The following is a 55273-nucleotide window of genomic DNA, read 5'->3' as shown; positions in this document are numbered from 1 at the left end:
ACGCCCCTTCAGGAGGCCGAGCGGAATCGTTGCGCAGGGGGACGAGCGGCATGGATGCCGCGATAGGCGTGTGGGGCCATGGATGGCCCCTCGCGCCGTGCCCGCGGAGCAACGATGGAGGGAGGGTACCCCGGCGAAGCCGGGGCCGGATGCAGGGGCAAGCCTTTTGGTTCCTTTCGGCGCTTGAGAAAGGGACTCGTCCGGGGGGACGAAACCAGAAGCATCCGCAAAACTCGGCAAGCAGCCTGGCTCAGGACGTTCTAGCAACACTTAACGCAGACATAGCCTTTGCGTTTACCCACCCTAATGCGGACCGGAATGATCCAACCGTTCGACCCGTTCGACCTTCTCCGGTCGCTCGACATGATCGGGCCGCTCGACGCGCTCAACGCGTTCTACTCGCTCCACCCGTTCAACACGTTCCGGCTTGTCGGCACGATCCGGCCGTTCGATTCTCTCAATCCGTTCGATTCGCTCTACACGTACACCGTTCTCGAATATTTCGATCCGCTCCCGAGTTTCAAGACGGTCGCCTGATTCTCGTATTTCTATCCGCTCGCGGCGCTCGAGGTCACCAGAGGCGGATTCCTCTCGTCGCTCGATTCTCTCCCGCGTTTCTCCGATGTCGTTTTGCAGACGGGATTCGTTACCGTCGCGCCCGGAGTTACCGCTCTCGTGGTGCTCTGATTCGGACGTGTCCGTATCGATGTGACCGGAACCGTGCAGATTGGCCCCTTCGGGACGTTCGCGGATGAGTTCGATCCGTTCCGCACGAATGGTCCGTCCGCTGTCGAATACACCGAATACTCGGATGCGCTGATCCACCGCGAGGTCCGCGCGCCGAGAGCTGCCGAAGGTTGTACTGCGGTCCAGTTGGACCGTGAAGCCACCAAACTCGATGCGATCGCCGTGCTGCGACCGCACCAGGCCTTCCACCAGCGCGTTGCGGGCTCGCCCGCCAAAGGGCAGCCCCGGATCGATGCGGCTCTCGGCGACATTCAGCCGCTGTCCATTCCAGGTACCGCGAACCAGCACCTCGGTGTTTGGCGCCAGCGGCTTACTGAGGGACAGCCCTTGAAGATCGCCGGCACGCTCGATGGTGCCAATAGCGCTCGCCTGGGCAAGGTCCGGTGCCCGATCAATCCGGCTCGCGACTACCTCTCCCCGGGCATTGCGCAAGCCGCTGACCCGAACCGACTCGCCAAGACGCAGGCCCTGCGGCACACGGGCGTTTGCCGCAATGCGAACGGGCTGCCCCATTACGCGCATGGAGGCGGCCCCCGGCTTGACCGCTGTAATCGGGCCTTCATAGGCATGGAGTATCGCAATGCTTCGGGCTTCCAGCCCTCTCGAGGACTTGCGGGCCTCGACGGCGACGACCTGCCCAATGGCCAGTTCCTTGCTGCTGGCAGGCACGCCGTTCTGGCTGAGCGAGGCCTTGCTGTCAAAGTGAACTTCCACGCCGTTGACGCAAATCGAACCGAAGCCTGTGATGGTCCCGACAATGCCGGTCCCCCCAATCCCGCCGTCGTCGTCCCTCGCTCCGGTGCCTCCGATTCCGCCGTTATCGTCCCTCACTCCAGTGCCACCGATTCCACCGTTGTCGGCCGGTGCTCCGGTGCCACCGATCCCGCCGGTGGCAACAGCGCCCGTCCCGCCCATGCCGCCTGGTTCAAGGCAAGCGGGTGCTGCGCTCAAGGGCGAGACGAACAACAAAGGCCCGCTTATGAATGCAAGGGTGCAAAGAATGCGCGAGGCAATGTTCATGTCGAACCGGCCGCAGTGGGCTTGGCAACGGCTGAGGGGTTGGGTTCGGTGTAGAAGTACAGGCCGATGGTGATTCGCTGTCGACTATCGGGGCTCGGAATATCCTGGCCTTCCAGCTCCGCAGCCAGCTGGTTGAACGCGATCAGGACCTGCATGCCTTCCACCCGGACAGCTTCTCGCAGCTGGTCGACACCGGCTGGAGACAGGCTGTCGTAGTGGACGCTGCGTTCGAAGAAAGGCTCGGACGCTTCGGTAAGGTTGTGTACGGCCGCGCAGGCATGGTCGTGAAGGTTATGCCGGAAATAGGCTGCCTTCTCGTCAAACCCACGTTGTGGAATAAAAGCCATCGTCTCCAGGTGGACACAGTCCTGGTCATCGACTCGCACAATGCCCAGGCGCTGCCACTCATCCAGCACAACGCGAGCACGGATGTCCTTGCTGACCGTCGCTACCAGTGCATCGAACGAGCGCTCCCCGCCGTTGCTGGCCAAGCGAGCCAACGCCTGCGGTTCTCCAGGCTGCGCGCAGAAGGGCGCGCTGTTCAGCCATATGCTGACCAGATGTGCGCCAAACGAAATGTTCTCCGGCAGATTGCTCGCATCTCCAATCACCTTGGACCGAAGGCGCTTGACGTCCTTGCGATGCACGCCAGTGAGCAAACTGATCCTGCTGTCGGTCGGGGGCTTGTCGTCGAGGCGGAACTCGCGTTCGGCGACATCGACGAAGACTTCCTTGAGCAAATCGGCGAAGCAGTTATAGGAAACCCCTTTTCTGAGCATCAGTCTCACTAACGGGCGCATGACGTGCATGAGCGCCGGCAGTAGAGACGAAGGGAAAGAGGGTAAATGCATTCAAGCCATTCCTGAAGAACTGAACACAAAGGTCGATGCAGGAGGCAGCCCCAGGCAATCCGACCGGAGCTTCAACCGACATCTACGACGGTAAAGATTGGGCGGCTATCCGACGTCCATTCCCTCAAGCAATCACAACCGGCGGCATTGCCAGCCAAGTGGCACAAAACCCGGAGCCACGCCGGGTTTTGTGCGCTCGCGGAGTGGCTGTCTAGGCGCCGCCGCGATCATCGCCTACATCATGAGCCGGGCCATCGTCTGCCCCATGACCTACACCGTGCGCTTCGCCCATATCATGGCCGGGACCATCATCTGCGCCGTGGCCGACGCCATGTGCTTCGCCTACGTCATGGCCGGGGCCGTCATCCGCACCATGACCGACTCCGTGCGGCCCACCGTCATCGTGGTCGTTGTCGTTGTCGTTGTCGTTTCCGCGCCCGCTATTGGCGCTGCCAGGTCCGCTGTTGGCACTGCCGGGGCCACTGTTGCCGGAGTGGCCATCACCATCACCATCACCGCTATGGCCTGACCCACTATGACCGCCGCCGTGGCCGCTTCCACTGCTGCCACCTCCGTCGCCGCCGTGGCCACTTCCGCTGCCGCCGCCTCCGTGGCCGCCACCGCCGCCACTGCCACTGCCGCCGCCTCCATGACCGCCACCGCCGCCACTGCCGCCGCCTCCGTGACCACCACCGCCGCCACTGCCACTGCCGCCGCCTCCGTGGCCACCGCCACCACCGCCGCCACTGCCGCTACCACCACCTCCGCCTCCGCCATCCTTTGCATGCGCGCTAGAGAAATTGCCGATGTAGTCCGGAACCAGAACTGTCGAGGCCGACAAGACTCCAGCTATTGCCAGAGCCAGCAAACATTTCTTGAGCATCATGAAGAACCTCCGGATGGAGTTGCGTAGTCATTTCCCTATCGAACGCAATTGATAGAAGACTCGCAGCCGCCCCGAGGAGCGGCCAACCAACCAGCTCAGCCCTTTTCCTGCAACCTGAGTGCTTGGCTGCGGATTCCGCGCTATGCGTGCAAGCCAGTCAGAACCATGATGTGGGAATTTTTCCCACATCCTGAGGCTAGTACTGACAGCCCGGGTGTCAACGACCGACTATCCGGATTCGTGGTTTACGTGAGACGCCGAACGCACAAGCCGCCCCTCGCAGTTTGGCGGGCAGCGCTTCGCCTCGTTTGGCGCACGGCCGCGCGGGTCAGGCCTTGGCGGCGGCCAGATAGGCGCCCAGACGTCGGCCCATTTCCTCACCCAAGGCCTGCAGGCCGCTCATGGGGCGGACCATGACCTCGAACTCGACGATCTTCCCCTGCTCATCGAAACGGATCATGTCGATGCCCTTCAGCTCGCGCCCTCCGACCGAGGCGCTGAACTCCAGCACCACGCTGAGCCCATCGGCCGTCGCAAGCTGGCGGTGGTAGGTGAAGTCGACGAAAACCTTGAGCACGGTGTTGAGGATGGTCGAGACCACCACCGGTCCTGGATAGGGGGTATGCGCCATGGGTGAGCGGAACACCACGTTCGTTGCAAGCAGCTCGGGCAGCGCGCTGAGATCCTGCTGCGCAACCATGTCGTGCCAGCGCTGCAGCGACTCGGCGGCCCGGGGGTTCAGGTTCAGTTCGGACATCGTGCATTCCTCTCGATCGTTCTTATTGTTGGGCGCACCCGCTGCGAATCGAGGCGCCGAGTGGTGTGATCGGGACGGACGATAACGAGCGGAAACTCCCGGGCTCAATGATCGTAAATGACAGTCGAATGATCCTGCCGAACAACTTGGGTGGGCGACCCGCTCAATGGGTGACTGGCGTCACCAGGAAGCTCAGCAACTGGGAGTCGTCTTCCGGCTCGATGGCACGTACGGGACAGGGCAGTTCATCCAGCACGGAGCGCCAGAACGCCAGCGCCGTTTCATCCTGGCCATAGAACCGCACCAGCCAGGCACCCTGCCCGCCCGTCAACACCTGGGTCGCCACCGCGCGCCCGACGCCCAATCGGCGGTACTTCTTCAGGACGAACAGGTCAGCCAGTTCCAGGGCGTCGAGGCCCGGCAACTCGCTGCGCTCGATCAGCAGGAACCCGGCGATGAAGCCATCGACCAGGATCAGGTTGGCGCTCCACTGCGGCTCTTGCCAATAGCGCGCCAGATGCTCCTCGTGGATGTAGAAACGACCGTCGACCTCCACGTCCTCCTGCTCCCAGTCCGACGACTCGTAGGCATAGAACTGGTAGAGGTTGCGGATCAACTCGGCGTGTTCCGGACCGGTTTGCACCAGCTCGATGACGGCACCAGTCATGGTTGGACCTCGCCGCCGTGCTGGTAACGAAAGAGGGAGCTGAGAATGACAGGCATGGATATCTCGATAGAGGGAAGCGATCACGAAGGCCCGCTCAGGGCCTGCCGTTTATCATGGCGGCATTTACTAAGAAAAGTGCTGGGCAACGCCATCGGATGTGCATGTTGAAGCGACAACTGTTGGGAGCATTGGGGTAATTATCAGCTGAGAGCAGACATTAGTCGCAGCCTGTTCGGCCGATTGCCTTTACCCAGCATCCAGTTGCAGTGCGCCTGATCAGCTTCAGGCCCACCCAGTCAGCGTCGACCCAGGTGGACCTGTTGGTGCTACTTCATGCTCCCAATACGAAGTCAGCCTGGGTGACCGTGGCTACGTTGACGCCTACCAGCGTAATGCTGTCTGCGCCGATAGTCAGGGTGGTCTGCGCGACGGTGCCGTTGATGACGACGGAAGCGGCGAAGTTCGCCGCATTGATGCCGAGGGCCGAGATATCCAGAAGGTCCTGGCCTCCAGTCGGGTTGCTGTCGAAACCGATGATCTGGTCATGCCCGAAGCCGGCGGAGAACAGGAAGATATCGTTCCCCGAGCCTCCATCCATCAGGTCGTTGCCGGCGCCGCCCACCAGAACGTCATTGCCGGTTTCGCCTCGCAGAACATCTGCCCCCTCGCCCCCCTGCAACAGGTCATCGCCGCTACCACCGGATAGCGAATCGTCCCCCTGGTCGCCTTCGAGTCGATCATTGCCCGTTCCACCTGTCAGCGAGTCGCTGCCCTGCCCTCCCTGCAGCAGGTCATTGCCAAGACCACCATCCAGCGAATCGTCACCCTCAAGGCCGATCAGCGTGTCATCGCCGCTGTTACCCATCAGCACGTCCCCCTCGGTTCCGCCACTGATCAGGTTGGCGAGGTTGTTGCCAATGACATAGGTGGAATCGGGCCCGGTGTAGGCCAGATTCTCCAGATTGGCCGCCATGACGTAGCTGGACAGTTGCGAATAGGCCAAGTCATCGCCACCCCCCGCGGCTTCGACTATTAGGTCGCCCGCCGCCTCCAGGTAATAAGTGTCGTTGCCGACACCGCCCACCAGGCGGTCCGCGCCGGCGCCGCCGTCGAGCACATCGTCGCCAGCGCCACCTGTGATGGTATTGGCCAGCGCATTGCCGATACCGGTGAAGCTGCCATTGCCGACGAAGGTCAGGTGCTCGACGTTGGCCCCGAGTGTGTAGCTGGCGAGGGTGGTATCGACCCGGTCGGTGCCGCCTGCGGTACCGGCGGTCTCCTCCACCACCTGGTCAGCGGCATCGTCGACCAGATAGACGTCGTTGCCGGCGCCACCCTGCATCAGGTCTGCGCCGGTGCCGCCATTCAGCGTGTCATTGCCGGCATCTCCCTGGAGGGTGTCGTTGCCGTCGCCTCCCAGCAATGTGTCGTTGCCGACGCCGCCTTGCAGCGTATCGTCCCCCAGGTCTCCATGGAGTGCGTCATTGCCGTTGCCACCGGTGAGCAGATCGTTGCCGGCCAAGCCAAATAGCTGATCATTACCGTTGTTGCCGTGGGCGATGTCGTCTCCGGCGGTGAAGCTCAGCACATCGGCCGTGGCGCCCACCCCATTCCAGAGGTCGCCGACCACCTGGGTCGGCGCGGAATAGACCACTTCCGCACTCCCCTGGTCGTCGGTGTAGCTGACCATCACCCGCAGCTCCTTGCCGACTTCCGCCTGAGTGGGCGTGAAGGTGGCGGCAACCGCGCCGAGAATGTTGACGAACGCCAGGCCGTTGAACACTTGCCACTGGTAGCTGAAGGCGGCGTTGCTGGTGCCGTTGATATCAGTGAACGCGCGGGTAGCGGTCAGCATCTGGCCTTCGGTGGGTGAGGTATCGCTGATGGAGACCGTGCCGACCGGGGCCTGATTGCCGATGAACACCTCCTGATCGAGGAAGCGCAGCACCTCGATGTTACTCAGGCGATCGGTGCCATCCAGCTGGGTGCCGCGGGCGTGAACCACGCTCCAGGAGCCGTCGTCATTGCGCGTCCAGTCGTAGTTCTCCGCAAGGTCGGAGAACAGCGCTACGTCGCGCTCGCTCGCGTTGTTGGTGAAGAGAATCTCGCGCACGATCTCTAACTGGCCGGGGTTCAGCTCACGGTTGAACATCCGCGTTTGCAGCTCCACCAGGCTGTTGAAGCGCAGTTCGTCACCGCTGCCATCCACTAGCGGCACACCGTTGGCATCGAGCAGTCGCAGCTGGACGTTGAGCCAGGCATCGCCGTCGATGAAATCATCTCCCCCGCGCCCTTCGATCAGATCGCTGCCGCCACCGCCCAGCAGGATATTGCCGCTGTTGAACGCGATCAGGGTTTCCGCATCGACACCAACCGACGGTGTGTAATCGGGGATCACATCGCCCAGCAGGTCCCGCAGGCCGTCGATGCGATCCACCCCGGCCTGGGAGAGGAAGTTGTTGGTGTCCAGGAACAGCTCCGGCTCGCCCGTGGGATCATTGGTGCGGTCGTCGCCGCGCAGGGTGTCATTGAGGTTCCAGCCGGACAGCGCTTCCACTTCGCTGAAGCGGTCACGCAGCACCTCGATGGGCATGCTCGGGAAAATCGCCTGGTTGAGGTCGGAATCCGCCACCACCGGACTGTTGAGGTGGACCGCCCAGTCGAAGCCCCACATGCCGATGTTCTTCTGGATGCCGGCACTCTGGAACATGATGTCGTCGCCCGATTCCGCGTCGTAATCGGTGTCACCGCCACCGCCGTTGATCACGTCATGGCCGATGACCTTGCTCTCGAAGAAGATATCGCCGTTGTCGCCCGCGATGTAGTCGAAGCCGGCCCCGCCTTCGACCCAGTCGTCCCCTTCATTGCCGAACAGCGCGTCGATGCCATCGCCGCCATAGACGAAGTCGTTCCCACTGCCTGCCAGTACTTGCTTGCCATCCGTACCGCCGATGATGAAATCCTTGCCGGCGCCGCCGAACAGCAGGTCGATGCCATTGCCGCCGCTGATGACGTCGTTGCCGTCCTCGCCCTTGATGTTGTCGTCGCCCCCGATGTCAGTGATCACATCGTCGCCAGCACCACCATGGAGGATGTCATTGCCGTAACCGCCTTCCAGCGTGTCGTGGCCTCCGTCGCCCCACAGGGTGTCGTCGCCCGTACCCGCCAGCAGCAACTCGTTCCCCTCGCTGCCGCCCAGCACCACATGGTCATCGCCGTGGTACTTGAGCACGCCTTCCGCGCGCTCGACCATCGGCGTCAGGGCCTGGAGTATCGGGTTGCTCCAGGTGGGATCGGCGCCGATCTGCAGCGACGGGTTGATTTCCAGGATGTAGTCCACCGCTGCGAACAGATCGCCCGGCAGGTGCGAGGATCCGGCCGCGCCCAGGTCGGTGTTGGCCATCACCAGGGAGGCGAAGGAATTGGCCTCCAGTTCGCCCAGCAAGTGCTGCCCCTGCAAACGCGACAAGTAGTAGAAACGGTCCGCGTTCTGCAGCGTCTCCATCTGGGTTTCGAAGACGAAGTTGAAGGTAGAGCCGAGCATGCCGCCGAACAGCATCTTGCGTTCCGCCAGGCCACCGATCCAGAAGTCCACCAGGTTCAGGCCGGACTCCTGGCTGGCCCAGGTACCGCTGCTGTTGAGGAAGTCCACCCGGTCCGCAGGGGCGTTGGCGCCGCCGAGCACCAGCGCTTCGGCCGCCGCACGCTTGTCAGCGAGCGTGGTAGCCGCAGTGATGCTGTCGTGGGTGCCGTAGGCCGCGATGAAGTTGATGATCGACGCGGGGTTCTTCAGGTTCAGCGCGAAATCCACCCAGCTCACATAAGGCTTGAGATTGGCGTCGTTGGTCATCTCGAAGAACTGCTCCCGGGCATGGTTCAGCGAGGGCACGCCGGTATCGCGGCCACGGGCAATATTGATGGCGGCCAGGTCCAGCGGCAGTCCCACCAGGTTGTTGCGCAGGGCACCGGTGATGAACTCGTCGATCTCATTGCCCACCTGCCGCGTCATGCCACGGACGATGGCGCCAGCGGCGGCATCCGCGTCCCCGGAGCTGCCGAACTCGACAGGATTGAGGAAGGCCTGGATCAGGCCGATTTCGCCGCTCTGCATGTTGATATCGAGACGGTCCACCGTTTCGTTCAACATCGAGTGGCCGAAGCGGTACACCACATGGGCGAACTCCGCGACGATGGCCGGGTCCAGTTCGACGTTGGGCTGCACCAGGAACACGTCGGTGAAGGGCTGGATCTTGCGCACGAACTCTTCGAACACCAGGTGCTGGTATTGCATCTCGTTGGTGAAGCGTGCGGCTTGGAACAACCGCTCGCCGTCCCAGGCCAAGGCGTCGATCTCGGTCTGATTGGCCGGCCAGGTGGCGACATCCACGCGTAGCCACTGGTTTAGGAACGTCAGGTCGCCATCCTCCAGCAACGTTGTCTTGATCTGCTCGATCAGGCGGTTGTGCTCGGAGTGGAAGACGTGGTGCACGGCGGTCAGGCCGATGTTCTCGTTACCCCGGCCGTCACCGGTGATGTAGTGGGCATCCAGCAGTTCGTTGTCGTAGGTAGCCAAGGTCGGCAAGTTGCCAGGGCCAACGGGCTGGGTGGGGTCGAAAGCCGGATTGGGAACAGGAGCGCCACCCACGCCCAGGGCATCGTCGCCATCGGCCACCTTCAGGCTGCCGTCACTGTTGCGTGGAGCGGCGTCGTGGGCGATGTCATCAAGGAAGGCATGGCCCGTGCGAATCGCTTCCGCGGTGCTGATTGGCGCGGCGGGATTGCCTTCTGCCAGACCGCTGACAGTAACGATCTGCGCAAAGCCATTGGCACCTCGTTCGAAGCGACCGTACTCGTCCGTGGCCAACAGCGGCAGATTGGTGACGTCGGCATCGCTGAGGTCGATGCCGAGCTTCTCGCGGGCCTGTTGCTTGATGTCTGCCCAGGTAGCCAGCCCGCCACCAGCACCATCGAGCATGCGTCCGGTCGCCACGGGAACCAGCAGTGGTTGGCCATTGCCATCAAGCACCGGCTGCCCGTTGGCATCCACTTTCGGCACCATCTCGTACTCACGCAGGAACACCTGGTGGGATGCGTGGGAGGTGTAGGTCTGGTTCTGGTCAACGAAGGGCGTGGTCTGGTTGATGTGTTCGCGCACATCGTCCACGGTGCCGAGCACCCCGTCTGGACCCGGCTGGTTGGTCGCGCGGGTGAGCACCATGAAATTGGTGTGGGAGTCAGGGTCGTAGAGCGGGTCATCCGGCTTCAAGGGGATGTAGACAGTGCCGCTGCCGCCCTTGTTGACCAGGTCCAGTCCGTGGTCGAAAAACTGGCCAAAGATAGCCATCCAGGCGTTATAGGGCGCGGAAATCCCTTCATCCGGCGCAACGTTGGGAATGAACAACAGGTCCGGCGTGTCCGGGTTGCCATCGTGATCGAAGGCGAAGCTGCCCTCGGTCGCAGCGGCTGCCGCCACGGCGGCGGGGTTGGCAGCGGACTGGTCTGAAATCAGGTTGCTGATGGTTCTCGGCGTCGAGTCCACCACATAGCCAGACGTCTGTTCGTAGGAAGTCTGCGTGGTGCTGTCGGGGAAACCGGGTGGAGCGCCGGGGCCGTCGATGCCGCTCTCGGCATCGCGGAACTCATGGTCCAGCATGCGAGGCATCGTCTGGTCTGCCGAGCCGTAGTACTCGCGGCCGGGGATCAGGTTGTTCCAGGTGCCATTGACGGTACGCAGACCAATAGGCAGCAATGGATTGCCCACCAGGTCGTAGAGGGATTCACCAGCGGCGTGGCGTTCGGCAATGACGATCTGGTCGAGGATAAATGCCAGGTCTTGCTTGATCAGGGTGACCATTTTGCGTTCCTTGAGGCAAAGCGCCCCTCTGGGCCATTCGTCAGCGAGAGCGGATGGCCGATTGCTCAGGTATCAACGGTTTTCAGGCAGACGACGTCCTCGCACAGGCAGCGGACTGCGCGTTGTCTACGGTGGCGCTATGGGTGCCACTTTTCACTCAGGCAGCGGTACCTGCGTGATTGGCAGGGAGGTGGACCATGGAGCAAAGAATGACGGCGCCGCCGAAGCGACAACCTCCTTTGCATTACATTCGAACGGGGCAGAATCAAGACGCCTCCCTGACGCCCTCCCCGAACGGGCTGATTGGAGACTGCTTAACGACCGGGAACTCGCGTCGAGTTCACTTAAATACTCGCCCACATAGCCGTCAAGAGATCGTCACAATCGAAAAGACACACCTTAGAAAACCTATCTAATTGAAATATAGATTGTTTTTAAATTATCCGGATTGTCGATATATAGTTCCTGAGCATCCCCAAAAAGTGGGGATTACTTCCCCCACTTTTATTCTTCAATGCTGTAGAAGAACTATTTGACACCCCCATAACTTCCCCACAAATGGGCTATTCACCCAACCGGAAATGGGTCTGCACGCCCGTTTATCTGATGACATTGGTGTTTGTGTCGTTATATTTCCAAGTGCAGTTGCACGTGTAGACCGCGGGACGCGCCTTCAAGCTCGCCAGGTCAATTCAAGAGGGTCTTTCAATGGGGTCCGGCATGTTGCTTGCGTGGTTCCGAGCACCGAACAGCTCATCTGGATAGTACTCATGGATAAAGAATCCCTGGCCTTACTGGAAGATCTTTTTGAACAAGCGGCTGCGGACTTTGCCGCCCATGGTTTCGCAAGAGTAAACACCCAACTTGCGAACCCAACCCGCGAGCGGATTCAGCATGCAGGGGAATTCTTGCTGGAGCGGGCGGCGGAGAAGTTTCCGAATCTTGATCCATATGTCTCATCGAGTTCGGACGGAACGATCAACCTGGTCCTGGGCCGTCACAAGACGCAATGAGGGTTGTGCCAGTGGATGTTTCGGCGTCCCGCACCGCTATGGCGATGAATCGCACTCACCTGAACTCGGTGGGTGGCACACCCTCCCAGCGTTTGAACGCTCGCCGGAAGTTAGCCACATCGCTGTAGCCCAGCGAATAAGCGATCTCCTGCACGGTCAGGCGCCCGGCCTTCAAGTGCTCCACCGCCAAGGTACGCCGGACGTCTTCGAGAATCAGCTTGAAAGTCGTGCCTTCGTCCAGCAGATGACGGTGAAGGGTGCGTGGGGTCATGTGGAACAGACGGGCCGTCACCTCCAGACTGGGGAAACCGTTTTGCTTTTCCAGCATGAGCCGGCGGATGCGCACGGTGAGGGACGTCTTTTCGGTGAGCTTCATCAGTTCGCGCTGGCAGATCTGCTCGGCCTCGCGGAAGGCGACCGGATCGGCCATGCGCAGCGGGAGGTCCAGCAGGGCGGAGTCGAAGGTGAAGCCTGCCCAGGGCTGCGCATAGGCAACCGGGCAGTTGAACATTGCGCTGGCCAGGTCCGCGTAATCCGTCGCCGGTAACGGGAAGTTGACCTGGTTGACCCGTGCGCTGCCGGGCGTAATGGCGTCGAATACGTTCTTGATGGCCAGCATTACCGCCTCCAGCACGGTCTGCTGGATGGGGCCGAGCGGATAGCTGGGAACGAACTGGATGTGTTCCAGTTGCGCCGCCTCGTCATGTTCATGCCTGAGCGTCACGAGTGTGGTGCGTACCGCAAGGTAACGCTCCACGAGCTGGATCGCCTGACGCAGCGATTCACTCTGCAGGGCCGCGTAGCCCAGGATGCCGTGGGTGTTGATCCCCAGTCGCTCGCCCAACAGCAGGCCAAACGCAGGCTCGTCGGTCAGTTCCAGTGCGTGTTCGATAAGCCGGCAAAACAACGGAAAGCCTGGCTGGTAGCTCAGGTCATCCAGTTGCCGCGGTTCGACACCGCACTGGAGCAGCCAGTCGGCCGGGTCCGCGCCCATTACCCGCAGCTGTTCGGCAATCTGTCGCAGGTAGTGCACGGGGAGCAGGAAGTCGGCCATGGGAGCAGCAGGTTCTCGTGATCTGGCTTAGCGCCAGAATGTCAATTAATGACCCCCTGAATGTCAATCCAGGCGCTCTCTGCCCACCGCCCCTGCGCCCTAGGATTTCAGCGTCCCAAACCTCTACGCCAATAACTAGAACAGGAGGACGCATGTTTTCTCTCTTTACCCGGCATCGCCCAACCACTGCGTTGATCAACGGGGTCAGCGTCAGGGTTGATCCGAAAGAGACGCTGCTGCAAGCCGCCCTACGCCATGGCATCGACTTTCCCCACAGCTGCCGTGTCGGCGGTTGTGCCAGCTGCAAGTGCAAGCTGGTGTCGGGCAGGGTCCGTGAACTGACCGAGACGGGCTACATCCTGTCCGCTGAAGAACTGGACGCCGGCTACATCCTCGCCTGCCAAAGCGTGCCTCGTGGGGATGTACGCATCGAAGTGGCCCTCGCGCGCCAGCAGAGCAGACGCCAGGTGCGCGGGAAGGTGGTGGCGCAGGACAAACTGACCCACGACATCACCCGGCTGGTCATCCAACTGGAAGAAAGCCTGGCATACCGCGCCGGCCAGTACGCCGACCTCAGCCTCGACAGCCTGCCGCAATGGCGCCGCAGCTTCTCCTTTGCCAGCCCCGCACAGCCGGATGCCCAGGTGAGCTTCTTCGTACGCAGGGTGCCTGGTGGGGTGTTTACCGGCGTGGTCAACGACCGCCCGCTGCTCGGCCACGGCGTGACCGTGGAAGGTCCATTGGGTGATTTTCACCTGCGCTCGGCGGACGCTCCCCTGCTGCTGATTGCCGGCGGTAGCGGCCTGGCCCCACTGCTGGCGATGTTGCAGGGCGCCATGGCCAATGGTGCTTCCCGCCCCGCCACGCTGCTGTTCGGCGCCCGCCAGGCGCGTGATCTCTATGCCCTGGGGGAGATCAGCGCCATCGCCGCGCAATGGCGCGGGTCATTCAGTTTCGTACCCGTGCTGTCTGAAGCTGCCGCCGATGCCGCCTGGCGAGGCGAGCGCGGCCTGGTGACGGCGCTGATACCTGCGCTGCTCCAGCCTGGCGCCCATGCCTACCTGTGCGGACCACCGGCCATGATCGACAGCGCCATCACGCTGTTGCGCGACGCCGGAGTGGCTCGCGAACACATCCATGCCGATCGATTCACCACCCTGCAAGACGTGCTACCCACGTCGGCCTGACCGCCTTCACAACAACAAGAGAGACGACCATGAACGCCCTGCACTACCTCAAATACTTCCTCTTCCATGCCATTGGCCTTCTGGCGGCCGTAGCGATTCTCGCCGGTGGCGCCTGGATCACCTTCGGCCTGGTGGCGGTGCTGGTGATCTACCTGATCGGCGACGCTGTCTGTGGCGACGACATCAGCACCCCGCGGTTCAACTATCCCGGCATCCTGACCGTGCAGCTCTGGCTGGCGCTGCCGCTACTGGCCTTCATCGTGTTCTCCGCAGTGTGGAGTGTCAGCAGCGGCGACCTGTTCGGCTTCGGCCGGGCATTGAGCCAGCTGACCGGCTACGACCTGATCGCCGCACGGGACGCCACCTTCGTCGGCCATTACCTTTCCACCTGGATCATCACCGGTCTGATGATCGGCATGGTTGGCACCATCACCGCCCATGAGCTGACGCACCGCACCTGGGACCCGGTTTCCATGCTGGTCGGCCGCTGGCTGCTGGCCTTCAGCTTCGACACCATCTTCTCGATCGAGCACGTCTACGGTCACCACCGCTACGTGTCCACCCGCGAGGACCCGGCCACCGCGCCGCGCGGCCGCAACGTCTACGTTCACATCCTTGCCTCAACGCTCAAGGGCAACCTCAGCGCCTGGCAGATCGAGCGGAAGCGCCTGGCGCGCAAAGGCCATGCCCTGTTCGGCTGGCGCAACGCGGTAATCCGCGGCCACCTGATGAGCCTGCTGCTGGTGCTGGCGGCCTATGCCATTGGCGGTCCGGTAGCCGCGCTGTTCTTCACCGCCTGTGCCCTGTGGGGCAAGGCGCTGCTGGAGATCGTCAACTACATGGAGCACTACGGTATGGTGCGCAACCCGGCAACCCCGGTGCAGCCGCGGCATTCCTGGAACACCAACAAGCGCATCAGCTCCTGGGCGATGTTCAACCTAACCCGCCACTCCCACCATCATGCCCAGGGCGAGGTGCCCTATCAGGACCTGAAACCCTTCGCGGACGCGCCGATGATGATCGGTGGCTACCTGACCACCATCATCGTCGCGATGATCCCGCCACTCTGGCACAAGCTGATGACACCCAAGGTGCTGGCCTGGGACCGCCACTACGCCAGTGCCGAAGAGCGCCAATTGGCCGCCGAGGCCAACGCTCGCAGCGGCATTCGCGAGCTGATGAGCCACGGCGCGGCCTGAGTTCACCCATTGAATTTGACGCCTCCCTGAAACACCACGCCGCCGACAGGAATGTCCTGCCGGCGGCGTGGTGTTCAGAGCAGGCAGGCCCGCCAGGGCCTTGCCGTTGTCGTCACTTCAGGTCATAGCGGTCCAGGTTCATCACCTTGGTCCAGGCGGCGACGAAGTCATTCACGAACTTCTGCGGCGAGTCGCTACTGGCGTAGATCTCCGCAATCGCCCGAAGCTGGGAGTTGGAACCAAAGACCAGGTCGACCACGGTGGCTGTCCACTTGAGATCGCCGCTGGTGCGGTCACGCCCTTCCAGCACATTCGCATCGGACGCGGAACGCTGCCATTTCGTGCTCATGTCCAGCAGGTTCACGAAGAAGTCATTGGTCAGCGTTTCAGGCCGCTTGGTGAATACACCGTGCTGCGCCTTGCCGTAGTTGGCGCCGAGAACGCGCAATCCACCGACCAGGGCGGTCATCTCGGGGGCGCTGAGTTTCAGCAACTGCGCCTTGTCCACCAACATCTCGGCCGCCGAACCCTCGAATCCCTTCTTGGCGAAGTTGCGGAAGCCATCGGCGAGCGGCTCCAGCGGTGCAAAGGATTCCACATCCGTCTGCGCTTGCGAGGCATCGGTACGGCCCGGTGCGAAGGGTACGCTCACATCGACGCCCGCCTTCTTCGCGGCGGCTTCAACGCCCACACCGCCAGCCAGAACGATCAGGTCAGCGAGCGAGACTTTCTTGCCGGAAGCGTTGAAGTCCTTCTGGACGCCTTCCAGCGCCGCGATGACCTTCGCCACCTCAGCCGGCTGGTTCACCTCCCAGTCCTTCTGCGGAGCGAGACGCAGGCGAGCGCCGTTGGCACCACCACGCTTGTCGCTGCCACGGAAGGAAGCCGCTGCCGCCCAGGCCGTGCTGACCAGTTGGGAAACGGACAAACCTGTCGCGGCGATCTTTGCCTTCAACGCGGCAACATCCTGCTCATTGACCAACGGATGGTCGACGGCGGGTACCGGGTCCTGCCAGATCAGCTCTTCTTTCGGTACCAGCGGGCCGAGGTAGCGGCTGCGCGGCCCCATGTCGCGGTGAGTCAGCTTGAACCAGGCGCGGGCGAAGGCGTCTTCCAGTTCCTTCGGGTTGTCTTTGTAGCGCCGGGAGATCTTCTCGTACACCGGGTCCACGCGCATGCCCATGTCGGCGGTGGTCATCATCGGTGCATGGCGCTTGCTCGGGTCATGGGCGTCCGGCACGGTGCCATCCCCGCTGGTGCCAACGGGTTTCCACTGGTGTGCGCCCGCCGGGCTCTTGGTCAGCTCCCACTCGTAGCCGAACAGGGTTTCGAGGTAGCTGTTGTCCCACTTGGTGGGCGTCGGGGTCCAGGCGCCCTCCAGGCCGCTGGTGATCGCGTCCCCCCCCTTGCCGGTACCGAACGCGTTCCGCCAGCCCAGGCCCATTTCTTCGATAGGAGCGGCTTCCGGCTCCGGTCCGACGTTGGCCGCATCACCGGCGCCGTGGCATTTGCCGAAGGTATGTCCACCGACCGTCAGGGCGACGGTCTCTTCATCATTCATGGCCATGCGGGCGAAGGTTTCACGGACATCGCTCGCCGAGGCCAGCGGGTCCGGGTTGCCATCCGGGCCTTGCGGGTTCACGTAGATCAAGCCCATCTGCACGGCGGCCAGCGGGTTTGCCAGTTCCCGATTGCCGGAATAGCGGCTGTTGGGCTTGTCACTGGTGGCGAGCCACTCTTGCTCGGCGCCCCAATAGACGTCGTCCTCCGGCTCGAAGATGTCTGCACGACCGCCGCCGAAGCCGAAGGTCTTGAAGCCCATGGATTCCAGCGCGACGTTGCCGGTGAGGATCAGCAGGTCGCCCCAGGACAGCTTGTTGCCGTATTTCTGCTTGATCGGCCAGAGCAGGCGGCGCGCCTTGTCCAGGTTGCCGTTGTCCGGCCAGCTGTTGAGCGGCGCAAAACGCTGGTTGCCGGTGCCCGCGCCACCCCGTCCGTCGGCGATGCGATAGGTGCCGGCGGCGTGCCAGGCCATACGAATGAACATCGGGCCATAGTGGCCGTAGTCGGCCGGCCACCAGTCCTGGGAATCGGTCATCAACGCGTGGAGGTCCTTGATTACCGCGTCGAGGTCGAGGGTCTTGAAGGCTTCGGCGTAGTCGAATTCACCGCCCAATGGATTGGATTCGGCCGAGTGCTGATGAAGGATCTTGAGGTTCAGTTGGTTGGGCCACCAATCCGCATTGGATGGAATCACACCTGCGATCACATTTTTGCCAGAGAACGGGCACTTTGCTTCGCTTGACATACTTATCTCCTCTTCTTGTCTTCAGCCAATCACCCTATTCAGCTTGGAATCCACTTCACGACCCAGCCAATAGGTTTTGGAAATGGCATTGATAGTAGACAAGGATTGTGAAAACCATGCGGGCGTGCCCGTTCTCGCAGCTAGGCCGACGCTGCCGCAGCATCGATATCTCTCTGGATATCAAGGGCTTTGAGGGTGTTGCGTCTTAATGGTCGAATTGATTTAGCTGGCTGATGGACTGTTCTGGTCCTCATAGGCGGACTTAATCGCCCGGCCAGGAATGCCAGGGTCTGAGGGGGTGTCAGACGTGTCCCTGGTTCAAACCTTCCATTCCCGCGTGCACTCCATGAGGAAGTCGATGAAGGCGCGCAGGCGCAGCGGCACGTGGCGGCCGTGGGGATACAGCAGGGTGAAGGGACGGGAGCGCCCGCCGAACTCCGGCAGGACCTCAACCAGGCTGCCCTCCTCCAGCTCCTTCTCGACAATGAAGCGGTAAGTCTGGAACAGACCGGCGCCATGCCGGGCCAGGGTCACCCCGCCCAGCACATCGTCCGAACAGCAATAGTTGCCTGTGGCGAGTATCTCGCGCTCCTTGCCGTTGTCGGTGAACAGCCAGGAGATACGACGTCCGCTGCTGGGTAGCTCGTACTGGATGCAATCGTGACCGGCGAGGTCGTCCAGGGAAGTGGGTGTGCCAGCCCTGGCCAGGTATTGCGGCGCGGCAACCACGACCAACCGTGCGTCTTCGAGATGGCGGGCAATGAGCGTCGAATCGGGCTGGGCGCGCACACGGATCGCCAGGTCGTAACCCTCGCCGACGAAGTCGATGTTCCGGTTACTCAGGTGAACATCGATCCTCACACCGGGATGACGCTCCCTGAAGCGCGGTAGCAGCGGGAGGATGCGGTGGTGGCCATAGGTCGTGGGAATGCTGATGCGCAACTCACCGGACGGTTCGAGCTGCTTGCCCATTACTTCACGCTCGGCTTCCACCAGTTGGGTCAGCGCCTGCCGGCACTGCTCGAAATAGGCGCGACCGCCCTCAGTGAGGCGAATACTGCGCGTTGTCCTCATGAACAAACGTGTTCCCAGGCGCTCTTCCAGCCTGGAAATCGAACGGCTCACGGCTGCTGGCGTAACCCCGGCCGAGAGCGCTGCAGCCGTGAAGCTGCCCTCCTCCGCGGCAAGACAGAAGAGCTCGATGCTGCCCAGCTGGATGTCATCAAAGTGGCGCTTCACGATTCATTACACCGGGTATCAACTGAAGTATCCGAGCCTACATTTATCTATACGCGAAGCACAAATACAGTTGGCTCCAGACAGCCACTCCCACGGCCTTTCGCCCGGAGCCTGGCTGATGACCACCGCCATCAGCAGAGGAAACGCAAGATGCCCTTCGTAAGCGTACGAATCACCCGAGACGGGGTTACCCGGGAGCAGAAGGCCCAGGTCATTGCCGAGATCACCGACACCCTGCAGCGCGTACTCGGCAAGCGCCCCGACCTCACGCACATCGTCATAGAGGAAGTGGATACCGACAACTGGGGCTATGCCGGAATGACGACGACCGAGTACCGGAAGAACTCGCCAGGCTGACCTGCCAACCCCCCCCATCCATTCGCCTCCAAGGCAAACCCGTTCCCACTTTTGCGAGAAACCACCATGAGCAAGCACACCGTTGTCATCACCGGCGCATCCAGCGGTATCGGCCTGGGCCTGGCCAAGGCCTTCATCGAAAACGGCTACAACGTCGTGGGTACCGCTCGTTCCATCGAGCGCCTGCAGGACGCCGCCGCGAGCCTGGGCAACCCGAGCAACTTCGTTGGCGTTGCCGGCGACGTGGCCGATCCGGCGACCGCCCGCAAGATTTTCGCCGCCGCCATCGAGGCCTTTGGCAGCGTCGAAGTCCTGGTCAACAACGCAGGCTTCTTTATGGCCAAGCCCTTCACCGACTACACCCCGGAAGACCTTGAGTCGCTGTTGGATACCAACCTCAAGGGCGTGGTCTACACCTCCCAGGTGGCAGCCGCGCACATGAAAAAGCAGGGGGGCGGACACATCGTGAACATTTCCGCGGCCGTTGCCCTTCAGCCCAACATCAACGTGCCGGCAGCCCTGCCCGTGCTGATCAAGGGCGGTATCAACCAGATGACCCGTGCGCTGGCCCTGGAACTGTCGCGGGACAACATCCAGGTAAACGCAGTCGCCCCCGGTATCATCGACACCCCGATGCACGACCCGGCCGCCCGCGACTTCCTCAACAACCTGGCGCCATCCGGTCGAGTCGGCACGGTCGAGGAAATCACCGATGCGGTGCTTTACCTGGCCAGCGCGGGCTTCACCACCGGCGTCGTCCTTGCCGTGGACGGCGGGATGAGTACCGGAACCTGGTGAGAGTGTTGTGCAAGAGAATGGGAGGCCTGGCCTCCCTTTTTCATTGTGCGGTATCCAAAATCGCGTTCAGGCATCGGTCTGGTAGCAGTGCGGCGCCTTACTTCTCCGCCAGTTCACTCAGGATGCGGTAAGCCAGCTTCACGCGTTCTTCGTTAGGGTAGTTCCGGTTGGCCAGCAGCACGATGCCGAACTGCTTTGCCGGCACAAAGGCCACGTACGCACCAAAGCCGTTGGTGGAGCCGGTCTTGTTGACCCAGACGTCCCTTTGCGGTGGCAACGGTGGCGTGATGGCTGTCACGGCTTTACTCTCCAGCGCCATCTGACTGCCATTACCCGCCAGCAGAGTCTCCAGGGCGACTGGGTAGCTGTACTGCTCCCAGATCAGGTCCTGGGTCATTGGGCCCAGCCGGTAGTAGCCGGTCCGGGTAGCATCGATGGCGCGCTGTAGCCTGGCATCCCCAGCGGTCGAGTCCAGTTGCGCCTCGACGAAACGCAGCAGGTCGCTGCTGCTGGTCTTCACTCCGTAGGCTTCAGCAGCCAGTACGGCCGGATTCACCCGCACCGGTGCGTCTTCCTTGTTGTAGCCCTGGGCATAGCGCGACATCGCACTCGCCGGCACGTCGATGAAGGTGTTGCCCATGCCAAGCCTCGGCAGGAGTTCGAACTCCATCGCCTTGGCATAGGGCATGCCGAGGCTACTGGCCGCGATCACACCTAGCAGGCCAATGCTGGGGTTGGCATAGGTCCGGTAGGTGCCAGGGGCGAACCGGGGCTGCCAGGACCTGTAGTAGTCCATCAACTGTTGGTGGTTCTGGATCTCATCGGGCAGTTGCAGCGGAAATCCACCCGCAGTGTGCGTGGCCAGGTTGATCAGGGTCACCGGATCGAGCTTGCTGCCTTTAAGTTGCGGCAGGTACTGCCCAGGACTGTCCGAGAGGGATAGTTTGCCGTTGGCTTCGGCATAGGCAGCCAGCGTTACCGTCAGCGTCTTGCTGACCGAGCCGACTTCAAAGAGGGTGTCGCGAGTGACCGCCTGCCGGGTCTCCCTGGACGCCACACCGAAGTTGTAGAAGTGCTGCTCGCCGTTGGCGGTGACTGCGATGGCCAGGCCCGGAATACCGTACTGCTGCATGACGTGCACTGCAGCTTGCTGCACGGCGGCGCCGATATCTGCCCGCTCGCCATCGGCCATGGCATGGCCAGCGAGCGAAGTGACAAGCGCGAACAGAAGCCTCTGCACGCTGCGCTTTCCTGGTGGGCGCATCGGGACGTCCTTTGGTGATGAAAAGGGCAAGAACCTACCAAATCAGGCAGGCGCATCCAATCCAGGCTCATCACCAGATGTTGCGCGACCCCGATAGGCCGCGCATGGCTAGCGCACGAGTTCAGTGACTGCCGGCGCCCTCCCCCATTGTTGCCCGCCGTTCCTGCAGCAGCTTCTGGATGATAGCCTCCTGCTCTGCGTAGTCCCCTTCGCCGATATGCAGGTGGCGAACCCGCCCGTGGGCGTCGATGAAGTAATGCGCTGGCCAGTACTGGTTGGTGAACGCGTTCCAGATGCGGTACTGGTTATCGATGGCCACCGGGTGCTTGACGCCCAGGCGAACGGTCGCCTCGCGCACATTGTCGATGATCCGTTCGAAGGGGTATTCGGGCGTGTGCACGCCGATCACCACCAGGCCCTGGTCAGCGTAGCGCTTGGCCCACTCGTTCACGTACGGAAGGCTGTTCCGGCAGTTGATGCAGTCGAAGGTCCAGAAGTCCACCAGGACCACCTTGCCGAGCAGCTGTTCGTTGCTGAGCGGCGGGCCATTGAGCCACTGGGTGGCGCCCTCCAGCGAAGGCATCGCACCCAGGTCCGGCAATTGCTCGATGCTATCGGCATGGGCATTGCCCACCAGGCGTTCCACCAGCGCCGGAATCCCCTCGATCGCCTTGCGCTCCAGCTCGAACACCAGGCGCGAGGAACCCGCTCCTGCCAACTGGTCACTGGTGCCGCTTGCAATGCCAACGACCGCCAGCAAGGCCAGGCCGCCGGCGCCGCGACGCAGCCATTCCATCGCGTGCAATGACAGCTTCGCGCGCTGGAACGCACCGCGGCCCAGGAAGATCAACGCGCCCATCGCAACTGCACTGCCGAGGCCGTAACTGAGTAGCAGAAGGCTAGTGGACGCACTCGGTCCATTGAGCATCGCGCCGGAGAGGATCAGGCCGAGGATGGGGCCCGCGCAGGGCGCCCAGAGCAACCCGGCGGCACACCCCAGGAGCCAGGTCGAAAGGACCGGCGGCAGTCCTCGGGCATCAGCGTGCAAACGGTTGCCGAGCCAGACCCAGGGCCGCGACAGCCAGGCACCGACACGCGTCGAGAGCAGAGCCATTGCCGATACCGCCAGCAGGCCCAGGGCCAGGTAGCGGCCCCACTGGCTGGCCTCGATCACCCAGTTACTGGAAACCACTGCCAGGCTCGCCAGCACGGCGAACCCCGAGGCCAGGCCGGCCAGGGTCACGAGCGGCGACCAGGCTGGGCCACCGGCGCGGGAAAGTAGCAGGGGCAATACGGGAAGGATGCAGGGACTGAAGAGGGTCAGCACCCCGCCTAAAAAGGCAACAAGCAACATGGGCACCTCGATGTGGAATGCGCCCGGGATGATCCGGGCGAGCGAACCAGGCCGTCCTTGGCACACCGGTCCGGTTAAGGGGGGATGCGACTGGGCATCCGTGCGATGCCCATTTCAGTAGCGGGAGGTATCGCGGATATGTCTGACACCATCGGCGATTGCTGCGCCAGGTATCGACAGCACCAGCGGATACAGACGGATACGCAAGGCTATTGTGCAAGCTCGGGTATCAGGGCCACGCTGGATACACTGCAATACAAAGGCCGACGGGCAAGCGCCATCGAGCCCGATACACTAGCGCCGACATAGGTGTTGTGAGGACTGCCCATGGACCATATCGATCACATCCTGGTCGTCGACGACGACCGGGAAATCCGCGAGCTGGTTGGCAACTACCTGAAGAAGAATGGCTTGCGCGTCAGCCTGGCGGCCGATGGTCGGCAGATGCGAGCCTTCCTCGAGGGCAATGTGGTCGACCTGATCGTGCTCGACATCATGATGCCCGGCGACGATGGCCTGCGCCTGTGTCGCGAACTGCGCGTCGGCAAGCACAAGGCGACACCGGTGCTGATGCTGACTGCGCGCAACGAGGAGACCGATCGCATCATCGGCCTGGAAATGGGCGCCGACGACTACCTGACCAAACCCTTCTCCGCCCGCGAGCTGTTGGCGCGGATCAACGCCGTGCTGCGCCGTACCCGCATGCTGCCGCCGAACCTGCAGATCAGCGAAAGTAGCCGGCTGATCGGCTTCGGCAAATGGCGCCTGGATACCACACAGCGCCACCTGCTGGACGCCGAGGGCACCCTGGTGGCCCTGAGCGGCGCCGAGTACCGCCTGCTTCGGGTTTTTCTCGACCATCCCCAGCGCGTGCTCAGCCGCGAGCAACTGCTCAACCTGACCCAGGGCCGCGAAGCGGATGTCTTCGATCGTTCCATCGACCTGCTGGTCAGCCGCCTGCGCCAGCGCCTGCAGGACGATGCCCGCGAGCCGGCCTGCATTAAGACGGTGCGCAGTGAAGGCTATGTCTTTGCGCTACCCGTGCAACTGATCGAGCCAACCGCGTGATGACCCTGCCCCACTGGCCGCGCACCCTGGCGGCGCGCCTGGCACTGATCTTTCTCAGCGGCCTGTTGCTGGCCTACGGACTGTCCTTCGCCTCGCAGTTCTACGAGCGCTACCAGACCGGGCGCGACGTGATGCTGGGCAACCTGGAATATGACGTGAGCACCGCCGTGGCCCTGATCGACCGGCTGCCGGCGGACGAACGCGCCGCCTGGCTGCCGCTACTGGAACGGCGCAACTACCGTTATCGCCTCGATGAGGGTTTGCCGGGCGTGCCCATGGACATGAACCAGGCACACATGGCAGCGATCTCCATCGAAAGGGCTATCGGCCAACGCTACGCCCTGCGCTTCGAGAACATTCCCGGACCGACCCCGCACTTCCAGGCCCACCTGGTGCTGAGCGATGGCCAGCCGCTGACGGTGGATGTCACGCCCAGGCCGATTCCGGTGGCCCAGTGGCTGCCGGTGGTCCTGGTCCTGCAACTGCTGTTGCTGCTGGCCTGCACCTGGCTGGCAGTGCGCACGGCCATTCGCCCGCTGACCCGCCTGGCAGAGGCCGTCGACCAGCTAGACCCCGACGCCCCCAGCCTGGAACTCGACGAGCGCGGCCCGAACGAAGTGGCCTACGCCGCCCGTGCCTTCAATGCCCTGCAGGGGCGAATCGGCAGCTACCTGAAGGAGCGCATGCAACTGCTGGCGGCCATTTCTCACGACCTGCAAACCCCCATTACCCGTATGAAGCTGCGCGTCGAGCAGATGGATGCCTCGCAGGAGCGAGACAAGCTGTGGAGCGACCTCAATGAAATGCAGCACCTCGTGCGCGAAGGCGTGGCCTATGCACGCAGCATGGATGGCGCCAGCGAAGCCTTGTGCCGGATCGACCTCGACGCCTTCCTCGACAGCCTGGTCTGCGACTACCAGGACAGCGGCCAGGCGGTGAGCCTGAGCGGCAGCAGCGGGATGCAACTGGAAACCCGCCCCCATGCCCTGCGCCGGGTGCTCAGCAACCTGATCGACAATGCCTTGAAGTTTGGCGGCTCGGCTCAGCTAGTTGTGCAACGCGATGTACAGGGCACCGTGCAGGTACAGGTACAGGACAACGGCCCGGGCATCGCCGAAGAGGAACTGAAGGAGGTGTTCAAACCCTTCTACCGAGTGGAAAGCTCGCGCAACCGCAGCACTGGCGGCACAGGACTGGGCCTGGCCATCGCCCTGCAATTGAGCCAGGCGCTGGGCGCCCGTCTGACCCTGCGCAACCGCGAGAGCGGTGGCCTGTGCGCGCAGCTGGAGCTCGGCGCCACGGGCTGAGGCACCGTACACAGCGATACACGTCGGGCTGCAGCGGACACATGCGGGACAAGCCCCGTTGCCAGCATAGGCACAGGAGCAGCGACAGCATCCCGCGGTCGCGCTCAGTTCAAAGGAGCCCGCCCGTGACCCCCATCGCCTTCGCCCCGCTCAAGCACGCCTACCAGCAACTCGACCGACTGGGTGCCTGGAGCGCCGACATTCCCCTGCGCCTGTTCCTCGCCTGGGAATTCTTCGAATCCGGCCTGGAAAAGTGGAACGGTGCAAACTGGTTCGAACAGATCAATTCGGCCTTCCCCTTTCCCTTCGACCAGATTCCCGCCAGCGTCAACTGGCAAGTGTCGATGTGGGCCGAACTGATCGCCCCCGTGCTCTTGCTGCTGGGTCTCGGCACGCGCTTCGCCACCCTGGTGCTGATGATTTTGACCCTGGTGGCCATCGCCGCCGTGCACTGGCCGGCGCACTGGTCAAGCCTGTCGGAACTCGCCCTGGGGTACTCCATCAGCGACAAGGGTTTTGGCAACTACAAGCTGCCGCTGATCTACCTGGTGGCCGCAATGCCTCTGCTACTCAAGGGTGCCGGGAAATTCAGCCTGGATGCCTGGCTGTTCCGCCGGAAAGCCTGACCCGTTTGGATGCGCGGGATTTTTCGTACCTGTAACACGATGGGTTTCGCAGGCTCTACCCATCCTACGTGGGCGCGCCGAGTGGCTGTACGTAGGATGCGGTTGAGCGGAGCGAAACCCATCGGCAGTCGAAGACACGCATTCCACGAGACAGTAAAAAGCCCGCACGCCTTTCCAGGCGCGCGGGCTTTTTGTAGGGGCAGGAACTGATCAGGGAATGTCGAAGGTCACCTCGATGTTCCCCCGGGTGGCCTTGGAATACGGGCAAAGCTGGTGCGCTGCGTCCACCAGCCGGGCCTTGTCCCCGGTTGCCAATCCCGGCAGCTCCACGGTCAGTTTCGCCGCCAGGGCGAAACCACCGTCGGCGGTGTTGCCCAGGGCAATATCGGCCACCACCGCTACGTCGTCCGGCAGGCGGATCGCCAGGCTCTGGCCAGCGCGACGCAGTGCCCCGATGAAACAGGCGGACCAGCCGACGGCCAGGAGCTGCTCGGGGTTGGTACCCGGCTGCCCCGAACCGGGTGGGCTCAGGCGAACATCCAGTTCGCCATCGGAAGACTTGCCGCGGCCATCGCGGCCGCCGGTGGTCCGGGTCTGTGCGACATAGAGGTTTTTTTCCAGAATTGCGGTCATCAATGAGTCTCCACAGATGGGGAAATACCGGGGCAAACCGGCATCGAAACGCGTGTCAGCCACGGGTGCCAAGCACCACACCCTGAGCACGCAGGTTTTCCAGCAGGGCCAGGCCCTGCGGCAGGATGGTTTCGCTGTCGGCACCAATGACCTCGGCCAGTGCCGCCAGGTGTTCCCGGCCGGAGCAGTTCCGCTCCTGCAACGAATCGAGCAGTGCATGGGCCAAGGGCGCCAGCCGCGAGAAGTGCACCTTCATGTCCGCCCCGCGCTGCGCCAGCACCAGGGTCGGCTGCTCCGGGGCCTCATGCGGCAAGTAGTCGGGGCCGATCTCACTGACCGGCCACTGGTAGGCCAGCGGCCAAGCCAGATTGGATAGCAGGGGCACTCCATCGAGCAGGTCGCCCTTCCGGTCGTGGGCTGGCTCGCGCCGGTCACTCAGGAGCAGCGCGGCCTCCACCCACTCGTAATGCGCCAGTTCCACCACCCAGGGCGGCAGTCCCTGGGCATCGGCCCCGCCCTCTGCCAGATAGTCGACGAACTCGCCGGAAATCTCGGTGAACAAGGGCGTCTGGCAGCGGTAGTCGGCATAGAAGGACTCGATCAGCGGCAGCCACTGCTTCGGCCCAAGGCTGGCGCGCAGCACGGGGAAGCCACCGGCCAGCAGCGACTCCACATTGCCAAAGAACAACTGCCGGTAAACCGCCAGCCGCCGTGCCTCGATACCGGGCGGCGGCGCATTGTGCTGCGGGTCGCGCACGTAGCGCGCCATGCTCATCAATTGGTCATGCAGTACCTCATGCATGGCGCACCTCCGGCCATGTCTGCACAGCTTGTTGCCGCACACGAATCTGCTCGACCTCGGTCAGCAGTTCTACCAAGGGAGGGAAGTTGAAGTCCCGTTCCAACAAGGTCGGCAGCGCACCAAAGCGCCGATAGGCCTGCTCCAGCAAGGACCAGACATCCGCCTTCACTGTGGCGCCGTGGGTATCGATCTTGAGGTCCGGCGCTTCGTCGTAATGACCGGCCACATGCACGTAGACAACCCGCTCCGTCGGCAGCGCCGCCAGGTATTCCGTGGCGTCGTAACCGTGGTTGATCGAGTTGACGAAAAGGTTGTTGACGTCCAGCAACAGGTCGCAGTCGGCCTCCTCCAGTATCGCGCGGACGAAGTCGATCTCCTGCAGCGCCTGGTACGGCGCGGCGTAGTAGGAAATGTTCTCCACGGCAATACGGCGCTCCAGGGCATCCTGGGTCTGGCGAATTCTCTGGGCGACATGGCGTACCGCTTCGTCGGTGAAGGGCAGCGGCAGCAGGTCGTAGAGCTGGCCATCGTCCGAGCAGTAGCTCAGGTGCTCGCTGAAGAACACAACATTGTGATGGTCGAGGAAATCGCGGGTGCGCTGCAGCAGGTTGCGATCCAGGGGCGCCGGACCACCGAGAGACAGCGACAGGCCGTGACAGGCCAGCGGAAAACGCTCGGCCAGGCGTGCCAGGCCGTCCCCGTGGCGGCCACCGACCTTGATCCAGTTGTCGGGGGTGCACTCCAGAAAGTCCACGGCACCGGCGTCCATCTCCAGCAACTCGGGCAGCAGCGCGCGACGCAGGCCAAGGCCTGCACCGTAGGGGAAAGCGGCGGTGGTCATGGCAGTTCTCCAGCGGGGTGGAACCCTCCCAGGCCAAGGGCACAGGGAGGGTGGGACGAGTGACCTCGAATCAGTTCTTGGCCTGGCTCATCTTGGTGAACAACTCAGTGGGGACTTTCTTGCCGTTGGAGGTGTACTGGTTGCTGCGGAACTTGTAGACCTCGCCCTCGGACAGGAAGCCGTCCTTGTTGGTGTCCATCGCAACGAATTCCGCACCGCCGTTCGGGGCCACGGTCAGAAGTTCCTTGCGTGAGACCAGGCCGTCATCATCCGTATCGGTGCGGGCGAAGGAGGCGTCGCCGCACTTGCCTTCACCGCACTTGCCTTCGCCCGCTTTGGCATTGCCGGCTTCGGCAGCGCCGCATTTGCCTTCGCCACACTTGCCTTCGGCCTGGGCTGCCTTGTCACCGGCTTCAGCCGCACCACACTTGCCTTCTCCACATTTACCTTCACCCGCCTTGTCGGCAGCGGCCAGCAGGTAGCCCTGGGGCAGCGCCTCCACGGCGAAGGCGGTGGACGAAGCCAGGTTGATGCCGCCGGCCAGGGCGACAGCCATCAGGCCAATACGGGCCTTGTTTGAAATCTGGGTACGGGACATGGAGTTTCTCCGGATAGGGGTAGCGGCCAGGCCGCGCAGGTCATGCCACAAGGGCGTTGTAACCCTGGAGCGAGGCGCCAGGGCTAACCTCGTTGGGGTGTGGCTATTAAGCCGCTGCCGTGTATCCGCGGCGTATCCATGCAAAGGCGCATTTGTAAGCGAGTCAGCGAGGACTGGGGGCGGATACAAAGGGATACGTGCGCTGCCGCAGGCGGTGATTGGCCGAATGCCGCCCGTAATTCGCCTGGCATCCGTGGACCCGGCGCCAATCCGAAACGCAGAGCGTCTAGAATTCGCCGTTCACGTGAGAGAAATGCGCTGCGGCCAGGATTCGCGGGTGGAAAGGGTCCATCGCAAAGCCTGAACCATGTTGCCGAACAGGGTGCTCCGGCACCGCTCCGATCACCGTTCCTATTCGTACAAGTGCCCTGCCCTATGGAAGAGGTCCAAACCTCCCTGGTCCTGCTCCCGGGCCTGCTCAATGACCATCGCCTCTGGGCGCACCAGGCCGATGCGCTATCCGACGAGGCAAACGTACAGATCGCCGACCTGACGCGAGACAGCAGCATCGCTGCCATGGCCCGCCGCGTGCTGGAGGAGTCTCCGCCTCAGTTCGCCCTGGCGGCGCTGTCCATGGGCGGTTACGTGGCCTTCGAAATCCTGCGCCAGGCCCCTGAGCGTGTGTCGCGCCTGGCCCTGTTCGACACCATGGCAAGCCTCGACTCGGCGGAGCGCGCGGCCACTCGCCAGGGACTGCTGGAACTGGCTAATCGCGGGCGTTTCATCGGCGTCAGCCCACAATTGATGCCGCGCCTGATCCATCCGCGCTGGCTCGACTCCGAGGTTTCCGCCACCGTGCAGCAGATGGCGGTTGCGGTGGGCAAGGAAGGTTTCATCCGCCAGCAACAAGCAATCATCGACCGCCCCGACTCAGTGCCGTTGCTTGAGGACATCCGTATCCCCACGATGATCGTGGTGGGTGCCGAAGACCAGCTCACGCCGGTCGCCGAAGCCCATCTGATGCATGAAAAAATTGCCGGCTCGCGACTGGAAATCCTGCCGCAATGCGGGCACTTGCCGCCGCTGGAGGAACCCGAGCGCACCACGGCGTTGCTGCGGGAATGGCTAGGCCAGCGCCCTGCTCCAGAGTTCGTCTACACCCTCTGAATGCAGCATGCCTTCCGTCGGAAGCGGAAGGCATCGCTGTGGCGCGTGGTCCAGTTCGGAATGGCTTCTACTTTCGGCCCGAAACGCACATAGTGCCCGCCTTCGCCTTGCCATCACACCAATACCGCCATGACCCAGACACCGAACAACCCCCTCCACGGCATCACCTTGGAAAAGCTGCTGAACGAACTGGTCGACCATTACGGCTGGGACGGTTTGGCCAAGCGCATCGATATCCGCTGTTTCAAGAGCGACCCCAGCATCAAGTCCAGCCTCACCTTCCTGCGCAAGACACCCTGGGCGCGTGAGAAGGTCGAGGCGCTGTTCGTCGATCTACGCAAGCGGGGCGCCTGACCCGCTCGCTGCCAGCATGCCGCGCCACAAATGGCGCGGCGAGGTCCACCTTCACTCCTCCAGCTTCAGCAACGGCTTGTCCTTGTTCACGATGTAAGTGGCCAGTTCTGACGCATCCACCTTGCCGATGTTCGTCGCGACATGGGGAGTGCCGGCCGGGATGAACAGGGATTCACCGGCCTTGAGAACGACCGGCGCACGTCCTTCCAGTCGATATTCGAAGGTGCCCGAGATGACATAGGCGACCTCCGCCCCCGGATGCGAGTGCCGTGGGGACACGACGCCCGGCTCGAAGTCCACCCGAACCTGGATGGCTTCGTAGCCCGGAACTTCCAGATCGTGGCGCGAAAGATCGGTGCGGTGGATACCGTTCTGCCAGCTTGGGGGGCTGGCTGTGTCTTCAGCGTGGGCGAGACCTGCGAAAACGACCAGTGCTGCAGTGGTGGTGAGAAAACGTACATGCCACATGACTGTGACCTCTCGAATGGGTGGGATTGGAAGCTCCACCCTATTCACGCCACGTACCGCGTATGTGTCGGCGCATCGAGGTTCTGCAAGCCTGCATGTGCAAGGCCGGGGCGGACACAGAGAAATACAGAAGCGGCAGAGGTGCAACGACACCGATGGGGGCATGCCGCTCTCGGCGGCATGGGCGTTGACTGTTTGGGAATTGGTGGCAGCAGACGGGACCAGGACTGAGCGCCCGCCGGGCTTTTGCTGATGGGTATCGCGTTGCTCCACCACATCCTACGGAGTGCACGTTGCATAGTGTCCGGACTGGCGGCTAGTAGTCCGCAATGCGCGCTGACGGGCGATACTTTACAGGTAGGCCCGCGTCACTTTGGCGTCTGATCTGGATGGCAAGGCGGAGGTGACGACACTACACCGCCGCCTTGGTGAATCAGCATGGTCTGGAGTCTGGCGCTGCACCTGGGCGCTAGCCCAACTGATCGATCATCACCGAGTTGGTGTACACCAGGCTGCCATCGCTCTCGCGGTGGCCCACCAGGTGGAACTGGCCGCGCTCGTCGTCTTTGCTGAGATAGACGCGGAATTGCACGTCAGACAATGAACCGCACTCGCTGGGCGTGATCAGCTCCATGTGCTCCATATCGGCGGCGATCATCATTTCCCGCTCATGGGTTTGCTGCAGGCGCTCTTCCGCTTCCTCAAGCCGCAGATGGTCGGCGTCATTGACGTGGAAATGCAAATCCCCCATCGGGATCGACTTTTCCGCACCCTCGGGCTTGCACCAGCTTTTGATAGTCAACGTGTTCATCTAGCAACCTCCTGACGTGGGCGTTGCCACACCTGATGTTCAATCACCAGTTTAGACAAGCCCTATCGGCGGACTACGTCATCCATCGCCGCAAGCCGCGTGTCACAAGGGCTGCAGGGATTGCCCGAGAACACGAATGCTATAATTTTCAAGTGAAAGAACCATCAAGTTTCATTGATGCTTCGCAGATAACCAACCGGAATAACGCGATCAATTGCGGGAGACGGCAGACCACTTCGAACAAGAACCCGGAGGTGCGGCATGAATCGGCACTACTACATCAGTGACAACCTCGACGATCTGGAAACCCTTGAGTCCGAGCTTGAGGCCAATGGCATCAATACGGAACAGATCCACGTACTGAGCGACAAGGATGCCGATGTCGAACAACACCATCTCCATGACGTGAATTCCTTCATGAAGCAGGATGTCGTCCACTCGGGCGAGATTGGAGCGGTGATCGGTGTGCCGCTGGCCGCGCTGATCCTGCTGGTCGCCTGGCTGGCAGGCTGGACGGACACACCGGCGGGCTGGGTACCGTTCGCGTTCCTTGCCGTGGTGGTGCTCGGGTTCTGCATCTGGGAAGGCGGTTTCTTCGGTATCCAGGTACCCAACGCCCACTTCCGCAACCTGAAAGAGAAGGTCAAGGAAGGTGAACACATCTTCTTCGTGGATGTGGAGCCGGAACAGGAATCCACGCTCGACCGGGTCATCAACCACCATCCGCAACTGCGGCTGGCCGGAACGGGTTCGGCTTCACCGCACTGGATAGTCTCCTGGCTGCACCGCTGGCATCAGTTCAAGCGGACGATCTAGGGGGGGCCGCTCTCGACCCCTCTCCCTGCAGGGAGAGGGGTTACCCGCCCCCCGCGCGTTAGTGCAAGTCTGTGGGGCGCCAAGTTGGGTTTCGCTCCGCTCTACCGCAACCTACAAAGGCAGGCCATGCGTTTGTAGGAGCCAATTGATTCGCCAAGCAGGACGCAGTCCTGCCACAACCGCATCTCAATGCTCGCAGCTACTGCCCCAGGAACGTTCCGCGGGTGAAGAGTACGTAGTCGGCCTCGGCCGCCATCAACCCCACCAGCACCAGCAGGCACAGCGGCGGCACCAGGATGGCGTAGACCAGCGCCAGGCGCTCCCAGGCCATGTGCATGAAGATCGAAACAATCAACCCGGCCTTCAGCAACATCAGGATGAGGATCATCGACCAGCGGAAGTACCCGGTGAAGTGGAAGTAATCCACGAGGTACGACAGGGTACTGAGGACGAACAGCAGCCCCCATATCTTCAAGTACAGGCTGATCGGGTGTTGTTGACCTTGCGCATGTGCCATCTCATCTCTCCCCGGCCCTACCACAGGTAGAAGAACGCGAAGATGAATACCCACACCAGGTCGACGAAGTGCCAGTAGAGCCCGGTGATTTCGACGATCTGGTAGTTCCCGCGTTTCTCGTAGTCCCCACGCAGCACCTTGAACGCCACGGTGCAGAGATAGATCACGCCCACCGAAACATGCAGCCCGTGGAAGCCGGTGATCATGAAGAAGCAGGCACCGAACTGCGCCGCACCCATCGGGTTGCCCCAGGGCCGCACACCTTCTTCGATAAGTTTGCTCCACTCGAACGCCTGCATGCCGACGAAGGTGGCACCCAGTGCAGCGGTCGTCAGCATCAGCGCCGCGCTGCGCACCCGGTCGCGTCGATATCCGTAGTTCACGGCCATGGCCATGGTGCCGCTGCTGGTGATCAGCACGAAGGTCATGATGGCGATGAGAATCAACGGAATACTCGCACCGCCGATGGTCAGGGCGAAAACTTCGCTGGGGTTCGGCCAGGTGGCGGTGGTGCTCATGCGCACCGACATGTATCCGGTGAGGAAGCAGGTGAAGATGAAGGTATCGCTGAGCAGGAAGATCCACATCATCGCCTTGCCCCAGGGCACCTGCTTGAAAGCGTCGCGATCCGAGGACCAGTCCTGTGCGATGCCCTGCCAGGTCGTTGGATTGCCGACCGGCGTTTCCCGCGTCGATGTGGCCATGGTGCTACCTCAACCCGCAGAAGGCCGCGATGGCCTGGTAGGTTTCCGGCGTACTGGTGAGCAGCGCGAAAAGCACCAGCCACAACCCCAGCAGGTAGTGCCAGTAGAAGGCGCAGAGTTCCATTCCGGTACGCAGACGTTTCATTGGGCCGTGACGCAGCATGCGTTGCGCCACCACGGCCCATACCACCAGGCCGCCTGCCAGGTGCAGGCCATGCAGCCCGGTGAGCAAATAAAAGAAGCTGTTGGCCGGATTACCCGAGACGGCGTAGCCCCAGGCGGCGAACTGCTGCCAGACCCAGAGCTGGCCTGCGAGGAAGGCCATGGCAAAGGCCCCTCCAAGCAGGAACGCCAGAGTCGATGGGCGTATCTGGTCGCGCCTCATCGCCACGTTAGCCCACTGCAGGCAAGCACTTCCCAGGGCCAGCAGCGCGGTGTTCACCCAGAGCATCCAGGGATGGGCCAAGGGGGCCAGTGGATCGGTCAGCGGGCGCCAGTCCGAAACCTGGGAGCGGGCGATGAACGCCAGCAGGAACAGCAGGAAGAGCGAGGTCACGACACCGAGGAACACCCACAGGCCAACCTTGGCGGTTCGCTCAGGGTCCTGGATCGGTGCTTCGGGGCCATGGGATTCGCGCGGCCCCCAGCCGCCTGGCTCGGAGGCGCCGGCGTTTTTCCAGGGTTGCGTGCTCATGGCTGTTTCTCCGCGCGGGTATTCGCGCCGTTGGCCTCGCGCAGAAGCTGCAGTTCTTCGTCTGAAACCGTCTGCGGCACAAAGTCATGCGCCACGCCAGGCACGCTGTAGTCATAGGCCCAGCGGTGCACCACTGGCAGTTTCTCCCGCCAGTTGCCATGCACCGGCGGCGTGTCCGGGGTCTGCCATTCCAGGCTGGCGGCCTTCCACGGATTACCCCCCGCCGGCCGGCCCTTGAAGGTGCTCCAGGCCAGGTTGAACAGGAAAAGCAGCTGCGCCACACCCACGATCAGTGCGGCCACCGTAATGAAGGCATTCAGCTCCTGGGCCGACTGCGGGATGAACTCGTAGTTCGGATACGCGTAGTAACGCCGCGGCATGCCGAGGAACCCCAGGTAATGCATAGGGAAGTAGATGGCATAGGTACCGAGGAAAGTGATCCAGAAATGCAGTTTGCCGAGGGTGTCATTCAGCATCCGCCCGGTGATCTTCGGGAACCAGTGGTAGATGGAGCCGAACACCACCAGGATCGGTGCCACCCCCATGACCATGTGGAAGTGCGCAACCACGAAATAGGTATCCGACAGCGGGATATCGACGATCACGTTGCCGAGGAACAGCCCGGTCAGGCCGCCCACCAGGAAGGTGACGATGAACGCCAGGGCGAACAGCATGGGCACCGTGAGGTGGATATCGCCATGCCAGAGCGTGAGGGTCCAGTTGTAGACCTTGAGCGCAGTCGGCACCGCTATGACCAGGGTGGTGATGGCGAAGAAGAAGCCGAAGTACGGGTTCATCCCGCTGACGTACATGTGGTGCGCCCAGACCACGAAGCTCAGCACCCCGATGGCGATGATGGCCCAGACCATCATGCGGTAGCCGAAGATGTTCTTGCGTGCGTGGGTGCTGATCAGGTCCGACACCAGGCCGAAGGCCGGCAACGCGACGATGTACACCTCCGGGTGCCCGAAAAACCAGAACAGGTGCTGGAACAGAATCGGACTGCCGCCCTGGTGGTCCAGCGGCTGGCCCATCGAGATCAGCGCCGGCATGAAGAAACTGGTCCCCAGCAACCGGTCGAAGAGCATCATCACAGCGCTGACGAACAGCGCCGGAAAGGCCAGCAACGCGAGGATCGAGGCCATGAAAATGCCCCACACCGAGAGTGGCATGCGAAACAGCGTCATGCCGTGGGTGCGCGCCTGCAGCACGGTGGTGACGTAGTTGAGGCCGCCCATGGTGGCGGCAACGATGAAGATCGCCAGGGACACCAGCATCAGCACGATGCCCCATTCGGTCCCCGGAGTGCCCTGGGTAATGGCCTGGGGTGGATAGAGCGTCCAGCCCGCCCCCGTCGGGCCGCCCGGCACGAAGAAGCTCGCCAGCAGCACCAGCACCGAGAGCAGGTAGAACCAGTAACTGAGCATGTTGACGTAGGGAAAGACCATGTCCCGTGCACCGACCATCAGCGGGATCAGGTAGTTGCCGAAGCCACCGAGGAACAGTGCCGTTAGCAGGTAGATCACCATGATCATCCCGTGCAGGGTCATGGCCTGGTAGTAGGTGGTCGGGTCCATGAACTCCAGGCTGCCGGGGAAGCCGATCTGCATTCGCATCAGGCCGGACAGCACCAGGGCGATCAGGCCCACGAAGATCGCGGTCAGGGAGTACTGGACGGCAATGACCTTGTGATCCTGGCTCCAGATGTAGCGCGTGAAGAAGCTCTGCGGTTCGTGCAGCACATCGGCTTCGGCTTGCTCGACATGGGCCATCGGAAACCCTCCGTGACGCGTCCGGGTCCTTCCGCTTCTACGGCGCCTGTTCCTGCTTGGCGTCGGGATCTGCCCTGGATTTGATGAAGGCGACCAGTGCCGCCAGCTCCGCATCGTTCGGGGTAAAGACCGGCATCACCGGCGCGAACCCCTGGACCAGCTTGGCGGCAGGCGCCAGCACGGACTCTTTGAGGTAGGCGTCGTCCGCTGCGACCTGACTGCCATCGGCCAGGGTCACACGGTGGCCGTACAAACCCTGCCAGCTGGGTCCTATGCCCTTGCTGCCATCCAGGCTGTGGCAGGCCAGGCAACCCAGGGACTGGGCAAGCCGTTGCCCCTGTTCCACCGCGTCACCACTCGCCCCGGAAGAGCCTTGCTCCTGCTGGCCGGCGGCGCTCAGCGACTGGATGAACGCGACCAGGGCGGCCAGTTCATCCTGGTTGAAAGTATAGGGCACCATCACGGGCGGAAAGCCCTGCACCAGACTGGCCTTGGGATCAACGATGGACTCCCTCAGGTAGGCGTCATCCACCTTCACGCGGGTGCCATCCACCAGTGTCTCTTCGCGCCCATACAGATCCTTCCAGCCCGGCCCCAGGCTCGCGCTGCCGTCCTGGCTATGGCAAGCACGGCAACCATGGGCTTCCGCCAGTTGGCGACCTTTGTCGATCAGGCTGCCCTGGCTGGGTTTACTGGCCGCCGCCAGGGTCTGGGCGAAGGTGGGCTGGGCTGCCAGCCACTGATCGAAGGCCTGGACCGGTTCGACGAACAGCATCCCGCGCATATTGAAGTGCCCTACCCCGCAGAACTCGGCACAAAGGATCTCGTACTTGCCGGCCACCGTCGGGGTGAACCAGAAGTGCGAAACCATGCCCGGCACCATGTCCATCTTTCCGCGGATCTGCGGAATGTAGAAGTTGTGCAGCACATCCTTGGAGCGCAGCAACACCTTCACCGGTCGGTCCTGGGGTAGCCGCACCTCGTTGCTGCGGATCAGCACGTCGTCCTGGCCGACCGGGTCGTTCGGGTCCAGCCCGAGCGGATTGCCCGCATCGACCCACTTCACGTCGGCGCGGCCGAGTTGGCCGTCCTGGCCGGGAAAGCGAAAAGCCCACTGCCATTGCTGGGCAACGACTTCCAGGGGATAGGCATCCTTGGGGACCCGGACGAAATCGCTGTAGACCACCAACCCCGGAGCGAGCATGCCCATGATGCCGAGCGACGTGACCACGATCAGCCACCACTCCAGCTTGCGGTTTTCCGGCTCGTACTTTGCGCGCCGGCCTTCGCGGTGACGGAAACGGATGATGGCCACCACCATGAAACCGACAATGGCGACGAAGAACACACCGGTGATTAGCAGGGTGATGAGGAGCGTGGTGTCGATGGAACCCCAGTTCGACGCGGCCGGGGTCAGGTGCCAGGGCGCCAGGAAGTGGAACAGCACGGACGCGACAACGATGAGACCCAAGATGATTGCTATCGCCATGTTCCCGTCGCCTCGTTCCTGATGCTCGTACGCGGGTGGAACGTGCGACGGTCATCGGCAGTGCAGCAGACACGTGGTCCGGCTTCCGGACAGGCCGGAAGATCGCGCTCTATCTCCCCCAGGACAAAGTTCGTGGCAAGTATAGTCGCTGCCGCCCGCTTGCCCGCCCGTTCACGGGGCGTACGGGTTACACTTCGCCGCTGATAGATAAACGAAATAAGGTCATTTCCTCCATCTATCAAAGCACCGTTCATAGTTTTTTCAAGAAAGAGGCTTGCTCATGGAGAACGATCATTCTACCATCTCTCACATGGACAGCAAATCAACTTCCGATGTCAGAGAACGAATTCTCGAAACCGCCGAAGACCTCATCTACAGAAACGGTATCAATGCCACCGGCATGGATTTCCTGGTCAAGACTTCCGGGATTTCGAGAAAGAGTATCTACAAGTACTTCGGAACCAAGGACGAATTGGTAGCAGAGGTATTGAAACAGCGCGATGAGCGCTGGATGAACTGGTTCAAGAGCGAAGTCGAAAAGGTCGACAACCCGGAAGCGCGTCTATTGCAAATCTTCAGCGTGCTCAAGGGCTGGTTCCAGTCGAACGGCTTTCGCGGCTGTGCCTTCATCAATACCGCTGGCGAAACGGGTGATCCCCTGGACCCTGTGCGCCTGGTTGCCAAAGAGCATAAAGAGAAGATGCTCGCATTCGTACTCGGGATTTGCCAGCAATATGGTGCCATTGATCCGGAAGCCCTGGCCAGGCAATTCATTATCCTGATCGACGGTGCCATTACCGTTGCCCACGTGCTTGGTGATTTCAACTCGGCAGATAATGCTCAAGCAGTAGCACGCACTCTGCTGCGTAAATAGAGAAGTTATCGAGCGGGCAACTTCAAACTTTTAACCTCTATTTGTATTGGAGACAACAAATGTCCTCTAGCGCCGAAGTTCGTCCGCCGCTTCCCCCATTCACCCGTGAAACCGCCATCCAGAAGATCCGCCTGGCCGAAGATGGCTGGAACAGCCGTGACCCGGAGAAGGTCTCCCTCGCCTATACCCTGGACACCAGGTGGCGCAACCGCGCCGAGTTCGCCGCCAACCGCGCAGAAGCCAAGGCTTTCCTCACCCGCAAGTGGGCCAAGGAACTGGAATACCGCCTGATTAAGGAACTCTGGGCCTTTACCGACAACCGCATTGCGGTTCGCTACGCCTACGAATGGCACGACGACTCCGGCAACTGGTTCCGCTCCTACGGCAACGAGAACTGGGAGTTCGATGAGCACGGCCTGATGTCCAACCGGCACGCCTGCATCAACGACATGCCCATCAAGGAATCCGAGCGCAAGTTCCACTGGCCTCTGGGGCGCCGTCCGGACGATCATCCTGGGCTTTCCGAACTGGGTCTCTGACCCCGGCACGACAGGGACGCTCAGCCATTTCAGGTTTGCGCGGCGCACACAGCGCCGCGCACTTCATCGACCCTGCCTATGCATGCCCAGTCAACACCTCGATCACGTTGCTATCACTGATAGATAGCGCTGATCACCCGGTCATTACTGGCGATTGGACGTAACGCCTTGCGCGACCTTAGCTTTCGTTACACGAATGCCTCTGGCGCCAGGTACCCCGATGATCGTCCGCCCCAAACCCAATCTGCTCGGCATCCTCACCACCCTAAAAGGCTCCATCGCGCGGCATATCGCCCTGCGTACCGCGATGATCACCCTGCTGGCCTGTCTGATCGTCGTTGTCGAGAATCTGCACCCGGACTGGTTCACGAAGGTCAACGCCATGCCCTTCACCCTACTCGGGTTGTCGTTGTCGATCTTCATGAGCTTCCGCAACAACGCTTGCTATGACCGCTGGTGGGAGGGCCGCAAGGCGTGGGGCCAGGTCATCATCGAAGTCCGCTCCTTCATCCGGCAAAGCGTGGCCATTGCCGATGCGCCCCTGCGCAAGGCAGTGCTGCGCGAGTTATGCGGTTTCGTCCATGCGCTCAATGCCCGACTGCGGGAGGAGGACGAACGGGAGGCAGCCCGTCCCTGGCTGGCTGACACGCCCGATGCCTATGGCCTCAACACCAGCGACGGCATCCTGCGGAACATCGGCGACCAGTGCGACCGCCTGGCCGGTCGCGGCGAAATCAACGAATGGCGCTACACCCTGCTGGAAACCCGCCTGACCGGATTGAGCATGGCCCAGGCCACCTGCGAGCGGATCAAGGGCACGCCATTGCCCTTCCCCTACACACTGCTATTGCATCGCACCAGCTACATCTTCTGCGTGCTGTTGCCCTTCGCCATGGCTGGGCCACTGGGCTGGCTGGCGCCCATCATCACAGTTTTCGTTGCGTACACCTTCTTTGGCCTGGATGCCATCGGCGACCAACTGGAAGACCCCTTCGGCCACGACGAGAACGACCTGGCAACGGACGCCATGGTGCGCACCCTGGAGCGTGAAGTCCTCGACGCTCTTGGTCAGCGAGACTTGCCGCCGGTGTTGCAACCGGTGGACTACGTACTGAGCTGAGCATGCCCAAGGCGCCACACAGGATTCGTTGAACAACCACTGGGCGCTGGCAACCGCTCAGCCGGCGCTGCAGTCCCGGTGTCATCCACGCTGCATGCACAAGGGCCTGGGTTCATCCATTCATCGGCGCTTCGGGATTGTTCAAGGCATAGAGGTAACAGCTCGCCAGGCTGTGGTCGCCTTCAACACTCGTGTAGCTGGCGGTAAAGGTGACGGCCTGGCCCAGATGCTGGTAGACCCACTTGCCGGTTACGCCGGGCGGGACTTCGGGCACCAGGTCGCTGTCATTGACAACCCGATAGGTGGGCACGTCGAGGCCGTTGTAATAGGCCGCGAAGCTGGGATCGACCACCCGCGGACTGGCGAGGTTGTAGTGCTGGATCGCCTGCCCCGGCCAGGTCAGTTGCAGGTCGAGCACCGCGAGGCTGGAGAGCGCACAGCCCAGGCTGTGACCGCAAACCCAGAAGTTGCCGGCAGGTTTGAGGCTGTCCACGGCCTGCAGGGCCAGGTCGCGCAGCGAGGTGTAGAGCTTGAGGAAGCCGTCGTGGACCAGCCCGACGTCAGCCTTCCAGGGATAGGTAGACTGCTTGGCGTCCAGGTCATCGACCCAGTCCTGGGCCGATTCGGTACCCCGGAACACCAGGTAAACGTCGCCATTCGGATCGCTGACGGCAAAGCCGAAGGGTTCGGATTCATTGATGTACTTCAGCTCGCTGAGGATGCTCCAGATCGGCGCCGAAAAGCCCCATCCGCTCATACTCGGCGGTTGCCAGTTGAAATCCGAGGGTTTGCGCGGCTTGTCCTGCTGCAGCCACTGGTCGTACTGGTCGTAGGCGGCTTCCACCAGGTTGGCGCACTGCAGCGCCTGGGAAAGGGAAAATGCAGCGGGAAGGTACATCGGAAGACTGGGCATGGTGGCCTCCTTGCCTGCGGATCTGGGTTCCCACTCTAGACCATGCCCGTCTGCCGTAAAGCGCCCGTTGGCCCTTGACGGGTCACGCGTCGAAATCAGTGGACATCGCCAGGTCCTTCCACGCGGCCACTTCACCTTCCACCAGGCTGTGCTTTTCGCTGATGCGGGCCAGAGCGTCACTGCCCAGCGGCAGGCGCTGCGGCGGATTGGCCGCGTTGACCAGGTTCAGCACGGCGCCGGCGAACTTGCTCGGGTCGCCCGGCTGGGCATGGTTGGCGCCTTCGGCGAAGCGGCGCATGGCACCGACGGTTTCGTCGTAGTCCGGCAGTTCCAGTGCGGTCTTCACCAGCGACTGGTCGTCGAGGAAATCGGTGCGGAAGAAACCCGGTTGGACCACGGTGACCTTCACACCCAGCGGCGCCAGTTCCTGATGCAGTGCCTCGCTGATACCTTCCACGGCGAACTTGGTGGAGCCGTACACGCCCCAGCCATAGTAGGCCTGGTAGCCGCCCAGAGAGGAAATGTTGAGCACGTGGCCGGCGCGCTGTCGACGCATGTGCGGCAGCACGGCGCGGGTGACGTTGAGCAGGCCGAAGACGTTGGTGGCATAGATGCGCTCCACTTCCTGGGCGCTGGTTTCCTCCACCGCGCCGAGGATGCCGTAGCCGGCATTGTTCAGCAGCACGTCGATACGGCCGAAGCGCTTGATGCCCTCGGCGACTGCTTCATGGGCCTCGCTTTCGCGGGTCACATCCAGGCGCACGGCCAGCAGGTTGGGGTGGTCACCCAGGCGAGCAACGACGTCTTCCGGCTTGCGGGCGGTGGCGATCACTGCATCGCCGACTTCCAACGCTTTGGCTGCGATCAGGGCGCCGAGACCGCGGGAAGCTCCAGTAATGAACCAGGTACGCATAGCAACTCCTCCTGTGTGGGAACCCGCACCGCGCGGGCTTTCTTGGTGAGTTGCCGTCACTTTATGGCGCCTTTACTCCTGCGATAATCCCAATAAAATCACATGAGCCTTTGAGCAGAATTCATCAATGAAATCCGTATCCGCTGCCGACCTCAATGTCTTCCTCTGCATCGCCGCCCACCTGAGCTTCAGCCGCGCCGCCGTGGAGCTGGGCCTCTCCCCTTCGGCGCTGAGCCACGCCTTGCGCGCCCTGGAAGAGCGACTGGGCGTGCGCCTGTTCAACCGCACCACCCGCAGCGTGGCCCTCACCGAGGCCGGCGAGCGTCTGTACGCACGCATCAAGCCGGCCTTCCGCGACATCGATGACGCGCTGGAGGACCTCAACCAATTCCGCGACACACCGTCCGGTACCCTGCGCATCAACGCCGGCCGCGCTGCTGCGGAACTGGTTCTGCTGCCGCTGGCGAGCCGCTTCCTCGAGGCCTATCCGGATATCGTGCTGGAAATCTCCACCGACGATGCGCTGGTGGATGTGGTGTCCGGTGGGTACGACGCCGGCGTGCGCTTCGGCGAGCGGCTGGAGGCCGACATGGTGTCGCTACCCATCGGCCCTTACATGCGCTCGGTGGTGGTGGCGGCTCCCGCCTTCTTCGAGCGCCATCCGCTACCGCAGAAACCCCAGGACCTCCATGGCCTGCCGTGCATTCGCCACCGTTTCCCCAGCGGCAACCTGTATCGCTGGGAGTTCGAGCGTGGCGGCATGCAACTGGAGATCGAAGTGGATGGCCCGCTGACGCTTGGCGATGTAGGCCTGATGATCGACCCCGCGCTACAAGGCGTCGGACTGGCCTATGTGTTCGAGGACATGGTGGCCGGGCCTATCGCCGAGGGCCGGCTGATCCAGGTACTCGCGGACTGGTGCCCCTACTACCCCGGCCTGCACCTCTACTACCCCAGCCGACGCCAGGTGCCGGCAGTGCTCAAGGCCTTCATCGAATTTGCCCGCGCGGCGCAGCAGGAGGCTTAATCCCCAGGCGCTTCAGCGGTCCAGCAAATGGCTCATGGCGGTCTTCAGCTTCATGGGACGGACCGGCTTGTGCATCAGGGTGTGGCCCAGCTCGCGCATCTGTTGCTTGAGCTCGTTGCTGTAGTTGGCGGTGATCATCAGGGCTGGCAGCGGCGTGCTGCGGCGGGCGTTGATGGTGGCGACGGCGTCGACGCCGTTGCAGTCGTTGTCCAGGTGGTAGTCGGCGATCAACAGGTCCGCTTCGGCGTGGAAGTTGTCCACCTGGCGCGCCAGATCTTCTTCCGACAGTGCGGTGATGACCTGGCAGCCCCAGCCTTCCAGAAGGGTCCGCATGCCTGCGCAGATGGCCGCGTCGTTATCCAGTACCCAGACCCTGGCTCCCTGCAAGCGCTCCAGAACCGCCTGGGGTTCGTCGCGTTCCTGCTTCTGGCGGGGAACGCGGCGGGTCAACGGAACTTCCACGGCGAACAACGAGCCCTTGCCCGGCACTGAAGAAACGTGGATGCGGTGACCAAGCATGCGCGCGATCTTCTCGACGATGGCCAGGCCCAGGCCGAGCCCCCGGTCCTGTTTCTCGCGCACGACTTCGCCGCGTTTGAACTCCTGGAATATCTCGCCGAGCTTGTCCTGGGCGATGCCGACACCGGTGTCGCGCACCTCGATCCACAGGCTCTGGCGTCGGCGCCGACAACCCAGCAGGATGCGCCCCCTGGGCGTGTAGCGAATGGCGTTGCTGAGCAGATTGCGCAGGATGCGCGCCAACAGCTGCGAGTCACTGCGCACCAGTGCCGAACTGGGCACGAAGTCCAACTGCAAGCCTTCGCTGGCGGCTATCTGGCGGTACTCCACGGCGAGGTTTTCGAGGAGTTCGCTGACAGCGAAGGGCGCGATATCCGGCTTGATCACTCCTGCATCCAGCTTGGAAATGTCCACCAGGGTACCCAGCAGGTTCTCCACGTCTTCCAGGGAGTTACTGACATTGCGCACCAGCTCCAGCTTGCAGGACGGGCCACCCTGCTCCAGCAGCGCACTGGTGAACAGCCGTGCGGCATTGAGCGGCTGAAGCAGGTCGTGGCTGACGGCGGCGAGGAACTTGGTTTTCGACAGGTTGGCCTTCTCCGCCTCGAATTTGGCTTCGCGAAGGCGCAGTTCAACCTGGGTGCGCTCGTCGATTTCGCGGCGCAGCTGGCTATTCAGCGCGGTCAGCTCGGTGGTCCGCTCGCGTACCCGCTGCTCCAGGTTCTGGTAGGCCTGGTGCAACGCCTCGGCGGTGCGGCGGCGTTCGGTGATATCGCGGATCAGCACGAAGATGCCTACCACCTCGCCATTGGTCAGGCGATTGGGCACGTAGGAACGCAGCATGCAGCGCTCCTGGCCGTTGTGGTTGGTCTCCGTGACCTCGAAAGACAGGCTTTCGCCACTGAGTGCTCGCTCCACATAGGGCTCCAGGCGTCGCCAGTGCTCTTCGCTGTGCACCTCGAGCAGGCTCTGGCCGAGCATCGAGCCGCGCGGCCAGCAGTACCACTCCTCGTACACCTTGTTGGTGAACTCGTAGACCAGGTCGGCGCTGAGGTAGGCGATCAACGCCGGCACGTGGTCGGTGATCAGGCGAATCCAGCGCTCGCTTTCAGCCAGTGCTTCGGCGTGGCGGTAACGCTCGGTAATGTCGGTGAAGGTGTTGACGAAGCCGCCAGTAGGTAGCGGATGGGTACGCACCTCCAGCACCCGGCCGTTGTACCGGCGCTGCTCCATCTCGCGGATTGGACGGCCTTGGGCGTCCCGGGTATCGGGCGTGAGCAGCGGTAATTCGCTGTCAGCCATGACCCCGGCGAACGTGCGGTGCGCCTCCACCGGTGCCAGACCGCAGAGTTCGAGGAAACGGTGGTTCCAGAGTTCCAGGATGCCCTCGGCGCTGACCATGGCCACCCCTTGTGACAGGTTGTCCACGGCCCGCTGCAACAGGCGCGACTTCTGCGCCAGGGCCTGTTCGCGACGATCGGTTTCGCTCCGTTTCACCTCAGTGATGTCGGTGTAGAGAATCACCAGTCCGCCTTCACGGGTGGGCCGCTCACTGACCTGTACCCAGCGCCCATCGTGCAGGCGGTAGAAGATGTTGTCGTCGCTGCCACGGTGCTCTTCGACGATCAGCCCGGTACTTTCCGCCAGGCGCCGGATTTCCGAGAGCCGTGTGCCTGCGCAGATACGGGCACGGCTGCGGGCCCAGAACGATTTGAAGCGGCTGTTGAAGAGCACGATGCGCTGCTCGCGGTCGAACAGCACGAAGGCATCGGAAATACTCTCGATGGCGTCGATCAGGTGGTGATGAGCAGTCTCCGCGCGCAGTCGTGCATCGCTCAGCAACCGATTGCTGGCCTTCAACTCCGCCATGGCCTGGTTGAGCGCATCGGTGCGCTCGCGCACCTGTTCGGCGAGCACCACGGAATGCTGGAACGCGGCGTAGCTGTCGTCGCGGCGCGAGGCGCTGGATTCCACCCGTTCGATCAACGCCGCGTTGATGCTCCGCAGCTTGCGGTTCTCCTCCGCCAACGCCACCAGGCGCGCCTGTTGTTCAGCGGCACCCATTGCGACCCCGGCGGCCGATGGCGACTCCGGTGAAGGTCTGGTTGATGTGCATGCCATTGAACTGCTCTCCGTAGGAGTTGAAGCCGATGACGCGCTGCCGGCGCAGGATTTCTGATGTGAGCGCCACGGCGTCGGGGTCGTCCTCGATCTCCAGGCGGCGCAGGAAACAGTCGCAGCCAATGGTCAGCAAGGGTGGGCCGAGGCGCTCGCCAAGGCGCTGGAACAGCGATTCCAGGTTTGGCAGCAAGGGCCCGGTGCGCATGGCGGTGAGGACGATGCCGTTCTCCACCGCGCAGTAGAAGCTCAGGCTGTGGTCCGCGTTGACCCGCTGGATCGAGCGCACGTAGAACGAATCCCCCAGGCGAACCGCCAACGGATGCGCCGCGAACATACGCAGGTCCAAGGCATTCACCGAGACGCCGATCATCCGCGCGTAGACTTCCGCTGCCGGTTCGGCGTTGAGTTCGTAGACCCTGCGGCTGGCATTGTCGGCTCGGGTAACCACCAGTTTTTCAGCGCCGGGCAGGATGTGATGGGTGCTGAACACTTCGAAATCCAACGCCGTGTTGACCAGCACCACCACCGCGGCCCCGGCATGGAAGCGCCCTTCGTAATAAACGTGGGTGTGCTTGAGGTGATGGTCGTCGGCGGCGGAACCACCGAAATGGGGGATGCTGCCGAACGCCGCGCCGAGCGCCGCCAGCACCACCTCCTCGCGACTGGACAGACCGTCGAGCAGTGTCAGGGCAAAGCTGTGACCCTTGATCGGCGCCAGGGAATTGGCCCGGCAGTCCTGTACCAGCCGCTCCACCAATTGCTGGGCGTGGATCAGGCCGAAACGGTCCATTTCATCCACCAGGGCGCTGGCGATGGAAAAGCTGCGATGGTCGAAGCCCACTGCACTGACGCAGTTACGGCCGTAGCCCTGCGGCGTGATCTCCCCGGCGCTGGTACAGCCCACCAGGCGCACGCCGCCGAAGTACTGTTCCAGGGCCTGGCCCAGGGCCTGGAGGTCGTATTCCGCCGAGCAGAAGAACAGCACGAACCCCAGGTGCGGGTGGATGAGCTGGCGCGCGAGGTCCTGGGCAACGGCCTCTGCCTCGCTGGCCAGGGACATGGCGGTGACGACGCCCTCTGCCGGTTCCTCGAGCATCCTCGGTCTCACTCAATAAGCCTGCTATGGATGGGGAAATTCTACGGAGGGCTTGCGGGGCGCCCCATCCTTCTTGGGTACTGGGCGGGCTAGTTCGAAGGTAGCAACTCCATACCTGGCGAGCTCGCGGGATGGGGCCAGCGCCTGCGGGCAATGCAGTCGGTAGCCCGGATGAAATCCGGGGAAAGTCCAACCGCCGCTCCCGGATTTCATCCGGGCTACGATCTACGCATCCCTTGGCGAATGAGTTCGCCCCGACAAAAGCAATGCGTCCCGCCGAAAACAAAAAAGACGGGAGGACCAGCGTCTCTCCCGCCAAAACCGGAGCAATCTGGAACAGGACTTACCAGGTCAACACGGCACCTACGGCAACCGTGTCGGTGTCTTCGTTCTGGGCGTCGCCCTCGTGACCGTCGATCTCGAACTGGTTGTACTCGGCCACCAGCTTGAGGTTGTCGTTGATGTCATGGAACAGTGCGATACCGCGGGTTTCGTAGTCGGCACCCGTGTTGACCACGCCGTTGCCGTCATCCTTGGTCTTGCCATAGGAAAGCGCCAGGCGGTTCTTGCCGAAGCGGTAGGAGCCCTGCAACAGGTAGCCGTCGCTGTCCACCTCGCGCAGGGTCGGCTCGCCGGCGTTGTTGGTGAAGAAGGGGTTGATGCCCTTGGCCTGGAAGCCGGAGCCCACCAGGGTGAAGGCGCCCATCTTGGCCTGCACGCCATAGCCCAGGCCCTTGGAGGTCACGGAGTCGACGTTAGGGTCGGTGTTCTCCGAGGTCTGGTAGGCACCGTTGACCCAGGAATAGATCTGCGCGCCGCCCAGCTCAACCTCGTAAGTGATCTCCGATTCGAAGCGCGGATTCTCCTGGTAGGCCTTGCCGGTGGGGCTGTCGTCGTTGGTGTCCACCGGGTCCATGATGCCGACGGCGGCACGCAGGCCGTCGGTCTTCGGGCTGCGGTAGGTGATCTGCGAGGTCGGGAACGGATAGGGATAGCCGCTGCCAATATTGCCGAAGGACACGCCGCCGCCATCCACCAAGCCCAGCGTGTCGCTCACCTGACCGTAACCGGCGAGCAGTTCGTCGAGCAGGATGTTGGAACGCGCGAACAGGCCAAAATCCTTGCCCACCAGCACTTCACCCCATTCGCCGCCAGCGGTGCCGTAGAACTGGCGGACATCGATGGCGGTGGCGGTGCCGTTGGTTTCGCTGTCGTTGATGGTGACCCAGAAGGAAGAGCGGGCACCGAGCTTCAGATCGTCCACCTGCTTGCCCATGTTGAAACCGATCCAGTTGGGCAGAAAGCCCATCTTGACCCGCGACTGGCGGCGGTCGAACTGCTCGCCGTCACGATCCACTTCACTGTTGACGTAGAAGGCGTTGACGTAGCCGTCGGTGGAGAAGGTGGTCTGGTCCTTGTCATAAAGGACGATCTCGGCGGCAGCCTGCTGGGTGACCAGCGCTACCGCCGCCGCGAGGGCGAGGCGGGACTTACGGGCATGGGCGATTTTCTTGTTGTGCATGACGCTCTCCGCTGTGGGTGGACGACCGGGCAGGTCAGTCGTGTCGGAGGCGATTATCGAAACGCCATCAGGCCCGCCATACGCTGCAATGGCAGGGGTTCTGCGCTGCTTTGGCCGGGGCGCGGGAGCTGCATCGGTAAGGCTTAAGACCGTTCTGACCCAAGGTCTTGGGTCGGCGGGCTGACGCACAGGCACGAAAGGACGAAACCCTTTCGGGTTCGTCCTTCAGCCGGTGAATGGATGTGAAATCAGGCGCCGGGGTGCCAGTTCGCTTCGAAGGCTTCGGCGTTGGCGATGGCGCAACAGGACAGCCCGGAAACCAGGCGACTTTGTTGCTCCAGCAGAGAATCGAGCTGTAGCCCAGCCAGGGCGTGGCGTACCTGCGCCAGGTGGTCGACCGGATGGCGGGCCTGGTAATCGACCCAGCATTGGCGGGCATAGGCCGTGAAGTGCGTACCTTGCCCAAGCAATTTCTGGTCGAGCGCCCGGCCCCGCTCACGCAGTTGCACCCGATCCAGCTGCACGAGCCGGTCGTACTGGCGAACGAGAAACGCCTGGACGTGCTGGAAGAGCCCCGCCACCGACTCGCGCGGCGATTGCACCGCGAACAACAGGCCGCGGTGTCCACCCAGCTGGCGATAGCCGCAGGCCAGCGCGTAACCGAGCTGCAGCTCGCCGCGCAGGCGTTGATGAAAGGCCGGCTCAAGCAGGCTGGCCAGGAGTCGCACGGCAGCCTCGGACTCGGCGGTGACGGACTCGAGGGGATAGAACAGCAGGAGTGCGGCCTCGCCCTCTATCGGCAACCGATGCCAGATACGCCCGCCCTCCCCGACCCTCGGCTGGTGCGGGCTGAGCATTCCGGGTAGTTCCGCATCCAGGCCAACATCACCGATGCCCAGCCCTTGCCAGCGTGCCTGCCGCCAGAAGCGCGCCAGGGCATCCAGATAAAGGATTGAGGGCGCTTCCGCTCGGGGGCTTTCCAACAGCTCAGGCAGGCGTTGCAGCAATTGGCGAATGGGCAGTTCGCCTGCCTGACGGCACATGGCACTGCGCTGGAGGCGTGGCCCCTGGGCCAAGGCCCAACATGGTGGCGCCTGCAGAACGGGCAGCAGGTCGACGATGACCTGCCGCAAGGCCGTTGCATTGCCCAGCAGGTCGAGCGTCAGTCCGCCCTGCTCCGCCCGGAGCCGTCCCTCTACCCCGGCCAGGCCGGCAGCACCGAGGACGGGGCGCAATGCCCGCTGCAGGCCGCAGGCGAGGCCATGGGGCAGCCCGTTCTCGCCGGGATTCCAGCGCAGGAACAACGCGCCCTGCTCAGGAGCGCCGGGCAATCCTGGCAGCACAGGAACCAACGAGGCCTCCACCGGCGCTGTCACTCTGGAACGCCAATAGGGATTGGCCGGCGGAAGCCGCCAACTGGTGGTGGACCTTGCGCCGGGACGAACGCCGAGGCGCTCCAGGTGCAGGGGGAAGCCCGCCGAGGTCAGGTTGGGCGCCCGGTTGGATGCGCCGATTTGCAGATTGACCATACGCTCGGCCCGAAGCTGTTCCAGCAATGCGCAAACATCGGCCTGCTCGGGAAGTCCTGGAGCCAGCGCAGCGTCCAGCGGTTCCAGGGCCGAGGCCTTTTGTCGCAGGATTTCCAGCCGTTCTTCCCAGAGCCCCGGCCAGGGTGATGAGGCGCGAAGAAAGGCCAGCCAGCCCAGGACTTCCGCTTCAAGTTGCGCGCTGTCCGCCCCCTCGACCCAATCGAAGTCCATCAACAACACGCCCTGACCACCATGGGCATAGGGCAAGTGCAGTTGGACACCATCGCTCAATCCCAGGAAACCCAGGTGAGCCGACAGGCCGCCGGTGGACTCATCGGTCGCCAGGTTCTCAAGAAAGCTCACGGCCGCTTCCAGGCCCACCCCCTGCCGCTCCAGGGCGAACGCCAGCGACAACTTCCCGGGGGCGCCCGGCACGCCAAGCTGCAGCCGGCTCGCGCGCAGCGGCAACAACGGCGGCAAAGCGGGCTCAGGCAGTTCCTTTCCCACGCGCAACGGCTCGCCGTGGCGCCGTGCGAGTTCCAGTTGCCGGGCCAGAGGCAATGGCGCCACCAGCGTCAGGCACATGCGGCCGGGCTGATAGTGAGCCTGGTGGAACCGGTGCAGCGCCGGAATGAACGCCGGCGACTCCAGCCTCAGGCTGGATGCATTGCCTGCGTGGAAATCTGCCAGCGGATGACCAGGGGCCAAGGTCTGGGCCAGCGCGGCTTCACACAGAGTCTGCAGGTCCCGCGCACGGGCGCTGTACTCGGCCTGCAGGACTTCGCGCTCACGCCATAGGGCGTCCGTCTCCAGCAAAGGGTTCGCGAGCATGTCCAGGAGTCGCGCCAGGGCCTGCTCCAAGTGTGTCGCCGGCACCTCGCAGAAGAAGCGTGTGCTGCGTGCACGGGTGCTGGCGTTGACGCGCCCCCCCAAGCCCTGGACGAAGGGAATCAATCCCTCGTGAGTCGGGAATTCGCGGCTGCCGAGGAAGACCAGGTGTTCAAGAAAGTGCGCCATCCCCGGAAACTCGTCCGGCTCGTCGTGACTGCCACCGCGCACTTCCACCAGGGCCGCAGAAAGCGGCGTATCCGGCCGGTACAGGAGGCGCACGCGCAATCCGTTGGCTAGAAGCAGATCCAGTGGGCGTTGCTGCGCGGAAGACTCGATGAGGGCGGACATGGCAGGCCGGACAAGGCGGAGAACAGTGTTAGCTTCGAAGCCGACCCAAGACTCGACAATGCTGCTTTGGGAGTACTCCGACAGTCCTTGTGTACTGTTCTTTCGTTCAATAGCTAATTTCCTACAAACCAATAAGACATTGACCAGCATCTCTTAGGGGCGCGACTCCATCGTTGCGACACACATCACAAACCGATAATGGCGCAATGCCACATGGACTGATGGCCCTATCGGAGCACTCATGGACCAGATTCCCCAACAACAAGTACCGCAGAGCGAAATAGCCTTGCTGGCCAATATCCTGGCCCTCGCCACTCGCAACATGACCGCCATCACCACTCTGTTGGCACAGGTCACGGCAAACCTCGCCAACTCCACCGACACCAACCTGCAGAACGCCTCGGTCGGTTGGCTGGACCAGGTTACCGGCCTGGGCCATGACCTTGAATTGCAGTGGGACCTGATCCAGTCGCTGGACCGTTTCTGCCCCCTGCTCGCCCGTACCCCGCCCGCGCGGACGTCCCTGGTGACCGAAATCGATATCAGCCAGTTGCCCCTTAGTCACTGAGAGCTTGCATTCGGCGAGACGATCCGCTAGGGTCGCCGCCGTTAGTACCAAGTTGTAAGTCAATCCGGCCCTCCGATCCCTCGCTCTTTCGACTTCGAACGAGCCACACCAAAGGGACATGGCCACCCCCGCCGCCTAGAAGACAGTAGCTCCCGCCCCAGGGCGATGCAGTAAAGCTGTCATGAACGCACGGTAGATTGACCAGGACTGCCAGCCAGGCCAGACCCTTGCCCGGCGCAGCACCTGGCATCCCAAGTACCAGCTGCCAGAGCTTGATCCCGATCGGGGAACTTCATGCCGGCACCCTTGCTCCGATAAGGATCATTCGACCAGAGCCCGTTGCTCGGCGGATTCGGAGCTATTTGTCTGGCGGCCCGTTGGCCGCAAAACGAAGGAAGCAACTCGATGACCATCCATCATCAAGCCCAAGCTGCAATCAGCACCCTGACCAGCGCCTTTGCGCCGTTCACCTGCCACATCACCGCCGCTCGCAACGGCAACTTCAGCTTCACCGTCGTCAATGAATTCGGTGTAGCCCGTCACAGCGAGCGCCTGTACCCGGAGCACTACGGCAATGCCGGCCACCTCCAGCATGTGATTGACCGGGCGCAGAAAGCCCTGACCTGCTGATGAACCAGCGACAAACGAAGAGCCCCGCCCACGCGGGGCTTTTTCATGGGCAACCGAATTCCCCCTGCGGACCGCTGAACGAAACCGGTCTGTAGACGCACAGCAGCACCGACAGCCTGTTACCTCAGAGCGACAGACCGGGCATAATTCGCCCCTTCAAATCGCCAGCCCAGCGTTTCCATGCGAATTCACGTCACCTTCATCGACCGCGTCGGCATCACCCAGGAGGTCCTGGCCCTGCTCGGCGGCCGCAATCTCAACCTGGATGCGGTCGAGATGGTGCCGCCCAATGTCTATATCGACGCCCCTACCCTCAGCCCCGACGTGCTCGATGAGCTGCGCGAAGCGCTGCATGCAGTGCACGGCGTGAAGGAGGTGACGGTGGTGGACATCCTTCCCGGCCAACGTCGGCGCCTGCAACTGGACGCGCTGCTGGCCGCCATGACCGACCCGGTGCTGGCGGTGGATGGCGGCGGCCGCATCCTGTTGGCCAACCCGGCGCTGATCGCCCTCTATGGGGCAGAAGCAGAAGGCCAGCCCCTGGCACAGCTCTTCGGTGACGACCGCCTGCACAGCGCCTTGCTGGAACATGGGTTCCGGCTGCCCCTGCGGGAAATCACGCTCAAGGGCCAGGCACTGCTGCTGGATGCGGTACCCATTACCGAAGGGGATCACCTGGCGGGGGCGCTGCTGACCCTCTACCAGCCGAACCGTATCGGTGAGCGCCTTTCCGCCCTGCACCACGACCACGCGGCCGAGGGGTTCGATGCCCTGCTGGGCGACTCCGCCCCCATGGCCACCCTCAAGGCCCGCGCCCAGCGCGTGGCGTCCCTGGATGCACCACTGCTGATTCGCGGCGAGACCGGCACCGGCAAGGAGCTGGTGGCTCGCGCCTGCCATGCCGCCAGCACCCGCCGCAATCAGCCGTTCCTGGCGCTGAACTGCGCCGCGCTGCCGGAAAACCTGGCCGAGAGCGAACTGTTCGGCTATGCCCCCGGCGCCTTCACGGGCGCCCAGCGCGGCGGCAAGCCCGGCCTGCTGGAGCTCGCCCACCAGGGCACGGTGTTCCTCGACGAAATCGGCGAAATGTCGCCTTACTTGCAGGCCAAGCTGCTGCGCTTCCTCAGCGACGGCAGCTTCCGCCGGGTGGGCGGCGACCGCGAAATCAAGGTGGACGTGCGCATCCTCAGCGCCACCCACCGCAATCTGGAAAAGATGGTCAGCGAGGGGGCCTTCCGCGAGGACCTCTTCTACCGGCTCAACGTGCTCAACCTCGAAGTGCCGCCGCTGCGCGAGCGCGGCCAGGACATCCTGCTACTGGCGCGCTTCTTCATGCAGCACGCCTGCACCCAGATCCAGCGCCCCGCGTGCCGCCTCGCGCCCGGAACCTTCCAGGCGCTGCTGGGCAACCGCTGGCCCGGTAACGTGCGCCAACTGCAGAACGTCATATTCCGCGCCGCTGCCATCTGCGACAGCAGCCTGGTGGAAATCGGCGACCTGGACATTGCCGGCACCGCCGTCGCGCGGGAAAGCGATGGCGAAGTGAACAGCCTGGAAGAGGCCATGGAGAACTTCGAACGGGCACTGCTGGAGAAACTCTTCGTCACCTACCCCTCGACCCGTCAGTTGGCCGCCCGGCTGCAGACCTCCCACACCGCCATCGCCCATCGCCTGCGCAAGTACGGAATCCCAGGCAAAAGCTGATTTGCTTTCTAGATAAGCTGCCTATTAGTCTGAAACCAATAGCTTTCTTCAAAAACAGATCAGCCACATCCTGGAGGGGCGAATTCATTCGCCATGTCTGCCTTAGCTGTGCGAGAGATTGACTAACAGGCCAAGAGCCTTGTAGGAGCTGGCTTGCCAGCGAAACGGGGCCATTCGCTGGCAAGCCAGCTCCTACGGGCATAGTTGCGACCCTCAAGATAGGGCAGTCCTCATAGTTCCTGTAAAGCATCACATAATAATTTCAAGTTATTGTTTTTAGACATAAAAATAGGTTTTCATCGAAATATCGTAGCGAAATCGATACAGCGTAACGAATTCGCAACAACCTGCTGAAACCCCCGCCACGCCTGCACCTGCTGAAAATCCCCTATCAAGCCCCGCTCGCTCCGTAGCGATATCGCTACACAAAATCTCATCCAAATCATTCAATACAACCATCAAACCATTGATACACAAGGCTTTCAGCCTTCTGGCACTACCCTTGCTAAAGGCCGGGCAACAGCGCGCGGCAATGACCACGTGCGGGGCTAAGCGCCTGGCAGAAGAAACAGGCGCGTCATACGAGTTGAGGACCAAAAATGAGCGAATTGCGTTTCACCGCCGACCACGAATGGCTGCGCCTTGAAGAAGACGGTCGCGTCACCGTCGGCATTACCGAGTACGCGCAGGACGCCCTGGGCGATGTGGTCTTCGTTCAACTCCCGGAGCTGCAGGCTTATGCCAAGGGTGAAGAAGTCGCCGTGCTGGAATCGGTGAAGGCCGCCAGCAACATCGTCATGCCGCTCGACGGCGAGGTGGTTGAAGTGAACCAGTCGCTGGCAGACAGCCCCGAGCTGGTCAATGAAGAACCCCTGGGCAAAGGCTGGTTCTTCCGCATGCAGCTGGCCGACACCAGCATCCTCGACGGCCTCCTCGATCAGGCCGGTTACGAAAACCTGCTGAAAGCCAACGGCTGAGGAACGACCATGAGCCTCTCAACCCCTGCCCTCGGCACCACCAACGAATTCATCGCTCGCCACATCGGCCCGCGTGATGCCGATACCAAGGCCATGCTGCAGCTGCTTGGCTTTGATGACATCGAAGCCCTCACTGCCAGCGTCATCCCGGACAGCATCAAGGGCACCAGCGTGCTCGACCTGCCGGCCGGCCAGAGCGAGGCCGAAGCCCTCGCCGCCATCAAGGCCATCGCCTCCAGAAACCAGCTGTTCAAGAACTACATCGGCCAGGGCTACTACCCCTGCCACACCCCCAGCCCGATCCTGCGCAACCTGCTGGAAAACCCGGCCTGGTACACCGCCTACACCCCCTACCAGCCGGAAATCTCCCAGGGCCGCCTGGAAGCCCTGCTGAACTTCCAGACCCTGGTCAGCGACCTCTCCGGCCTGCCGGTGGCCAACGCCTCCCTGCTTGACGAAGGCACTGCCGCTGCCGAGGCCATGACCTTCTGCAAACGCCTGTCGAAGAACAAGGGCAGCAACACCTTCTTTGCCTCCAAGCACTGCCACCCGCAAACCCTCGACGTACTGATCACCCGTGCCGAGCCCCTGGGCATCGAAGTGGTGATCGGTGACGAGCGCGAGATCAGCGACGCCAGCGTCTACTTCGGCGCGCTCCTGCAGTACCCGGCCGCCAATGGCGACCTCTTCGACTACCGCGAGCTGGTGGAGCGTTTCCACGCCGCCAATGCCCTGGTGGCGGTCGCCGCCGACCTGCTGGCCCTGACCCTGCTCACCCCGCCCGGCGAGTTCGGTGCCGACGTCGCCCTGGGCAGCGCCC

48 protein-coding genes and 1 pseudogene are annotated in these 55273 nt (G+C 62.6%); 22 read left to right on the top strand and 27 right to left on the bottom strand.

Annotated features, from left to right (window positions below; translation table 11 throughout):
* Nucleotides 1-303 precede the first annotated feature (303 nt).
* Nucleotides 304-1767, bottom strand: a complete 1464-nt coding sequence (locus tag E8F20_RS28285; protein ID WP_280286722.1) for a DUF5666 domain-containing protein — start codon at nucleotides 1765-1767, stop codon at nucleotides 304-306.
* On the bottom strand, nucleotides 1764-2618 hold the full coding sequence (locus tag E8F20_RS28280; RefSeq protein WP_280286721.1) for a DUF6502 family protein: 855 nt from the start codon (nucleotides 2616-2618) through the stop codon (nucleotides 1764-1766). The genes E8F20_RS28285 and E8F20_RS28280 overlap by 4 nt, the downstream gene beginning before the upstream one ends.
* A gap of 190 nt (nucleotides 2619-2808) precedes the next feature.
* On the opposite strand from E8F20_RS28280, the gene E8F20_RS28435 reads away from it, so the two are divergent.
* Together E8F20_RS28435 and E8F20_RS28430 are read left to right on the top strand one after the other, a co-directional pair.
* Nucleotides 2809-3147 (top strand): hypothetical protein, encoded by a 339-nt coding sequence (locus tag E8F20_RS28435; RefSeq protein ID WP_348529647.1) that lies wholly within the window; start codon nucleotides 2809-2811, stop codon nucleotides 3145-3147.
* Nucleotides 3148-3153: 6 nt separating this feature from the next.
* Nucleotides 3154-3531 (top strand): hypothetical protein, encoded by a 378-nt coding sequence (locus E8F20_RS28430; RefSeq protein ID WP_348529646.1) that lies wholly within the window; start codon nucleotides 3154-3156, stop codon nucleotides 3529-3531.
* A gap of 301 nt (nucleotides 3532-3832) precedes the next feature.
* Here the strand turns inward: E8F20_RS28430 and E8F20_RS28270 are convergent, their stop codons facing one another.
* The 3 genes from E8F20_RS28270 to E8F20_RS28260 all read right to left on the bottom strand — a co-directional run bounded on the left by E8F20_RS28270 (nucleotide 3833) and on the right by E8F20_RS28260 (nucleotide 10782).
* Nucleotides 3833-4261, bottom strand: a complete 429-nt coding sequence (locus E8F20_RS28270) for a nuclear transport factor 2 family protein (RefSeq protein ID WP_280286719.1) — start codon at nucleotides 4259-4261, stop codon at nucleotides 3833-3835.
* Nucleotides 4262-4424: 163 nt separating this feature from the next.
* Entirely contained in the window at nucleotides 4425-4928 is a 504-nt protein-coding gene (locus E8F20_RS28265; protein ID WP_280286718.1) for a GNAT family N-acetyltransferase, read from the bottom strand.
* A gap of 331 nt (nucleotides 4929-5259) precedes the next feature.
* Nucleotides 5260-10782: a peroxidase family protein gene (locus E8F20_RS28260; RefSeq protein ID WP_280286717.1), complete on the bottom strand. Its 5523-nt coding sequence runs from the start codon at nucleotides 10780-10782 to the stop codon at nucleotides 5260-5262.
* A 770-nt stretch (nucleotides 10783-11552) separates the two neighbouring features.
* On the opposite strand from E8F20_RS28260, the gene E8F20_RS28255 reads away from it, so the two are divergent.
* Complete coding sequence (locus E8F20_RS28255) at nucleotides 11553-11795, top strand: hypothetical protein (RefSeq protein WP_280286716.1); 243 nt, start codon at nucleotides 11553-11555, stop codon at nucleotides 11793-11795.
* Nucleotides 11796-11850: 55 nt separating this feature from the next.
* On the opposite strand, the gene E8F20_RS28250 is transcribed toward E8F20_RS28255, so the two are convergent.
* Nucleotides 11851-12849: an AraC family transcriptional regulator gene (locus E8F20_RS28250; protein WP_280286715.1), complete on the bottom strand. Its 999-nt coding sequence runs from the start codon at nucleotides 12847-12849 to the stop codon at nucleotides 11851-11853.
* Between the two features lie 152 nt (nucleotides 12850-13001).
* On the opposite strand from E8F20_RS28250, the gene E8F20_RS28245 reads away from it, so the two are divergent.
* Nucleotides 13002-14036, top strand: coding sequence for a 2Fe-2S iron-sulfur cluster binding domain-containing protein (locus tag E8F20_RS28245; RefSeq protein ID WP_280286714.1), 1035 nt, complete (start codon nucleotides 13002-13004; stop codon nucleotides 14034-14036).
* Nucleotides 14037-14065: 29 nt separating this feature from the next.
* Entirely contained in the window at nucleotides 14066-15235 is a 1170-nt protein-coding gene (locus E8F20_RS28240) for an alkane 1-monooxygenase (protein WP_280286713.1), read from the top strand.
* A gap of 112 nt (nucleotides 15236-15347) precedes the next feature.
* Here the strand turns inward: E8F20_RS28240 and katG are convergent, their stop codons facing one another.
* Together katG and E8F20_RS28230 are read right to left on the bottom strand one after the other, a co-directional pair.
* Nucleotides 15348-17543, bottom strand: a complete 2196-nt coding sequence (gene katG, locus E8F20_RS28235) for a catalase/peroxidase HPI (protein ID WP_280286712.1) — start codon at nucleotides 17541-17543, stop codon at nucleotides 15348-15350.
* Nucleotides 17544-17861: 318 nt separating this feature from the next.
* Nucleotides 17862-18782 (bottom strand): LysR family transcriptional regulator, encoded by a 921-nt coding sequence (locus E8F20_RS28230; protein WP_280286711.1) that lies wholly within the window; start codon nucleotides 18780-18782, stop codon nucleotides 17862-17864.
* Nucleotides 18783-18932: 150 nt separating this feature from the next.
* Between E8F20_RS28230 and E8F20_RS28225 the strand changes: the two genes are divergently transcribed.
* Nucleotides 18933-19139 carry a 4-oxalocrotonate tautomerase family protein gene (locus tag E8F20_RS28225; protein WP_028628284.1) on the top strand — a complete coding sequence of 69 codons (207 nt, stop codon included), beginning with the start codon at nucleotides 18933-18935 and terminating at the stop codon, nucleotides 19137-19139.
* Between the two features lie 66 nt (nucleotides 19140-19205).
* Nucleotides 19206-19937 (top strand): SDR family oxidoreductase, encoded by a 732-nt coding sequence (locus E8F20_RS28220; RefSeq protein WP_280286710.1) that lies wholly within the window; start codon nucleotides 19206-19208, stop codon nucleotides 19935-19937.
* A 97-nt stretch (nucleotides 19938-20034) separates the two neighbouring features.
* Here E8F20_RS28220 and ampC read toward each other — a convergent pair whose 3' ends face one another.
* Together ampC and E8F20_RS28210 are read right to left on the bottom strand one after the other, a co-directional pair.
* Nucleotides 20035-21129: a class C beta-lactamase gene (gene ampC, locus E8F20_RS28215; protein ID WP_280286741.1), complete on the bottom strand. Its 1095-nt coding sequence runs from the start codon at nucleotides 21127-21129 to the stop codon at nucleotides 20035-20037.
* Nucleotides 21130-21322: 193 nt separating this feature from the next.
* Nucleotides 21323-22555: a cytochrome c biogenesis protein CcdA gene (locus E8F20_RS28210; RefSeq protein ID WP_280286709.1), complete on the bottom strand. Its 1233-nt coding sequence runs from the start codon at nucleotides 22553-22555 to the stop codon at nucleotides 21323-21325.
* 327 nt (nucleotides 22556-22882) lie between these two features.
* Here E8F20_RS28210 and E8F20_RS28205 point away from each other — a divergent pair, with 327 nt between their 5' ends.
* The 3 genes from E8F20_RS28205 to E8F20_RS28195 all read left to right on the top strand — a co-directional run bounded on the left by E8F20_RS28205 (nucleotide 22883) and on the right by E8F20_RS28195 (nucleotide 25556).
* On the top strand, nucleotides 22883-23623 hold the full coding sequence (locus tag E8F20_RS28205) for a response regulator (RefSeq protein WP_028628280.1): 741 nt from the start codon (nucleotides 22883-22885) through the stop codon (nucleotides 23621-23623).
* Nucleotides 23623-24930, top strand: coding sequence for a HAMP domain-containing sensor histidine kinase (locus E8F20_RS28200; protein WP_280286708.1), 1308 nt, complete (start codon nucleotides 23623-23625; stop codon nucleotides 24928-24930). Before E8F20_RS28205 ends, E8F20_RS28200 begins: the two co-directional genes overlap by 1 nt.
* 125 nt (nucleotides 24931-25055) lie before the next feature.
* On the top strand, nucleotides 25056-25556 hold the full coding sequence (locus tag E8F20_RS28195) for a DoxX family protein (RefSeq protein ID WP_280286707.1): 501 nt from the start codon (nucleotides 25056-25058) through the stop codon (nucleotides 25554-25556).
* A 210-nt stretch (nucleotides 25557-25766) separates the two neighbouring features.
* On the opposite strand, the gene E8F20_RS28190 is transcribed toward E8F20_RS28195, so the two are convergent.
* The 4 genes from E8F20_RS28190 to E8F20_RS28175 all read right to left on the bottom strand — a co-directional run bounded on the left by E8F20_RS28190 (nucleotide 25767) and on the right by E8F20_RS28175 (nucleotide 28430).
* Entirely contained in the window at nucleotides 25767-26189 is a 423-nt protein-coding gene (locus E8F20_RS28190) for an organic hydroperoxide resistance protein (protein ID WP_280286706.1), read from the bottom strand.
* Between the two features lie 55 nt (nucleotides 26190-26244).
* The gene (locus E8F20_RS28185; RefSeq protein ID WP_280286705.1) at nucleotides 26245-26991 is read right to left on the bottom strand and encodes a putative DNA-binding domain-containing protein; all 747 of its coding nucleotides are present in this window, start codon (nucleotides 26989-26991) and stop codon (nucleotides 26245-26247) included.
* Complete coding sequence (locus E8F20_RS28180) at nucleotides 26984-27832, bottom strand: DUF692 domain-containing protein (RefSeq protein WP_280286704.1); 849 nt, start codon at nucleotides 27830-27832, stop codon at nucleotides 26984-26986. Before E8F20_RS28180 ends, E8F20_RS28185 begins: the two co-directional genes overlap by 8 nt.
* Nucleotides 27833-27902: 70 nt before the next feature.
* Nucleotides 27903-28430, bottom strand: coding sequence for a hypothetical protein (locus E8F20_RS28175; RefSeq protein ID WP_280286703.1), 528 nt, complete (start codon nucleotides 28428-28430; stop codon nucleotides 27903-27905).
* Between the two features lie 435 nt (nucleotides 28431-28865).
* On the opposite strand from E8F20_RS28175, the gene E8F20_RS28170 reads away from it, so the two are divergent.
* Nucleotides 28866-29597, top strand: a complete 732-nt coding sequence (locus E8F20_RS28170) for an alpha/beta hydrolase (protein WP_280286702.1) — start codon at nucleotides 28866-28868, stop codon at nucleotides 29595-29597.
* A gap of 129 nt (nucleotides 29598-29726) precedes the next feature.
* On the top strand, nucleotides 29727-29951 hold the full coding sequence (locus tag E8F20_RS28165) for a VF530 family protein (protein WP_028628272.1): 225 nt from the start codon (nucleotides 29727-29729) through the stop codon (nucleotides 29949-29951).
* Nucleotides 29952-30002: 51 nt separating this feature from the next.
* On the opposite strand, the gene E8F20_RS28160 is transcribed toward E8F20_RS28165, so the two are convergent.
* Nucleotides 30003-30419, bottom strand: a complete 417-nt coding sequence (locus tag E8F20_RS28160) for a cupin domain-containing protein (protein WP_280286701.1) — start codon at nucleotides 30417-30419, stop codon at nucleotides 30003-30005.
* 469 nt (nucleotides 30420-30888) lie between these two features.
* Nucleotides 30889-31230, bottom strand: a complete 342-nt coding sequence (locus tag E8F20_RS28155) for a hypothetical protein (RefSeq protein WP_280286700.1) — start codon at nucleotides 31228-31230, stop codon at nucleotides 30889-30891.
* A 261-nt stretch (nucleotides 31231-31491) separates the two neighbouring features.
* Here E8F20_RS28155 and E8F20_RS28150 point away from each other — a divergent pair, with 261 nt between their 5' ends.
* Nucleotides 31492-32046: a magnesium transporter gene (locus tag E8F20_RS28150; RefSeq protein ID WP_280286699.1), complete on the top strand. Its 555-nt coding sequence runs from the start codon at nucleotides 31492-31494 to the stop codon at nucleotides 32044-32046.
* A 199-nt stretch (nucleotides 32047-32245) separates the two neighbouring features.
* Here E8F20_RS28150 and E8F20_RS28145 read toward each other — a convergent pair whose 3' ends face one another.
* The 5 genes from E8F20_RS28145 to E8F20_RS28125 are packed head-to-tail and all read right to left on the bottom strand — an operon-like array spanning nucleotide 32246 to nucleotide 37222.
* Entirely contained in the window at nucleotides 32246-32563 is a 318-nt protein-coding gene (locus tag E8F20_RS28145; protein ID WP_280286698.1) for a cytochrome C oxidase subunit IV family protein, read from the bottom strand.
* Nucleotides 32564-32580: 17 nt separating this feature from the next.
* Complete coding sequence (locus E8F20_RS28140) at nucleotides 32581-33267, bottom strand: heme-copper oxidase subunit III family protein (RefSeq protein WP_280286697.1); 687 nt, start codon at nucleotides 33265-33267, stop codon at nucleotides 32581-32583.
* Between the two features lie 4 nt (nucleotides 33268-33271).
* Entirely contained in the window at nucleotides 33272-33961 is a 690-nt protein-coding gene (locus E8F20_RS28135; protein ID WP_280286696.1) for a cytochrome c oxidase subunit 3, read from the bottom strand.
* On the bottom strand, nucleotides 33958-35733 hold the full coding sequence (gene ctaD, locus E8F20_RS28130; RefSeq protein ID WP_280286695.1) for a cytochrome c oxidase subunit I: 1776 nt from the start codon (nucleotides 35731-35733) through the stop codon (nucleotides 33958-33960). Before ctaD ends, E8F20_RS28135 begins: the two co-directional genes overlap by 4 nt.
* Nucleotides 35734-35770: 37 nt before the next feature.
* Nucleotides 35771-37222: a cytochrome c oxidase subunit II gene (locus tag E8F20_RS28125; protein WP_280286694.1), complete on the bottom strand. Its 1452-nt coding sequence runs from the start codon at nucleotides 37220-37222 to the stop codon at nucleotides 35771-35773.
* Nucleotides 37223-37532: 310 nt separating this feature from the next.
* Between E8F20_RS28125 and E8F20_RS28120 the strand changes: the two genes are divergently transcribed.
* The 3 genes from E8F20_RS28120 (at nucleotide 37533) to E8F20_RS28110 (ending at nucleotide 39755) form a co-directional block, all read left to right on the top strand.
* Complete coding sequence (locus E8F20_RS28120) at nucleotides 37533-38096, top strand: TetR/AcrR family transcriptional regulator (RefSeq protein WP_280286740.1); 564 nt, start codon at nucleotides 37533-37535, stop codon at nucleotides 38094-38096.
* A 59-nt stretch (nucleotides 38097-38155) separates the two neighbouring features.
* The gene (locus tag E8F20_RS28115; protein WP_028628262.1) at nucleotides 38156-38635 is read left to right on the top strand and encodes a nuclear transport factor 2 family protein; all 480 of its coding nucleotides are present in this window, start codon (nucleotides 38156-38158) and stop codon (nucleotides 38633-38635) included.
* Nucleotides 38636-38855: 220 nt separating this feature from the next.
* Nucleotides 38856-39755, top strand: a complete 900-nt coding sequence (locus E8F20_RS28110) for a bestrophin family protein (RefSeq protein WP_280286693.1) — start codon at nucleotides 38856-38858, stop codon at nucleotides 39753-39755.
* 112 nt (nucleotides 39756-39867) lie between these two features.
* Here the strand turns inward: E8F20_RS28110 and E8F20_RS28105 are convergent, their stop codons facing one another.
* Both E8F20_RS28105 and E8F20_RS28100 read right to left on the bottom strand, forming a co-directional pair.
* Nucleotides 39868-40668 (bottom strand): lipase family protein, encoded by an 801-nt coding sequence (locus E8F20_RS28105; RefSeq protein WP_280286692.1) that lies wholly within the window; start codon nucleotides 40666-40668, stop codon nucleotides 39868-39870.
* 82 nt (nucleotides 40669-40750) lie between these two features.
* Nucleotides 40751-41581, bottom strand: a complete 831-nt coding sequence (locus E8F20_RS28100) for an oxidoreductase (protein ID WP_280286691.1) — start codon at nucleotides 41579-41581, stop codon at nucleotides 40751-40753.
* Nucleotides 41582-41708: 127 nt separating this feature from the next.
* Between E8F20_RS28100 and E8F20_RS28095 the strand changes: the two genes are divergently transcribed.
* Entirely contained in the window at nucleotides 41709-42608 is a 900-nt protein-coding gene (locus E8F20_RS28095) for a LysR family transcriptional regulator (protein WP_280286690.1), read from the top strand.
* Nucleotides 42609-42620: 12 nt separating this feature from the next.
* On the opposite strand, the gene nahK is transcribed toward E8F20_RS28095, so the two are convergent.
* From nahK to pqqF, 4 genes are all read right to left on the bottom strand, one after another.
* Nucleotides 42621-45248 carry a hybrid sensor histidine kinase/response regulator NahK/ErcS' gene (gene nahK, locus E8F20_RS28090; protein WP_280286689.1) on the bottom strand — a complete coding sequence of 876 codons (2628 nt, stop codon included), beginning with the start codon at nucleotides 45246-45248 and terminating at the stop codon, nucleotides 42621-42623.
* Complete coding sequence (nosP, locus tag E8F20_RS28085) at nucleotides 45178-46344, bottom strand: nitric oxide-sensing protein NosP (RefSeq protein WP_280286688.1); 1167 nt, start codon at nucleotides 46342-46344, stop codon at nucleotides 45178-45180. Before nosP ends, nahK begins: the two co-directional genes overlap by 71 nt.
* A 343-nt stretch (nucleotides 46345-46687) precedes the next feature.
* Complete coding sequence (locus E8F20_RS28080) at nucleotides 46688-47866, bottom strand: porin (RefSeq protein WP_280286687.1); 1179 nt, start codon at nucleotides 47864-47866, stop codon at nucleotides 46688-46690.
* A gap of 248 nt (nucleotides 47867-48114) precedes the next feature.
* Complete coding sequence (pqqF, locus tag E8F20_RS28075) at nucleotides 48115-50574, bottom strand: pyrroloquinoline quinone biosynthesis protein PqqF (RefSeq protein ID WP_280286686.1); 2460 nt, start codon at nucleotides 50572-50574, stop codon at nucleotides 48115-48117.
* Nucleotides 50575-50815: 241 nt separating this feature from the next.
* Here pqqF and E8F20_RS28070 point away from each other — a divergent pair, with 241 nt between their 5' ends.
* The 5 genes and pseudogenes from E8F20_RS28070 to E8F20_RS28050 all read left to right on the top strand — a co-directional run.
* Nucleotides 50816-51142: a hypothetical protein gene (locus E8F20_RS28070; RefSeq protein ID WP_280286685.1), complete on the top strand. Its 327-nt coding sequence runs from the start codon at nucleotides 50816-50818 to the stop codon at nucleotides 51140-51142.
* A gap of 405 nt (nucleotides 51143-51547) precedes the next feature.
* Nucleotides 51548-51772, top strand: a complete 225-nt coding sequence (locus E8F20_RS28065) for a hypothetical protein (RefSeq protein ID WP_280286684.1) — start codon at nucleotides 51548-51550, stop codon at nucleotides 51770-51772.
* A gap of 180 nt (nucleotides 51773-51952) precedes the next feature.
* Nucleotides 51953-53476 (top strand): sigma-54-dependent transcriptional regulator, encoded by a 1524-nt coding sequence (locus E8F20_RS28060; RefSeq protein WP_280286683.1) that lies wholly within the window; start codon nucleotides 51953-51955, stop codon nucleotides 53474-53476.
* Between the two features lie 599 nt (nucleotides 53477-54075).
* The gene (gene gcvH, locus E8F20_RS28055; protein WP_280286682.1) at nucleotides 54076-54453 is read left to right on the top strand and encodes a glycine cleavage system protein GcvH; all 378 of its coding nucleotides are present in this window, start codon (nucleotides 54076-54078) and stop codon (nucleotides 54451-54453) included.
* Nucleotides 54454-54462: 9 nt separating this feature from the next.
* A pseudogene (locus tag E8F20_RS28050) lies at nucleotides 54463-55273 on the top strand (glycine dehydrogenase (aminomethyl-transferring)); the annotation flags it as partial.

It is taken from the genome of Pseudomonas sp. BN415 (genome assembly GCF_029871195.1).
Taxonomy (GTDB): domain Bacteria; phylum Pseudomonadota; class Gammaproteobacteria; order Pseudomonadales; family Pseudomonadaceae; genus Metapseudomonas; species Metapseudomonas resinovorans.
This window is presented reverse-complemented; position numbering and strand designations above follow the sequence as displayed.

Coding starts and splice junctions, on each gene's coding strand:
- E8F20_RS28285 (WP_280286722.1), bottom strand. CDS start 1,767: ATGAACATTGCCTCGCGCATTCTTTGCACCCTTGCATTCATAAGCGGG.
- E8F20_RS28280 (WP_280286721.1), bottom strand. CDS start 2,618: ATGCATTTACCCTCTTTCCCTTCGTCTCTACTGCCGGCGCTCATGCAC.
- E8F20_RS28430 (WP_348529646.1), top strand. CDS start 3,154: ATGACCGCCGCCGTGGCCGCTTCCACTGCTGCCACCTCCGTCGCCGCC.
- E8F20_RS28270 (WP_280286719.1), bottom strand. CDS start 4,261: ATGTCCGAACTGAACCTGAACCCCCGGGCCGCCGAGTCGCTGCAGCGC.
- E8F20_RS28265 (WP_280286718.1), bottom strand. CDS start 4,928: ATGACTGGTGCCGTCATCGAGCTGGTGCAAACCGGTCCGGAACACGCC.
- E8F20_RS28260 (WP_280286717.1), bottom strand. CDS start 10,782: ATGGTCACCCTGATCAAGCAAGACCTGGCATTTATCCTCGACCAGATC.
- E8F20_RS28255 (WP_280286716.1), top strand. CDS start 11,553: ATGGATAAAGAATCCCTGGCCTTACTGGAAGATCTTTTTGAACAAGCG.
- E8F20_RS28250 (WP_280286715.1), bottom strand. CDS start 12,849: ATGGCCGACTTCCTGCTCCCCGTGCACTACCTGCGACAGATTGCCGAA.
- E8F20_RS28245 (WP_280286714.1), top strand. CDS start 13,002: ATGTTTTCTCTCTTTACCCGGCATCGCCCAACCACTGCGTTGATCAAC.
- E8F20_RS28240 (WP_280286713.1), top strand. CDS start 14,066: ATGAACGCCCTGCACTACCTCAAATACTTCCTCTTCCATGCCATTGGC.
- katG (WP_280286712.1), bottom strand. CDS start 17,543: ATGTCAAGCGAAGCAAAGTGCCCGTTCTCTGGCAAAAATGTGATCGCA.
- E8F20_RS28225 (WP_028628284.1), top strand. CDS start 18,933: ATGCCCTTCGTAAGCGTACGAATCACCCGAGACGGGGTTACCCGGGAG.
- E8F20_RS28220 (WP_280286710.1), top strand. CDS start 19,206: ATGAGCAAGCACACCGTTGTCATCACCGGCGCATCCAGCGGTATCGGC.
- ampC (WP_280286741.1), bottom strand. CDS start 21,129: ATGGCCGATGGCGAGCGGGCAGATATCGGCGCCGCCGTGCAGCAAGCT.
- E8F20_RS28210 (WP_280286709.1), bottom strand. CDS start 22,555: ATGTTGCTTGTTGCCTTTTTAGGCGGGGTGCTGACCCTCTTCAGTCCC.
- E8F20_RS28205 (WP_028628280.1), top strand. CDS start 22,883: ATGGACCATATCGATCACATCCTGGTCGTCGACGACGACCGGGAAATC.
- E8F20_RS28200 (WP_280286708.1), top strand. CDS start 23,623: ATGACCCTGCCCCACTGGCCGCGCACCCTGGCGGCGCGCCTGGCACTG.
- E8F20_RS28190 (WP_280286706.1), bottom strand. CDS start 26,189: ATGACCGCAATTCTGGAAAAAAACCTCTATGTCGCACAGACCCGGACC.
- E8F20_RS28185 (WP_280286705.1), bottom strand. CDS start 26,991: ATGCATGAGGTACTGCATGACCAATTGATGAGCATGGCGCGCTACGTG.
- E8F20_RS28180 (WP_280286704.1), bottom strand. CDS start 27,832: ATGACCACCGCCGCTTTCCCCTACGGTGCAGGCCTTGGCCTGCGTCGC.
- E8F20_RS28175 (WP_280286703.1), bottom strand. CDS start 28,430: ATGTCCCGTACCCAGATTTCAAACAAGGCCCGTATTGGCCTGATGGCT.
- E8F20_RS28170 (WP_280286702.1), top strand. CDS start 28,866: ATGGAAGAGGTCCAAACCTCCCTGGTCCTGCTCCCGGGCCTGCTCAAT.
- E8F20_RS28165 (WP_028628272.1), top strand. CDS start 29,727: ATGACCCAGACACCGAACAACCCCCTCCACGGCATCACCTTGGAAAAG.
- E8F20_RS28160 (WP_280286701.1), bottom strand. CDS start 30,419: ATGTGGCATGTACGTTTTCTCACCACCACTGCAGCACTGGTCGTTTTC.
- E8F20_RS28155 (WP_280286700.1), bottom strand. CDS start 31,230: ATGAACACGTTGACTATCAAAAGCTGGTGCAAGCCCGAGGGTGCGGAA.
- E8F20_RS28150 (WP_280286699.1), top strand. CDS start 31,492: ATGAATCGGCACTACTACATCAGTGACAACCTCGACGATCTGGAAACC.
- E8F20_RS28145 (WP_280286698.1), bottom strand. CDS start 32,563: ATGGCACATGCGCAAGGTCAACAACACCCGATCAGCCTGTACTTGAAG.
- E8F20_RS28140 (WP_280286697.1), bottom strand. CDS start 33,267: ATGGCCACATCGACGCGGGAAACGCCGGTCGGCAATCCAACGACCTGG.
- E8F20_RS28135 (WP_280286696.1), bottom strand. CDS start 33,961: ATGAGCACGCAACCCTGGAAAAACGCCGGCGCCTCCGAGCCAGGCGGC.
- ctaD (WP_280286695.1), bottom strand. CDS start 35,733: ATGGCCCATGTCGAGCAAGCCGAAGCCGATGTGCTGCACGAACCGCAG.
- E8F20_RS28125 (WP_280286694.1), bottom strand. CDS start 37,222: ATGGCGATAGCAATCATCTTGGGTCTCATCGTTGTCGCGTCCGTGCTG.
- E8F20_RS28120 (WP_280286740.1), top strand. CDS start 37,533: ATGGACAGCAAATCAACTTCCGATGTCAGAGAACGAATTCTCGAAACC.
- E8F20_RS28115 (WP_028628262.1), top strand. CDS start 38,156: ATGTCCTCTAGCGCCGAAGTTCGTCCGCCGCTTCCCCCATTCACCCGT.
- E8F20_RS28110 (WP_280286693.1), top strand. CDS start 38,856: ATGATCGTCCGCCCCAAACCCAATCTGCTCGGCATCCTCACCACCCTA.
- E8F20_RS28105 (WP_280286692.1), bottom strand. CDS start 40,668: ATGCCCAGTCTTCCGATGTACCTTCCCGCTGCATTTTCCCTTTCCCAG.
- E8F20_RS28100 (WP_280286691.1), bottom strand. CDS start 41,581: ATGCGTACCTGGTTCATTACTGGAGCTTCCCGCGGTCTCGGCGCCCTG.
- E8F20_RS28095 (WP_280286690.1), top strand. CDS start 41,709: ATGAAATCCGTATCCGCTGCCGACCTCAATGTCTTCCTCTGCATCGCC.
- nahK (WP_280286689.1), bottom strand. CDS start 45,248: ATGGCATGCACATCAACCAGACCTTCACCGGAGTCGCCATCGGCCGCC.
- nosP (WP_280286688.1), bottom strand. CDS start 46,344: ATGCTCGAGGAACCGGCAGAGGGCGTCGTCACCGCCATGTCCCTGGCC.
- E8F20_RS28080 (WP_280286687.1), bottom strand. CDS start 47,866: ATGCACAACAAGAAAATCGCCCATGCCCGTAAGTCCCGCCTCGCCCTC.
- pqqF (WP_280286686.1), bottom strand. CDS start 50,574: ATGTCCGCCCTCATCGAGTCTTCCGCGCAGCAACGCCCACTGGATCTG.
- E8F20_RS28070 (WP_280286685.1), top strand. CDS start 50,816: ATGGACCAGATTCCCCAACAACAAGTACCGCAGAGCGAAATAGCCTTG.
- E8F20_RS28065 (WP_280286684.1), top strand. CDS start 51,548: ATGACCATCCATCATCAAGCCCAAGCTGCAATCAGCACCCTGACCAGC.
- E8F20_RS28060 (WP_280286683.1), top strand. CDS start 51,953: ATGCGAATTCACGTCACCTTCATCGACCGCGTCGGCATCACCCAGGAG.
- gcvH (WP_280286682.1), top strand. CDS start 54,076: ATGAGCGAATTGCGTTTCACCGCCGACCACGAATGGCTGCGCCTTGAA.